This is a genomic window from Rubinisphaera margarita (assembly GCF_022267515.1).
Lineage (GTDB): Bacteria > Planctomycetota > Planctomycetia > Planctomycetales > Planctomycetaceae > Rubinisphaera > Rubinisphaera margarita.
Map to the genome: position 1 here is coordinate 288,358 of NZ_JAKFGB010000022.1, position 41,643 is coordinate 330,000.

The 41,643-nt window shown below is 58.5% G+C and carries 34 protein-coding genes; 20 read left to right on the plus strand and 14 right to left on the minus strand.

The features are described from left to right. Positions 1-7: 7 nt before the first annotated feature. Entirely contained in the window at positions 8-277 is a 270-nt protein-coding gene (locus tag L1A08_RS22400; RefSeq protein ID WP_238758823.1) for a GlsB/YeaQ/YmgE family stress response membrane protein, read from the minus strand. Between the two features lie 317 nt (positions 278-594). Here L1A08_RS22400 and L1A08_RS22405 point away from each other — a divergent pair, with 317 nt between their 5' ends. The 7 genes from L1A08_RS22405 to L1A08_RS22430 all read left to right on the plus strand — a co-directional run bounded on the left by L1A08_RS22405 (position 595) and on the right by L1A08_RS22430 (position 13,178). After that, the gene (locus tag L1A08_RS22405) at positions 595-1,326 is read left to right on the plus strand and encodes an RNA polymerase sigma factor (RefSeq protein WP_238758824.1); all 732 of its coding nucleotides are present in this window, start codon (positions 595-597) and stop codon (positions 1,324-1,326) included. Positions 1,327-1,446: 120 nt separating this feature from the next. Beyond that, the gene (locus L1A08_RS22410; RefSeq protein WP_238758825.1) at positions 1,447-4,401 is read left to right on the plus strand and encodes a serine/threonine-protein kinase; all 2,955 of its coding nucleotides are present in this window, start codon (positions 1,447-1,449) and stop codon (positions 4,399-4,401) included. 100 nt (positions 4,402-4,501) lie between these two features. Continuing rightward, a complete protein-coding gene (locus L1A08_RS22415) occupies positions 4,502-4,780 on the plus strand; it encodes a hypothetical protein (protein WP_238758826.1) in 279 nt (92 codons plus the stop codon). Between the two features lie 199 nt (positions 4,781-4,979). Next, complete coding sequence (locus L1A08_RS22810; RefSeq protein WP_261363017.1) at positions 4,980-5,111, plus strand: hypothetical protein; 132 nt, start codon at positions 4,980-4,982, stop codon at positions 5,109-5,111. A 185-nt stretch (positions 5,112-5,296) separates the two neighbouring features. Further along, positions 5,297-8,809, plus strand: coding sequence for a DNA polymerase III subunit alpha (dnaE, locus tag L1A08_RS22420; protein ID WP_238758827.1), 3,513 nt, complete (start codon positions 5,297-5,299; stop codon positions 8,807-8,809). 2,565 nt (positions 8,810-11,374) lie between these two features. Next, a complete protein-coding gene (locus L1A08_RS22425; protein WP_238758828.1) occupies positions 11,375-12,103 on the plus strand; it encodes a hypothetical protein in 729 nt (242 codons plus the stop codon). Between the two features lie 571 nt (positions 12,104-12,674). After that, positions 12,675-13,178, plus strand: coding sequence for a phosphatase domain-containing protein (locus tag L1A08_RS22430; RefSeq protein WP_238758829.1), 504 nt, complete (start codon positions 12,675-12,677; stop codon positions 13,176-13,178). A gap of 63 nt (positions 13,179-13,241) precedes the next feature. Here L1A08_RS22430 and L1A08_RS22435 read toward each other — a convergent pair whose 3' ends face one another. Next, on the minus strand, positions 13,242-14,294 hold the full coding sequence (locus L1A08_RS22435; RefSeq protein WP_238758830.1) for a non-reducing end alpha-L-arabinofuranosidase family hydrolase: 1,053 nt from the start codon (positions 14,292-14,294) through the stop codon (positions 13,242-13,244). A 388-nt stretch (positions 14,295-14,682) separates the two neighbouring features. Next, complete coding sequence (locus L1A08_RS22440; protein ID WP_238758831.1) at positions 14,683-15,522, minus strand: alpha/beta hydrolase; 840 nt, start codon at positions 15,520-15,522, stop codon at positions 14,683-14,685. A 170-nt stretch (positions 15,523-15,692) separates the two neighbouring features. Between L1A08_RS22440 and L1A08_RS22445 the strand changes: the two genes are divergently transcribed. Then, a complete protein-coding gene (locus L1A08_RS22445; RefSeq protein ID WP_238758832.1) occupies positions 15,693-16,946 on the plus strand; it encodes a M14-type cytosolic carboxypeptidase in 1,254 nt (417 codons plus the stop codon). Between the two features lie 68 nt (positions 16,947-17,014). Here the strand turns inward: L1A08_RS22445 and L1A08_RS22450 are convergent, their stop codons facing one another. Then, entirely contained in the window at positions 17,015-17,425 is a 411-nt protein-coding gene (locus L1A08_RS22450; protein ID WP_238758834.1) for a hypothetical protein, read from the minus strand. Positions 17,426-17,636: 211 nt separating this feature from the next. Here L1A08_RS22450 and L1A08_RS22455 point away from each other — a divergent pair, with 211 nt between their 5' ends. Beyond that, a complete protein-coding gene (locus L1A08_RS22455) occupies positions 17,637-18,299 on the plus strand; it encodes a hypothetical protein (protein ID WP_238758836.1) in 663 nt (220 codons plus the stop codon). A 2-nt stretch (positions 18,300-18,301) separates the two neighbouring features. Here L1A08_RS22455 and L1A08_RS22460 read toward each other — a convergent pair whose 3' ends face one another. Further along, positions 18,302-19,030 (minus strand): suppressor of fused domain protein, encoded by a 729-nt coding sequence (locus L1A08_RS22460; RefSeq protein WP_238758837.1) that lies wholly within the window; start codon positions 19,028-19,030, stop codon positions 18,302-18,304. 175 nt (positions 19,031-19,205) lie between these two features. Here L1A08_RS22460 and L1A08_RS22465 point away from each other — a divergent pair, with 175 nt between their 5' ends. After that, entirely contained in the window at positions 19,206-20,732 is a 1,527-nt protein-coding gene (locus L1A08_RS22465) for a sulfatase family protein (protein WP_238758838.1), read from the plus strand. 140 nt (positions 20,733-20,872) lie between these two features. On the opposite strand, the gene L1A08_RS22470 is transcribed toward L1A08_RS22465, so the two are convergent. The 5 genes from L1A08_RS22470 to L1A08_RS22490 form a co-directional block, all read right to left on the minus strand. Then, positions 20,873-21,907, minus strand: coding sequence for a hypothetical protein (locus tag L1A08_RS22470; RefSeq protein ID WP_238758839.1), 1,035 nt, complete (start codon positions 21,905-21,907; stop codon positions 20,873-20,875). 98 nt (positions 21,908-22,005) lie between these two features. Continuing rightward, on the minus strand, positions 22,006-23,166 hold the full coding sequence (locus L1A08_RS22475; protein ID WP_238758840.1) for a THUMP domain-containing class I SAM-dependent RNA methyltransferase: 1,161 nt from the start codon (positions 23,164-23,166) through the stop codon (positions 22,006-22,008). After that, positions 23,159-24,859 (minus strand): NCS2 family permease, encoded by a 1,701-nt coding sequence (locus L1A08_RS22480; protein ID WP_238758841.1) that lies wholly within the window; start codon positions 24,857-24,859, stop codon positions 23,159-23,161. The genes L1A08_RS22475 and L1A08_RS22480 overlap by 8 nt, the downstream gene beginning before the upstream one ends. Positions 24,860-25,103: 244 nt before the next feature. Continuing rightward, positions 25,104-26,198 (minus strand): hypothetical protein, encoded by a 1,095-nt coding sequence (locus L1A08_RS22485; RefSeq protein WP_238758842.1) that lies wholly within the window; start codon positions 26,196-26,198, stop codon positions 25,104-25,106. Further along, complete coding sequence (locus L1A08_RS22490; RefSeq protein ID WP_238758843.1) at positions 26,182-27,159, minus strand: hypothetical protein; 978 nt, start codon at positions 27,157-27,159, stop codon at positions 26,182-26,184. The genes L1A08_RS22485 and L1A08_RS22490 overlap by 17 nt, the downstream gene beginning before the upstream one ends. Before the next feature lie 403 nt (positions 27,160-27,562). Here L1A08_RS22490 and L1A08_RS22495 point away from each other — a divergent pair, with 403 nt between their 5' ends. From L1A08_RS22495 to L1A08_RS22510, 4 genes are all read left to right on the plus strand, one after another. Then, positions 27,563-28,786 (plus strand): hypothetical protein, encoded by a 1,224-nt coding sequence (locus L1A08_RS22495; protein ID WP_238758844.1) that lies wholly within the window; start codon positions 27,563-27,565, stop codon positions 28,784-28,786. Positions 28,787-28,979: 193 nt separating this feature from the next. Next, positions 28,980-29,771 (plus strand): hypothetical protein, encoded by a 792-nt coding sequence (locus tag L1A08_RS22500; RefSeq protein ID WP_238758846.1) that lies wholly within the window; start codon positions 28,980-28,982, stop codon positions 29,769-29,771. Positions 29,772-29,959: 188 nt separating this feature from the next. Then, complete coding sequence (locus L1A08_RS22505) at positions 29,960-31,633, plus strand: DUF11 domain-containing protein (RefSeq protein ID WP_238758847.1); 1,674 nt, start codon at positions 29,960-29,962, stop codon at positions 31,631-31,633. Positions 31,634-31,798: 165 nt separating this feature from the next. Continuing rightward, on the plus strand, positions 31,799-32,752 hold the full coding sequence (locus L1A08_RS22510; RefSeq protein ID WP_238758848.1) for a glycosyltransferase family 2 protein: 954 nt from the start codon (positions 31,799-31,801) through the stop codon (positions 32,750-32,752). A gap of 212 nt (positions 32,753-32,964) precedes the next feature. Here L1A08_RS22510 and L1A08_RS22515 read toward each other — a convergent pair whose 3' ends face one another. Both L1A08_RS22515 and L1A08_RS22520 read right to left on the minus strand, forming a co-directional pair. Beyond that, positions 32,965-33,375: a carboxypeptidase-like regulatory domain-containing protein gene (locus L1A08_RS22515; RefSeq protein ID WP_238758849.1), complete on the minus strand. Its 411-nt coding sequence runs from the start codon at positions 33,373-33,375 to the stop codon at positions 32,965-32,967. 82 nt (positions 33,376-33,457) lie between these two features. Further along, on the minus strand, positions 33,458-34,459 hold the full coding sequence (locus L1A08_RS22520; RefSeq protein ID WP_238758851.1) for a DUF1559 domain-containing protein: 1,002 nt from the start codon (positions 34,457-34,459) through the stop codon (positions 33,458-33,460). 326 nt (positions 34,460-34,785) lie between these two features. Between L1A08_RS22520 and L1A08_RS22525 the strand changes: the two genes are divergently transcribed. After that, positions 34,786-35,199 carry an FHA domain-containing protein gene (locus L1A08_RS22525; protein WP_238758852.1) on the plus strand — a complete coding sequence of 138 codons (414 nt, stop codon included), beginning with the start codon at positions 34,786-34,788 and terminating at the stop codon, positions 35,197-35,199. A gap of 16 nt (positions 35,200-35,215) precedes the next feature. Then, on the plus strand, positions 35,216-35,449 hold the full coding sequence (locus L1A08_RS22530) for a hypothetical protein (RefSeq protein WP_238758853.1): 234 nt from the start codon (positions 35,216-35,218) through the stop codon (positions 35,447-35,449). Positions 35,450-35,555: 106 nt separating this feature from the next. Here the strand turns inward: L1A08_RS22530 and L1A08_RS22535 are convergent, their stop codons facing one another. Then, positions 35,556-37,160 (minus strand): ArnT family glycosyltransferase, encoded by a 1,605-nt coding sequence (locus tag L1A08_RS22535; RefSeq protein WP_238758854.1) that lies wholly within the window; start codon positions 37,158-37,160, stop codon positions 35,556-35,558. Between the two features lie 49 nt (positions 37,161-37,209). Continuing rightward, positions 37,210-38,220 carry an NAD(P)/FAD-dependent oxidoreductase gene (locus L1A08_RS22540; protein WP_238758855.1) on the minus strand — a complete coding sequence of 337 codons (1,011 nt, stop codon included), beginning with the start codon at positions 38,218-38,220 and terminating at the stop codon, positions 37,210-37,212. 316 nt (positions 38,221-38,536) lie between these two features. Between L1A08_RS22540 and L1A08_RS22815 the strand changes: the two genes are divergently transcribed. The 4 genes from L1A08_RS22815 to L1A08_RS22560 all read left to right on the plus strand — a co-directional run bounded on the left by L1A08_RS22815 (position 38,537) and on the right by L1A08_RS22560 (position 41,562). Continuing rightward, positions 38,537-39,352 (plus strand): OmpH family outer membrane protein, encoded by an 816-nt coding sequence (locus L1A08_RS22815; RefSeq protein WP_261363018.1) that lies wholly within the window; start codon positions 38,537-38,539, stop codon positions 39,350-39,352. 233 nt (positions 39,353-39,585) lie between these two features. Further along, entirely contained in the window at positions 39,586-40,077 is a 492-nt protein-coding gene (locus L1A08_RS22820; protein WP_261363031.1) for a DUF2752 domain-containing protein, read from the plus strand. Beyond that, positions 40,047-40,718, plus strand: coding sequence for a hypothetical protein (locus L1A08_RS22555; protein ID WP_238758857.1), 672 nt, complete (start codon positions 40,047-40,049; stop codon positions 40,716-40,718). The genes L1A08_RS22820 and L1A08_RS22555 overlap by 31 nt, the downstream gene beginning before the upstream one ends. 166 nt (positions 40,719-40,884) lie before the next feature. Beyond that, positions 40,885-41,562, plus strand: coding sequence for a hypothetical protein (locus L1A08_RS22560; RefSeq protein ID WP_238758858.1), 678 nt, complete (start codon positions 40,885-40,887; stop codon positions 41,560-41,562). The last annotated feature ends 81 nt before the right edge of the window (positions 41,563-41,643 follow it).

Sequence of the window (41,643 nt, forward strand, 5' to 3'; positions counted from 1 at the left end):
CTTCAGCTTAGCGCCATGCGCTCCGGCGGCCACGGGACGACAGCAGCACCAGAATCACGGCCCCGATCAACGAGGCGATGAAGCTGGACGGCTGGAGAAGATCTCCTCGTCCCATGAAGAGATAGTAGCCGAATCCCCCCAGGAATGAGCCGGCGACGCCGAGCAGGATCGTTGCCAGCAAGCCCATCGGCTGACGTCCCGGCACCAGCAATCGTGCGATCGCTCCGACCACCAGACCAAACATACTCCACACCACAATCGCGACCAGCAAGTCCATCGTTGTATCCCCTCGGTTGAATGTTTCTCGTCTCAATCGAAGCCTTCTGAAATGAGCGACGACTTCGTTTCATCGAATATGCAGAAACCGTGCCGCAATCGGCCCCTCACTCCACATAAACCCGCAACCCGTTTCCACATAACGACTTGAACCGAACCCGCAGACCAGTAAAACTGGACGGTGACCGCTTTATTGATCGGTCAGCGACCATCTGTTTGCGGAATTGCTGACGGCCGATCTTGCGAACGCCCCGCCCGACGACCAGACTGACGCTTCACGTCTGGCGATCAGCAATTCCCTGATGCATTGGCTGTCCGATGTCTGGATCGACCCCGCCCCAGAGGCATTTTCAGACCACATGCTGGAGCATCATCCGTCGATCCGTTTCGCCAACGGTCGAAGGTCGAGCGGCTCTGGAAGAGCTCTGCAATCTTTACTGGGTTCCGCTCTACAGTTATCTGCGAAAGACAGGTCAGAGCCGCGCAGACGCGGAAGATGTGGTTCAGGGATTCTTTCTGCTGTTATTCGAACGCGACGACTTGCAGAAGCTCTCTCCTGAACGGGGGCGGTTTCGATCCTTTCTTCTTGCTTCGCTCAAAAACTTCCTCTGCAATCACCGCGAACGAGACCGAGCATTGAAGCGCGGTGGTGGCAAGCGGCCCATTCCAATCGACACCGCGTTCGCTGAGAACAGACTTCAACAGTCGTTTGCCCAACCGATCACTGCTGAAGACGCTTTCGATCGAGAATGGGCCCTGACTGTACTTGAAGCCGTTCAAGCACGACTTCGACAGGAGTACGAGAGTCGCGGCCGGCAGGCACTCCACCAACTCCTGGCATCGCACGCGACCGGGCACTCGGAAATGCCGTACCGCGACATTGCTCAGCAGGTGGACATGACTGAAGGGGCGATCAAAATGGCGATGAAGCGCTACCGGAAGCGATTTCACGAACTCCTGCGTGAAGAAATCTCGCAAACCGTCCTTAGCGAGGAAGATGTCGATGACGAGATCCGACTGCTCATTGCCGCTCTTCAGAAGTCCAGGTGAAAGGGGGCGGGGGCCGCAACCGCTGAATAACTGAGAAAAAAATCCGCGAGTCCGCGTGACTTCCGCCCGGCGTTTCTTCTCTCATAGGTAGAATACCTGCTCGAACCTGTGAGGACAGCAATGAACACCAACGCACACCTCTGTCCGGAATGTCAGAATCCGTTACCGGCCGAGGCTCCGAATGCCCCCTGTCCCATCTGCCTCATGAAGCTCGGTCTGGCGAGTTGGACCGCTCGCAGTCAGGACGCTGACGATCGGGCGAATGCGGCCACACGGGTTACGCCGGGAGCTTTCCAGGCGCCGGGCATCGCGGAACTCCAACCATGGTTTCCCCAGTACGAGTTGCTGGAACTGCTCGGCAAGGGAGGAATGGGAGCGGTCTACAAAGCGCGGCAGAAAACGCTCGATCGGCTCGTCGCAATCAAAATTATCAATCCGACCGCCGCAGAGGATGCGGCTTTCGCGGAACGCTTTCTTCGTGAAGCCCGATCGCTGGCGATGATGAGTCATCCGAACATCGTCACGGTGCACGACTTTGGTCGCACTGAGTCGAAGGCTGACTCTCCGCTTTTCTATATTGTCATCGAGTATGTCGACGGCTTGAATCTCCGAGAGTTGATGCGGGCCGGTGAAGTCTCCACCGCACAGGCCCTGAAGATCGTCCTGGCCATTTGTGATGCGCTGCAATACGCCCACGATCACGGCGTCGTACATCGGGACATCAAGCCCGAGAACATCCTCGTCGATCGTCACGGACGGGTGAAGATCGCCGACTTTGGTCTCGCCAAGCTGACCGGCATCACGAAGCAGAACATCACGCTCACCGGCGCCTACGAAGCGATGGGCACCCTGCATTACATGGCTCCGGAACAATTCGAGCGACCTCTGGAAGTCGACCATCGAGCCGACATTTATGCTCTCGGCGTCACGCTATACGAATTGCTGACGGGCGAACTGCCAGTCGGTCGATTCGCCACACCTTCTCAACGCGTGCATGTCGACATTCGATTTGATGAAGTGGTCCTCAAAGCCCTGGAACGGGAACCTGACCGACGGTATCAGAACGCCAGTGACGTGAAGACGGCCGTGGAGTCGATCTCGAAATCGCAAAGCTTATTGGTATCGTCGCCATCCGAGGAGACCGAGAACGCCAGGGAGGTCGAATCCGGGCGCGACGTGGCGATCTTTCTGATTGCGTCGGTGAGCCTCTATTTTTATGCCCGTGCGACGGAGAATCTGCAGCTCTGGTATCCGCTGTTTCCCCTGGCCAGTGCCCTGTTGATCGGCACACTTCAGTGGACTCGACAATTTCGCAAGAGATTCCGTGCGAGATCGCTCAGCACAGGACTGCTGGGAATGATGATTGGCGTATTCGCCGCCGAGGACATCGCCCGTTTTCTCGCGGCCAACCTCATGAGCGCCGATCGAGCCACAGGCAGCGATGTTGTGTTTGTCCGCGCCTCGTTCCTGATTCTCGCCGGGTGGATTCTGACTGAGCTGGTCAGCGTTTCGAGATTCTCGATGGCCGCGTTGGTGAAACCGAAGGACGGCCTGGAAAACTCTTTTCCAGTTCCATTCACTCGAAGTCGATTCACCTCGCTGTGGATGCAGCAGCCGAAATCCATTCGCGTCCTCTGGCACCTCTTGCTCGCCGTCGGGTACATCGTCTGTCTGGCGACGTTCTTCAGTTTTCACGGCAGCCGTACGTCATCGCTCCATGAGTTCCAGATCGGCAATCCCGCTCCCTGGTTGACTCACGAAGTCACGCCGGATCGCTTTCACTGGTCCCTGCACCTGGGGTCCTCCGCGCTGGTGGGACTGCTGGGCTGGCTGTTTCTCTCTCTGGAGCACTGGCTCACGGGTGTGGAAGGAGAGAAACAGTATTCGATGCACTGGAATACGGTCGCCTGTGGCTTTTTGCTGACAGGATCAAGCGGCCTGGGCCTGCTCTCATTGAAGTTGCACTGGTCGGTGCTCAGTCCGGAACAGACGGGTCAACTTCCGTCCGGTTTCGTCTCACTGCTTTCGCTCGTCATTGCCGGGGTCGCCCTGATGGTCTGGGGATTGAGAGCGATTCAGGCGGAAGGAAAAGCCTCCGACCCGGCCGAGGGAACTCCGACGTCGAGCGAGCCCGTCGACGGTCCGTTTCCTCCGGGCATGGGACCGCGGTATCTGGCCATTGCTCTCGGGGGACTGATTTCGGCGGCCGTTTGCCTCGCAGGAATCGGATTGCTACTCGCCGGGTTCCTCACTGATCCTGCGTCCGATGCTCGCTGGGCCTGGTTCGGTGCGGGAGGAGGAACACTCATCGGCGGACTCGGCGGAGCGATCGGCGTATGGCGAACACATCGACTTGTCGGGGGCGGCCGTGATCCCATGAATGACAGCGAATGGAACGCGCTCGATTCGATCTTTCTCCTCGTCTTGCAGCTCAGTGGGGCAGCCGTGCTTGGTGGAGGACTTTTCTGGCGCGAACTTGGTTATGGGGCGGCTCTCACGACAGTTCTCCTGGGAACTATACTCGGGTTGAACACCGGCGGCTTCAGTGTGTGGCGCTGGTCGGTGCGATCGTCAAAACAGAAGGGGCAGAGCGGAGATCGACTCGATCCCCAACTGGTGATGATCGCAGCCGGCATGCTGCTCGGAGCCGTGCTCGCTGCCGGCGGTCTGACTCTGCTCGTCATCGGCAGTCTCTGGCAGCCCGGCGGCGAAAAGATGATCGGCGCCTGGATGGGGAGTGGCTTCGGGTGCTTCTTCGGTGGCATGGGGGCCTTCATCGGCTGCTGGAATTCGTACCGCCACCGCGAAGGGGCAATCGATCTCTGGGAGGCACCTCATCGCACATGGTTCGACATGCTCATGGCCATCGATGCGGCCCTCGGTCTGGGAACCTTGATCGCGGCTCTCGCACTGCCGACAACCTGGAGTCTGGAATTTCGCTGGTCCCTCGGACTGATCGGCGTGATCCTCCTCTTCCAGAGCAGCCTCTTTGGCCTGATGCGGGGGCTCGGCTATCGCAGCGCCATGCAAACGCTGGACGAACTTCACCCCGACCGGCCGATCGAATCGCAATGACGGTTTCAGATCATCGCGACTGCGAGAAGGAAGGCTGGATCGATCACAGTTGCAAATTTTTGCTGGTGCCATCAATCACCGCGGTATTAGAATCGAGGGCATGATTCAGCTCACCCAGGAACAACGCGATGCCCTCAGCCGGAGCCACGACCGAATCGAATTCGAAGATCCGATCACGAAGAAGGTCTACGTGCTGGCCGAACGCGACCTCTGGTTAAGATCCCCGGCTCCCTTAGCTGAGAACGCCGACCTGGTGACGATTCAGAGAGAGATTCGCGAATTGGAAGCCGGCGAAGGGATGGGCTTCGACGAGTTACGAAAAGAGCTCTATACAGAGATGCGAGAAGAGTTCGGACTCCCCCTCCCGGAGATCGAATGAGTTTTCGTTTGATCATTCTCCCCAGGGCCCGAGCGGAAATGTTCGCTACGTCTCGATGGTGGGCAGAGAATCGCGATCGCGCTCAGGCTGCTGCCTGGATCGATGGATTTTTCAGGAAACTCCAGCCCCTCGGCACGAGGATCCTCTTTCCTACCCGCTCGCGGACGAAAGTGACCCGTTCCGCGATGAAATCCGCCAGTTGAATTACGGGCTTCCGGGCAAGCCGACCCATCGCACCCTGTTCACGGTTGTTTCCCCCGACAAGGTTGTCGTGCTCACTATTCGCCATCTGGCTCAAGGCCCGATCGATCCCCGTGACGTCAATCCCTGACATGCGACTCCGGCATGCAACTTCTGTTCTGGCAACACGTTCAGTCTCCCGCCCCTTAACTCTACGGCCCCCATTGGAACTCGCTCCGCTCCGCGGGTAGAATGGCGTCGTGGAACGAATTCACACGTGCCGCGACCAGCTGTCGCCGCGTTTTTGATGGACCTTTCTGCCCGTCGAGGATGACCATGATCACGGAGGCGACCTCCCCGCAGCGTCCGTTTGCTCACCTGCACTGCCACAGCCATTACAGCCTGCTTGATGGAGCCAACCGCATTCCCGCCATGATCGAAAAGGTCAAGGCGAACAACATGAATGCGCTGGCCATCACCGATCACGGCAACCTGTTCGGCGCTCTGGAGTTTTACCAGAAATGCAAAGCGGCTGACGTCAATCCGATCATCGGTTACGAGGCCTACATCGCGCCCGGAAAGCGGACCGACCGCAGCGCGAGCCGCATGAAGGAAGCCAGCTTCCACCTGACCCTGCTGGCCCAGAACAAAACCGGCTTTCAAAACCTGATCAAGATGGCCTCTTCGGCCTATCTGGAAGGGTTCTACTACAAGCCGCGAATCGACAAGGACCTGCTCGAAGCCCACAGCGAGGGGATCATCTGTCTGTCCGGCTGCGCGTCGAGCGAACTGTCGCACTACCTGCTCAGTGAAAATCACAAAGAAGCCGAGCAATTGCTCCGCTGGTACGAAAAGACCTTCGGCGACAGGCTCTATCTCGAGATTCAGGATTCCGGCGTGCAGATCCAGAAGGACTGCATGGAGCGGACGATTGAACTGGCCGACCGGTTCGGATTTCCTCTCGTCGCCACCAACGACGCCCACTATCTCAATCAGGAAGACGCCGGCTCCCACGAAGTTCTGCTCTGCGTGAATACCCGCACGACCATGCAGAACGAAAAGCGGATGAAGCTCGACAGTTGCGAGTTTCATCTCCGCACGCCAGAGGAAATGTACAACGCCTTTCCGCACTGCCCCGATGCCGTCGGCCGCAGCCAGGAAATCGCCGATCGCTGCGACATCGATCTCGATCTCACCGCGCGCCACTATCCAGTATTCCAGCCGCCCGAAGGCAAGACCGACGTCACCTTTCTTCGCGAGCTCTGCGAGAAGGGCCTCCAGTGGCGTTACGGGGATCAGCCGGCTCAGGTTTATTATGACCGGCTCGAGATCGAACTTGGCGTCATCGAGAAGATGGGCTACAGCAGCTACTTCCTCATCGTCTGGGACTTCGCCCGCTTCGCCCGCGAGAAGGGCATCCCCTGCACCGCCCGTGGTTCGGCCTGCGGAGCTCTGGTCGCCTATCTACTCGGACTCGGCGATGTCTGTCCGATTCAGTACGACCTGCTCTTCGAACGATTCCTCGACCCGAGTCGCTCCGAAGCGCCCGATATCGATATCGACTTCTGCCGCGATCGCCGGCAGTGGGTCATCGATTACGTGAAGGAGAAGTACGGCGAGGAGAGTGTCGCCCAGATCGGCACTTTCGGAACGCTCAAGGCCAAAGCCGCTCTCCGCGATGTCGGCCGCGCCCTGGATGTCCCGCTGCATCGGGTCAACGAAATCGCCAAGATGGTGCCCGAACAGCTCGGCATCAAACTCAAAGACGCCATCGAATCGACCGCGGAACTCAGAGAGCAGTACGACTCCGATCCACAGATCAAGGAGATGCTCGACTTCGCCATGGCGCTGGAAGGGCTCGCCCGGAACGTCGGGACGCACGCCGCCGGCGTGGTGATTGGCGACCGCCCGCTCGATGAATACATCCCTCTGCAGCGGATCACCGGCAAGACCGACATCATCACGCAGTGGACCGACGTCGAAACCGCCGGCCTGCTCAAGATGGACTTCCTCGGCCTGCGAAACCTGTCGATTCTCGACAAAGCCGTGCAGAACGTCCGCGAGAACTATCCAGATTTCAACATGCGGCCCATCGACTTCCCGCTCGATGACCAGAAGACCTTCGCCCTGCTCCAGCGCGGCGAAACCAAGGGGATCTTCCAGCTCGAATCGGGCGGCATGCGGGACCTGCTGACCAAGATGAAGCCGGACAAATTCGCCGACATCATCGCCACCTCTGCCCTTTATCGCCCCGGTCCCCTGGAAGGGGGGATGGTGATGACCTATGTCGAGGTGAAACACGGGCGGCAACCGGTGCCGAAGGTTCACCCGCTGGTCGACGAAGTGCTCGCCGAGACCTACGGCGTCATGGTCTACCAGGAACAGGTCATGCGGATTCTCAACCGCGTCGGGGGCATCGAGCTTTCTGCCGCGTACCGCTGTATTAAGGCGATCAGTAAGAAGAAGCTCGAAATCATCGCGGTGAACAAGGAGAAGTTCATCGAGGGTGCCCAGGAAAAGGAGATGTCCAAGGACAAGGCCGAGGAACTCTGGGGGCTCATTGAGAAATTCGCCGGGTACGGCTTCAATAAGTCGCACAGCACCGCGTACGGGGCCATCGCCTATCAGACCGCTTACCTGAAAGCCCACTTCCCCAAGGAGTTCATGGCGGCTCTGCTTTCCTGCGGCATGGAGAGTTCCGAGCGGATGGCGGAACATACCGACGACTGCCGCCGCATGAAGATCGACATCGTCCCGCCCGATCTCAACATGTCCGACGTCGAATTCAAAGTCGTCGGCGACAAGGTCGCCTTCGGGCTCGGAGCCATCAAAGGGGTCGGCGAAGGGGCGGTCTCCGAAATCGTCGCGGAGCGCGAAGCCAACGGCAAGTTCACCAACATCTTTGACCTCTGTGAACGCGTCGACCCCAAGGCGCTCACCAAGAGCGTGCTCGAAATCCTGATCAAAGCCGGCGCTCTCGACAGCTTCGGCCCCAACCGGGAACAGCACATGCTCGCCATGGAAACCGCCGTTCAGATGGCGGCTCGCAAGCACCGCGATAAAGCCCGCGGTCAGAAGAGTCTTTTCGGAGGAGCAGCCAGTGCCGAAGTCGCTGAGTCCGTCGCCGGCGTCGTGCCCGATGCTCCCGACTGGACGCACGCGCAGAAGCTCGCCTACGAAAAAGAGATCTTCGGCTTCTATCTCACGTCGCATCCGTTGACCGAATTCGCCGACGAGATTACGCCGCTCGTGTCACACACGACGAAGGAGCTCGGCGAGATTGAGGACTCGATGGAAGTCCTGGTCGGCGGGATGATTTCGTCGATCAAGAAAGCGACGACCCGCAATCCGTCCCGCAACGGCAACAGCAAGTACGTGAACTTCGACCTGGAAGATGCGAACGGCGTCGTCCGCTGCATCATGTGGCCCGACGATTACTCCCGCTATCAGGAAATGGTCGTCGCCGACGAAATCTGCATCATCGCCGGCCGCGTCGACCGCCGCGGCCGCGAGCCGAACCTGATCGTCAACAAACTCATGACGATCGAATCGGCCCAGAAGCAGATGACGCAGCACCTGGCGCTGAAGTTCCAGCACGGCTTCCACACCGAAAACGACATGAAACAGGTCCGCCGCATCCTCGACCACCACCCCGGCAACACCAACGTCGTCATCGTCGTCGAAGCCCCCGACGAATCCAACCCCGACTTCCTCACCCGCACCACACTGGGCTCGCCAACACTCTCGGTGACGGTCTCAACCAGGTTGCGCGAAGAACTGAACCAGGTGCTGGGCGAATCGTTTTATCGAGTGCATGTGTCGGCCCCGAAGAAGAAACGGGACGGGTAATAAGGTAACCACCAAACGGGAGTTCGAAGGCGGTAGGCCAGGCACCGCTTGAACTAATCGTCCCTCTCGGCAACAGAACGCAAGATGGTTCACCCCACAGATCCCACTGAAGTACTCCACGCGTTCTTCGCGGCGATGTATGATTGGGAGAGTCAAACGTCCCGCCTCTGTGACATCCGTATCGATTTTCTCCGAAACAATTCTCCTGCCCCCGGAACATCTCCTCATGCCGACTGGAAGGCATGGATGCTACGATACCGCGAGATTTTCGATGACTATTGCATTCCACCCGCGAAAGCGAGAGATCCGTTCCTTAATACGCCTTCATCCTATGCGCCAACCTCAGCGGCCCTATCTCGAGTTGAGGAGGTTAGTCCGACAAAGAGAGTGTTCTTCTTCGACAGTCTCCACGGCATCTTTTTCAACATGGCATTCGAACTGATTTTGACAAGCGGAGGCGAATGGAAGATTTCGAATAGATTTCGAGTCAATCGCCGGGGAGAATTAACGCCTGAAAGCATCTGACTAAGGCGCCGGGTGCCAATGGGCACGTGCCTGGCATTAGTCCGCAGGTCAGGCCCCGCCGGGTGCCACTGGCTCCGCCAGTGAAATTTCAAATGGAGGGCTGCCCCAACAAGCGCACTGGCAAAGCCAGTGGCACCCAGCGAAAGGAAGCTCAAAGCCCGTAGGTCAGGCACCGCCTGACGCGGTTGCTTCGAGCAACGTCCACTTCTCGTCAGGCAGGGCCTGACCTACTTAACTGGCGCAACGCATGCATTTCCTCAAAAGAGCGCAAAGCTAAAAGGGGTTTAATATCGGGTCAGAGGAACGATGGCTGACTGAGATCGCCTCGTTGTCACTTCGTTAGGAAGTCGCGTATGATTGAGTTTCCATTTGAACACAACAAGAGTTATGTCGACGAGATCTTTCGGTTCCTTGCCAGCCCGGGAGGATTTCAGGAGGGGGCATTTTCGGAAAAGCTTCCGACAGTGGGAGTTACTGTCATCAGTGGCTCGCGATGGCTTGCCAATTGTTCTGGATTTGAGATCTACCAAGATCCGGACGCGAAATGCGCAAGAATTGAGGAACTCTCTTGGTCTGACATCATGAAAGAAGACGATCATTTACAATTGGCGTTCGCGAGAGAGAATCGTGACTTAAGTTTGAGCATCAGTAGTTGGTTGTCTGGCGTCCTTCCCGTTTTGTATAATGATATTGATCGCAAATTTGGGGACAACCTTCCCCGGTTCATTATAGATGACATCTCGGGATTTATGTATTCCTGTGTCATTTTCCGGTCGGCGGTTGGGAACTCGCCATGCATAAACAACCTTATGTTTCAGTGTTATCTTGCGAATGGTTATCCATGTGGATGGTCAGGCGCATATCCTGATGGGCAAATGGTTGTGTACTCTGCGACTCCCTAGGCCAGGCACCGCCTGACGCGTTTGCTTCGAGAAACGTCCACTTCTCGTCAGGCAATGCCTGACCTACTCCACTGCGACGATTTCTTCGGATGGTCCCACCTATTAAATGAATAAGCATGAATAGCAGAAATGTACACCTAGACGCCTGGTCGGTTCCGCCCGTAATGTTAACTTCTTCGTATGTCACCTCTATACACAAGGCGAGGGAGGGGATGGCGAGGCAGGATACTGTTCGATGCAGAGGGCTGAAGGTTTGCAGTGTCGATGCTGGTTCCGATTTTCTCGTATTGCACTTGGGGGATAACAACGTATTACGGATCTTTTGCGATAGTGCGTGGGTGGGATGGGAGATTGTTGAAGCGGTAGATCACGTTGGCTTTCAGGATGCGGCTGTATGGGATTTAGAGTACGAACTCCTAGGGGAAGTTAGGAGACGTCCATTTCAAAGGAAAATGCTGGTAGATCGGTTGCAGGGCCGAACTCTTAGGATGTTAACTGTGCTGGGGAAGTGCCTGTTCGTGGCTTTTGACCAGTTTCAATATATGTTTGAATCTCGTTTATGTTTGTCGGACAACAGGCATGTCCTGTTGTACAACGAAGAAAATGAATGAGTATCCCAGCGTTCGTGTGCCATGCTGTGTGTCACAACATTCCGACGTGTTTTGTCCGAGTTCTCCGGCCCGTGAAGCGAACCGCGATTTGATTTGCTGGCAAGGAAGATCGGCGCCTCGATTCATTAGCCACTTCCCGCATCTTCCCGGATTCATGCAAGCAGGGCAGGCATGGCCGGGCGGTGCCTGACCTACTTTTCCGAGACAGACGTTGCTGGCGTAAGCAGACCGATTCGCCATCGCAGCTCACCGTAGTTCCTGCCCGCCTTTTCTTTCTCCAGCAGTCCCTGAAAGACGAATCGCCGGGTGCCACTGGCTCCGCTAGTGAAATTTCAAATGGAGGCCTGCCCCAACGAGGGCACTGGCAAAGCCAGTGGCACCCAGCGAAAGGAAGCTCAAAGCCCGTAGGTCAGGCACCGCCTGACCTACGGTTGCTTCGAAGAATCTCCACTTCTCGTCAGGCAGTGCCGGCAGTGCCTGACCTACTTAACTTAGTTCTTATCATTGCCAATTAAACCGAGAGTCCGATGCCCGAAGATTTTTTGACCGCTCCGGAATTCCTCAAGCCTTTTCCAGATCCTGAGAATGTATTCCTGCGAGACGTGGAGCAGCATCATCGATATCTCTTACCTCTGGCAACACTGGATCTCTCAGCAGTCTCACCATACCTCGAAGGTACGATTCATTTCATTCAGCCAGTTGAACCTTATAACGGCGTTGTTGGAGAGAGTGGAGAAGAATACTTCAATCATTTCTGTCGGCCGAACTGGGTCGGATTTCAGTACGTCGAGGGGAAATGCGAGCTGCTCTGTGATTTCAAGTTTTTTGAAATGGCACAACTCGAATCCACGACTTCGCGCTCGCCGCGGGAGCAGAAAGCATTCGAGCAATTGCAGGACCACTACAACGGGATCCATTCCGAATACCGTAATTCAAAGGATCGCTTCCGATCCTATGGGGCTCTGTATCATCCCAGCCTGAATCCACCATTTGAACGTTCGGAACGTTTGGAGCTGTTGACACTTCTGGGTGGGGAGAGTGAATCCTTTAGCTGCAATTGGGCGGCTCTTGAGGACATGCCTCTGGTTCGCCATTCCCCCGAACACTCGGTTCCGATTCTACCCGATGGTCGCGAGTTCATCTTCATAGGAGAGTTGAGCACAATGCACTATATTTGGGACGCCCCAGACTGCCAACTGCTGCTTTTCTACGACTCGCTCACTCGCATTGCATTGACGACCTTTGACTGGAGTTGACTCGATCACTCATTGCTGGGGAACGGCTTTCCCCGGCTAAATCGGGCAGGCTCCCGCCTGCCTTCCCCGAACTCCAGAGTCTAGGATGGTGAAAAGGCTAAACACCGTATCTCGCTCCGCCGGGTGCCACTGGCATTCCCCCCGCTTTTCGTCCAAGTTTGTGCGCCCCTGATAGTTCGACGTCCACTGGCAGAGCCAGTGGCACACGAAGGATGGCATTTGTGGATGTTTCGGGGTGGCACTGGCTTTGCCAGTGCTCGTTGATCAATTGAAGGCTGTGATCCGAGATCCGCAGGGGGCGCGGCGAGAGCCTGTCAACATCCGCGCACCAGAGTTAGAATCGCGTGAGATCCCCTAATGAGGAGAACTCACCCTGCATCGCGATCTCCTCTACGGAACCCTGTTCTCGCTGCTCGCGATCGGAACCGCTTTCCTGGCTTCGCGGGGTGGGTGGTACGTCGTCCTTGTATGGCCTGCGATTTCTTTCAGCACCGTGGCCGTCGCCTATCTGAGCGGCAACGCAGCTGTGTTCGGGAAACGAAGCGACGGATCGCGGCACTGGGCGTCGACCATGCTTCTCTTGCCCTATCTTCTGTTCGCACACGCGGTCTGGGCCGCCCAGGTGGCGCTTTCCAGCGAAGCTGCAGCGAACAACGTCGATCCGGCTCTGATCATCTCTCGCCGTCTGCGGGGAAACGAATACCCCGACGATGTTGGCCTCATCTGCGATCTGACGTGCGAACTGTCCGACCCTCGCTTGGTCCGCTCACGATCGACCTATCGCTGCCATCCGATCCTCGACGCAGGAACGGTTTCCGCGGCCGAGCTGATCGCCTTCGCAAAAACAGTTCCCCCCACGGACCAGGGTGCCGTACTTATTCATTGCGCCAACGGGCACGGTCGAACGGGAATGTTCGCCGCCATCTGGCTGATCGTCCACGGCTACGCCCCATCGGCTGAGGAGGCCATCGCTTTGCTCAAGACGGCCCGCCCCGGCGTCCGCCTGCGGCCGAGGCAATTTAAAGTCGTGGCGGAAGCAGGTGAGATTCTCTGCGAAAATGAAAACCAGCCGTAGGTCAGGCACCGCCTGTCGCCAAGTGGTCGTCGCTCGAAGCAACCGTGCCAGGCAGTGCCTGACCTACTTTTCCGAGACAGACGTTGCTGGCGTAAGCAGACCGATTCGCCATCGCAGCTCACCGTAGTTCCTGCCCGCCTTGTCTTTCTCCAGCAGTCCCTGAAAGACGAATCGCAGATTCTCGGGGTCGACGAGCAGTTGCTGATTGTTGCTGGCGCGGATCAGTTCGCCGTGGCTGATGTTGTCGGTCCAGGGCGGGACGTCGGGAGCCGGGGTGATGTTGCGGTTGCTGGCGAAGGGGTGGTCCCGCGTGACGGCGAGTGGCTGCCATGTGCCGTCGAGCCGGTCGGCGATGTAGGCTTTGAAGTACCGCTGCCCCTTCTCTTCGATCACTGTCAGATACTTGTCGAGCCCCTTGAGGCGATAGGTGTGGCTCGCTTCGAAGAATTCGCCTCGCAGCGCCAGTTCACAATGGCTGAAGCCGTGCGGGAAGTCTTCGAGCCGTGTCCATAACCGCCACAGGCGACCGTCGAGGCTCGTGATAAACAGATACGCCCGCTCGTCGTCGCAGATAATCCAGTAGTCGAGGCCGCCAACTTTGCGCGGATCGTCCGCGCCACCATCGAGCATCGGCTGAGCCGGAGTCCACGACTGGGGATTGCTGATTTCTTTCGTCGTCGAATACGCGACCCACATCTTATTCGCGTTCGGCATCCCGGCCTGATAGACCAGATACCAGCACTCGTGCGGCTCAAAGTAGAAGACCTGCGGAGCCCCGAAGTACTTGCTTTCACTGACCGGCAGCAGCGTCCGCTTCGACGCGTTCGCCTCCTCCCAGTTCGCGAACGAGCAATACTCAATCGCCGTCCGCCCGGGCAGTTTGACCGTCATAAAGACATGCCAGCGGCCGTCGTGAAACACGATCGTGGGATCCTTCTGCGCCCGACTCGGCTCCACGTCGCGAACTTCGGGGGCGATCAGCGGGGCACTGTATTCCCATTGAGCCGGCAGAGTGAACTCCGCGGCAGCCTCGTCGCGCGTCTGCCCCGCAACGGTCCCGGCGAGTTGTGTCAACATGATGACCAGACAGGCACTCCACCACCGTAGACTTCGCATCTTTCTGACTCCCCTGTTCAACATGGTCACTCCTGTGGTGTGCTGGCTTGGAACCTGGGATGTATGACTCCAAGGGTTTCAACCAGATGATGCAATAGACTGGCCATTTCTCGTAACGAGGCGGATCATGTCCCTTCGCCCCCTTCAGGGGGAGAAGGTGCCCGAAGGGCGGATGAGGGGGCGATCAACCAGCGATGTTCAATACAAATGAGAAGCAGCGGCCCGTGAAGCAGGTCACCCGCATTTCCCCCTCACCTTAACCCTCTCCCCCAGGATGGCGAGGGAACTCCGAATTCCTGACATTCTCCGATCATTGAACCAGCAGGTCCGTCGTCACCTTTGAGATCGCACTGCCGGGCAGGCCAGCAGTGGCCCCCGACGCTCTGTCTTACTCGGATGCGTCCTCTGCTAACGGCGTCTTTCCGGCGGAGACGTCGAGGAGGAACTGGGCGAAGTCCTTCTGTTTCTGCTCGTCTTTTCCGAAGGAGCCGTGGGTGCCCGGGTATTCCCGGTAGATGATCTCGCTGGCCGGCTGTCTGGCGTATTTGATCATCATCGAGACAAACAGTTCGTTCTCTTCCTGGCGGGAGGGATAGTCGTTGTCGCCGCACTGAATGAAGATCGGGAACGGCGTCTTTCGCACGTGGTAGAGCGGAGCGAACTCGTCGCAGAGGCCACAGCTCGCGGCAAGGCCCCGTTCCTTTCGCACGGTGAAGTGCGTGATCATGTGGCCGCTGATCGGCAGCAGTCCGGCAATGCGATCGACATCGACGCCGCGGGCATCGAGCCAGCTTTTGTCCATTGTGATCATCGCGGCCAGATAACTCCCGGCTGACATCCCGCCGACGAAAATCCGGTTCGGGTCGCCGCCGTATTGTTCGATGTTCTTGAACGTCCACGCCAGAGCATCGGCTGCGTCATTCAGATAGTCGGGGCACTGTGCCTTCGGATTCAGTCGATAGGAGGGAGCCACCAGACAGACGCCCTGCTCCGTCAGATCCGGCCCGCCCCGCCGCCCACCCGTCAGTCCACCGCCGTGGAAGTAGACGAGCACCGGAAACTTCTCGGCTGTCTCGTCCGGCAGATGAATATCAAGCCGGCACTGCTCCTGCTGATACTCCGTGCCATTTTCAGGACCATAGTAGATCCCCTCATGCACTTCGCCCGCCGAACACGTCGTAGCAAACGCAACGGTCAGAAGCAGACAGAACAAAGCAGAACGTGTCATCAGGAACTCGCTTTCGTCGGAACACAGTCAGTCGGAATCATCAGCGTGAAACTCGTCTTCTCGATAACATTATCGTGTCCGGACACGCCGAAGGATGCAATTCTCTGGCAGATGTTGTTCAATGTTCGGGAGTCTGACCACACTCACATCTAGCCGCCGGGAAGAGTCGCATGAAATTCGTCACACCGTCGATCCTTTCACTCTTGCTCGGGTTCATCATTTCCTGCTCGTCCCTCTCAGCCGAGCCACTCTCCGTGCATGCCGACTTCGAAGGAGGCTCGGTTCATCTCCTCGAGATTGATCAGAACTCCCGCAGTCTCACCTTCACGCCCGGCGGTGATCCTGCTCGCGGATGGCCCTGCTGGTGGTATTTTCGAATTGATGGTCTCACGCCCGGGGAACCGGTCACGCTGAAGCTTCGCGGGTCCACGGCGGCAGTCGAATCTCGTAAGCCGTTGTCGTCGGTCTGGGCGATGCCGAAGCAGGCGACGTTTTCGGTCGATGGCACCGAATGGCGGCACACGGAGCCGGGGCAGCGCGTCGAGGAGGCGATGGTCTATACGCTCGCCGTCGATGCGACTTCGGTGTACGTCGCCTGGGGTCCGCCATATACGCCGAGCATGGCGGCTGAATTCGTGCGTTCAATCAGCGAGACATCGCCGCATGCCACGGCGACTGAGCTGTGCCGGTCGCGGGAAGGACGTGTTGTTCCGATGCTGCACGTGAAGGAGGGGGATCGCCCCGACGAGGAACGGTTCGGCGTCTGGGTGCAGGCTCGGCAGCATGCCTGGGAAAGCGGTTCGAGCTGGGTCGCTCAGGGGTTCGGCGAGTGGCTGTTGAGTGAGGAACCGGACGCCGCGTGGCTGCGGCAGCATGCGGAGATCTTTCTGGTGCCGATTATGGACATCGACAACACGGCGACCGGCAACGGCGGGAAGGATGCGTTGCCGCGGGATCACAACCGGGACTGGTCGGCCGAGCCGCACTGGAAGGAGATCATCGCGGCTCAACGGAAAGTCAGCGATCTGATTTCGGAAGACCGGATGGACGTCTTCCTCGACCTGCACAACCCCGCCCCGGGCGATCCGACGTTCTTCTACATTCTGCCGGAGGAGATGCTGAAAGAATCGACGGTCAAGCTGCGAGATCGATTCCTCGCACTCGCCTATCAGCGAATCAGCAAAGCCGAACCCCGCATTCCGATGAGCAGCAAACCGAAGATCACAGGCACGAGCTATCACCCCCTCTGGCGACAGATCAGCACCAACTGGGTCAGCATGCACGGCAATCCCGACACCCTCAGCGTCTGCCTGGAAACCGGCTGGAACTTCACGAACAGCACAACCGAAGGCTACCGAGCCGTGGGAGCGGGCCTGGCAGCAACCGTGCGGGAATTTCTGGCGGAGCGGGCGCGGGAGGAGTAGTCTCGTGCGCCCACAGGTCCAGTGCTCCCTTAGGCCCGGCAGGTGGATCGCCAGCGTATCTGCTCACGTCATCCACACTGCCGCTGCACCCAGTCGACCACATAGTCGGAATATGCATCCCAGATTTCAGGAAATCGGGTGACGTTGGGAATGTGGTTCACCTCGAGTAAATGCGGTTCGCCATCAGCCGTGATGATGTAATCATTCGCGGCGATTTCGAGTCCGAGCCCTTTCGCGATGTTTCGCGTATCTTCAACGAGGCGGGGATCAGCCTGCATGAAGGATGCGGTTGGATGATGAATCGACTTCAGCCATCCGTCGCCTTCGAGTTTGATCTGCCAATGTCGGTCACCAATCATGACGAGCCGGACCGCATCGCCCTCCAGATAATGCTCGATGATCGACGGCTCGCTGGTCTGATAGCGGCCCGTAAACCGCGTTTTATTCTCGCCGCAGTGCCAGTCCCCCCACTTCGCCACGCGTTCAACATCTGTCTTGTATTCCGTGGACGCGGTGGCGAATCCCCGAGACGGCCCCCCATACGCGGTCAACTGCAGTCACTGAGACGCTTCCGATTCAGGAGCGACAGTGACTCCTGGCGTTCAACCTGAGTCGTCCGCCGGTTCTGCCTTATCCTTCGCAGTTCATTCGAGTATGATTCGCCGGAGTCCCAAACCGGAGGACGAACGAATGACGCTCGAACGATTCCATCTCTACCGCACGCTTGCGATGGTTCTGGCGGGAGGTGTAGGAGCGCTGGTCGGCGCCGTTCTGATGCAGCCTTTTCAACTTTCGCCGTCGCTGAGAAACACCGTCCTGTATTCCTGTGTGCTGGTCGGGCCGGCTCTGGTCTTCTTTCTGTTCCGTCGCGTCACGGTCACTTGCACCGAGTGCCACACCCCTCTGAGGATCACACGTCGGTTCGGTCTGGCGATCGGATACTGGTGCGATTCCTGCGAACGGGATCCTTCCGCCGAATCAGAAGAGCAGACGGAGCTGTTTTCGACGAGCATCTATGACTCGCCGCCCAATCCGAATCATCTACCGCAGACGGTTGCGAAGTTTGCCGCACTGCTGGGAATGGTGGTCTGCTACTGGTACTTCAATTCCTACGAGGTCCCGGTCGACGAAGGCGCCCTGGTGTGGATATGGCTGGTCATCATCGCGGCAGTCTGGGGAATCGCCTGGGGCATCACGCGCGAGCTGACCGCCCGGAAATGTCCGAAGTGTGGAGGAAAGCTGTTCTATCAGAAGCGAGGCTATCAGCAGAAGCTCGGCTTCCGCTGTCGTTCCTGCAAGCACTTCATTGATCTTCGAAGCGACTACGACCGGAATCCTTCCACGGCCCCGTAAGCTCACCCCAATCCGAACCAGCGGCGTTTCTTCGCCACGTTCTTTCGTTTCGGATTCAGCACCGTGGCGGCCTGATTCTTCTCCAGCAGATCTTCGAGCGGCTCGGCTCCTTTCTGGAGCTTCAGGTCCATCTCTTCCCGATAGAGCGGCACGAGGTTAAAGAAGGAAATCGAGGTCTCATCGTCGGCTGTCATCTGGAAGAAGTCGGTGTCTTTCCAGTACGGCGGCGAGAGCATGACGCCGATGAAGTTCGTGTCGGCGATCGGTTCGGCCGGGTCGCCGTTGGGAATCGTATGCCCCCAGCCGATCCAGGTGTTGTACTGGTGCGGCATGCGGCCGATCATCTTCAGCCAGCGAAGAGGCCAGTAGTGATTTTCGTTGTCCCAGTCGGACTGTTTCATCGGCCACTTCGCCGGCAGGTTAATCATCAGCTCGACATGGCTCATCGATTCGAGACCAGCCGGAACGTTCATCGGCTTGTCGCTCACGCCGCTCGTCACCAGCGTATGAAAGGGGCGATCGTCCGTCGGCGGAAATTGCAGGACATCCAGATGAACGAGATCGGAGACGATCTCGTGGTAGACCATTTCGCACGCTCCGAGATGTTTCTCCAAATGAGCGGTGATGGCTTCCAGATGAACGCCCACGTTGTCGGGCGGATGGATGCCCGGTTCTGCAGCCTGGTGACGGTAGATTGGACTGCCGGATTCCGAACGTTCCTCATCGATCATGGGGCTTCTCCCTCTGGACAGTGTCTGAACAAATGGAGTGTAACCCGCCTCGATACAGGAGGAAACATATGTCAGATCGCTTTCGCGATCAGAGCGCGTTATCGTGATTCGTCGATGCTGTTCAACAACCGATAACTTCTCGCCCCCATCGTGAGGCATTCCGGAGATCGACTCGATGCGACTGATGTTCGCGATCCTTTGCATGCACATGATCGTCCCCCTTCTGGAGGCGGCTGCCCCTCGTGACGCCGCGGCTCCTCCGAACGTCGTCATCTTCATCACCGACGATGAAAGCTGGCTGGAGCGGAGCGCGTATGGCTGGTCGACGCTGCCGACGCCGGCGTTTGATCGCGTGGCCCGCGAAGGTGTGCTGTTCACGCACGGTTACACGTCGGCTCCGAGTTGTGCTCCGTCGCGGGCGTCGCTGCTGACGGGCCGGAACTTCTGGGAGCTCGAACAGGGGGCGTTCATCCAGGCGTGGCTCCCGAAGAAGTTCCCCGTCCTCCCGGATCTGTTGAAGGAGGCGGGGTATCACGTCGGGCACACCGGCAAGGGCTGGGGCCCGGGCGTTTTCCCGACCGAGGGACACGGCAAAGATTCCGCAGGGACGCACTACAATCGGATCCGGTTCGCTCATCCGGAAGCGGGAACGAGTGGAATCGACTACGCCGCGAACTTCGTGAAGTTCCTCAATCAACGTCCGGTCGACGCCCCGTTCTTCTTCTGGGTCGGCGTTGTTGAACCGCACGGTCCATGGGCCGAGAACAACTGGCAGAAACTGTTGAAGACCGGCTTCCCAACCGAAGAGGTCCCCGTTCCCGGATTCCTGCCGAATACCCCAGGCATCCGTCGCGAGCGGGCGAACATTCTTTATGAAATCCATTATGCCGATCTGCGGCTGGCTGAGATTCTCCAGGTTCTCGAAGAACAGGGCGAACTCGACAACACGCTGCTCATCGTCACCTCCGACAACGGCACGGCGATTCCGCGTTCGAAGGCGTCGCCGTACGACTGGGGCGTGCACGAGCCGCTGGCGATCATGTGGCCGAAAAGTGTCCCCTCCGGCCGCGTGGTCGAGGACTTCGTCAACTTCCCCGATCTGGCTCCCACGATTCTCGAAAGCGCGGGAGTGGACATCCCCGAAGGCATGTCAGGCCGCAGCATTCTGGACCTGCTCAAGTCTGACAAAGAGGGCTGGGTCGAAGAGGATCGCGACTTCGTCGTGACGGGCCTCGAATGGCATGGCGAGTTCGACCCGATCAACCTGAGTCATCGGACGATTCGCGACAAACGCTACGCCTACATCCGCAACTTCCACGAAAACCCGGGCCAGGATCAGGATGCGACTCTGTTTCTGCCGGACGCCCAGTTCGATGAAACCGCGAAGACGGCTCCGTTGAGTCAACTCTTGTTGAAACATCCGAACGCCCCCCAACTCGCCACCTACAAGGCGGCTCTTCTCGGCCCGCGTCAGCTGGAAGAACTTTACGACCTCGAAGCCGATCCGTGGCAACTGACCAACCAGATCGACAATCCGGAGTTCGCCGAGATCCGCGATCGCCTCAAAGCGAAGATGCACGAGTATCAGCTGCAGACGGACGATCCGCGAGCGACGGGCGAAATGGAACTCTTCGAAGAAACCCGGGAGTTCGTGCAGGACCGCAAACGCAAAGGCTACAGCCGCACGAAATCGGTGAAGTAAGAGAGCAACGGACAGAACGGTGGGTAGCCCCGGTTGCTCCGCTACCGGGGCCGACGAAGTCGGCAGGAGGTTGCACGTTCCCGCGAGGTCGCACAACAGCCGGAGCCTGTCATCCAACCGTCGGGAGCCTGCCCCCGGCCTCAGATATCGAACTCGGACAAGAGCGCAAGGAACTCGGCATCCGTCATGGGAGCGACGATCCTCAAGGTGATGGCATCGTCTGCGTAGTCAACAGGAGCGCCCATCCCTCCCATGAACCCTGCCCCTCCGTACTCTCGGCGTTCGTAAAGAATCATCCGGGAGTCAAAGGGATTCATGTGAGAGTTTTCCGACTCATAGCGAGCCGCGAGATCATCCCGCCCACTGGTTTTGACAAGGGCTGTCGCCAGGATCCGCTTGTTAAAGAGACTGGAATTCCAACAGCCAAACATGTGACGAAACGGAAGTTCATTCTGTGTCAGCGACGACTCGCGTTGGCGCGTCGCCGTTTGCACGACTTCCCTCACAATCTCATGGGCCTGTTCGTTTTCCAGGTGAGATAACACGAGCAGACACGAAAAGATCTTCAATCGAAGACCATCGACAGATGGATTCCGAAGGGGATCGCCCCGGTCGCCGAATCGCTCTCCAAACAAACCCGGAGCAGAGATCGAGTCCGGAGGCTCGACCGTGCGATCGGCGAAAGAAGCGTACGCCTCGTGATAGGCCGGCAAGTCGTCAACGATCGCATCGCGCAGGAGCTTTGCAGTTCGCTGTGGATGAGTGCGTGCCTCGTGCAGGACTTTCAGGAATCGACGGTTACTCAGAATTTGAACAACCGCTCGCGTATGGTGGCGAGGATCGATCCCTTCGAAGTCGGTATGTGAGATCCCATTTTCGAGGGCGAATTTCCCCTTCGACAGCATGTAGTCGCTTCTGAGATAAGGATCGAGGGACACGAGCAGGGCGATCGACTCTTCGTGGCTCTCACCTCGCAACTGGTCGATCAATTCGATCCGCTGCTGGCGACGGTCATCACGGTATTTTTTGAGCCGGGCCTGCTGTTCCTGTTCTTCAGTCTGCGCCGACTGCTGGGGAGTTTCGACTGGCTCTTTGGCTTGAGGCTGGTCGTTCGTGCGGAACAGATACAGGAGGGAGAACAGGATCGCCAGAGCAAACGAAATGCGAGCCACCATAACCGAGCGTTCTCCGGGATCGGGTCTGTTATTAAGACAGAGCGAGTTCTACCCGACACGCCGGACTGGGTCTATGCGGTCTTCGGACGGAAGCAGCCCTACTCGGTTTCTTCCCGTTGCGGCTTGCGCATCGAGGGTGGTTTGTCGCCGAGGTATTGGTAGTAGGTGCACTCCAGGGGGCCGTTGAAGAGCTTGCGGCGGCGAGTGGCTCGCTGGCCGTAGAAGCGTTCAAAGTCGCGGGCGCCAACGAAGATGAAGAACGACCAGGTGCTCCAGGAATCGGTCACATCGGACAGGGTTTGCCAGACGGTGCGGGCTTCTTCGACGTCGTCGAGTCGCTGGCCGTACGGGGGGTTGGTGATCAGGACGCCATACTTGCGACTCGTCGTCAGGTCCTTGAGTTCCTGTTCCTGAAAGTGAATATCGTCAGCAACTCCGGCCATCCGGGCATTGTCGCGAGCGGTCTTCAGAATGCGGAAGTCTCGGTCGTGGGCGAGGATCGGGGCCATTTCGGAACGATCAATCAGGTCATGAGCCTCTTCGCGAGCCTTCGTCCAGATCTGACCCGGGAGATTGTTCCACTTCTCGCCGGCGAAGTTTCGGTTGAGGCCGGGGGCAATCTTCCGGCCGATCATGGCGGCTTCAATCGGAATGGTGCCACTGCCGCACATCGGATCGAGCAGAGCCCGGTCGCGTCTCCAGACACTGAGCTGAATCAGCGCGGCTGCCAGCGTTTCCCGCAGCGGAGCTTCCCCGGCCAGCTGGCGGTAACCACGACGATGGAGTCCTCCTCCACTGGTGTTGAGCCAGATCGTGCACTCATTGCTGCGGATCTCGAAATGGACGGGGACTTCGAATCCGGTTTCCGGTAAATCGCTGCCGTAGACTTCCTGCAACCGACTGGCGATCGCTTTCTTAGTCATGCCCTGGAGCGTCGGAACGCCGTGCAGTTTCGATTTCTGCGAGGCTCCTGTCACCGGAAACTGGGCATCGCGGGGGACATACTCCTCCCACGGAAGATCGCGAATGTTGTCGAAGAACTCGTCGAAATCGTTGGCCGGGAACCGGCCGATTTCGAGCAGCACACGGTTGGCTGTCCGCAGGAACAGATTGCAGCGGGCAATCGCTTCGGCGGGAGCTTCGAAGCTGACACGCCCGTCAACCTTCTGTTGCTCCCGGTAGCCAAGATCGGACAATTCCCGCCCGACCACCGCTTCGAGACCATAAACGCAAGTGATCGTCAGCCGCACGTTATTCATGAATATTATCAGTCGGAGGCGCGTCTTCGGACGCTGTGGAATGGGAAGAATCGACGCCGTCGTCGCGGCGATGCCAGACGGCGGCCAGCAAACAAACCAGCGCGATCGCAGCATAACCAATCGCAATCCCGGTCGCCGGGAAGGATCGCGCCGATTCGGGCGGAACCTGGGAAATCAGCCAGTAATCGAGGACATTTCCCTGCAATTGATACGCATGCATCAATCCGAGGAGCGTCAGAACAGCCGCCACCGCTGCCCAGAGACTGCTGGCGAAATATCGCCGATCGATCAGATTGGCCGCGACGGCCGAAAGAATCATACACGTAAAAATGTAACCGCGCTCGAGTGTGAGCAGACCTTCAATGAGGAACCCGTTGACCTCGGCAGCGGCGTTTCCGTCGAGGACCGCCTGAATGGTCGTCCCACCCGAAACCAGAAACGCACCGGACATCACCGTGGCTCCCCAGGCGGCGATGGCGGGAAACAATCCCATGGCGACAGCGGGGGCATGCTCGTTCGGCGTCGCCTGAAAGGCCTGAGCGGTAATGATAATTCCGATCCAGAGAACAATCGCCACGCCGGCTTCAATCGGCACAACAGCCGAAGCCAGTCCGATCAGTCCGCTGAAGCAGAGAACTGTGATCACGATTCCGTTCAGCGTCGAATAGCCGGCCCGGGCTCCGAGCTCCTTCCAGCCGGGATGTCCGATATAAATCGTCGTCGGGAAGCAACTGCCGAACAGAGCCGCGACAATGGTGCCGATGCCGTTGATCGCCATGGAAGAACCGGTGTGGAACGAATCCCCACCCGCTTCCGCCGATTCGATGTTCTGCATGCTGCCGATGATGTTGAAGAGTCCCATCGGAATGATCACCGACAGGTAACCGAGCCAGTTCGACCAGTCTTTCAGCGTCTCGACGATCTCGCCTCCCACGAATACCGGAAGGTAGAGCCCCACCCGTTCGAACTGTTCCGAGACCGCGGCCGTCGACATGACATTGCTCGCCAGCCATTGCGGAGCCTGCGGAAAGTATCCGGCTCCAAGGGTCAGCAGCCAGGCGGTTGCGGTTCCGATCAGCACGGCGACCAGCCCGCCGGGAAGTCCAAGTGGAAACCGGGCCCGGGCAAACAGCGCGAGGAGTAGAACACCGAGAGGCGGCATCGCGATCAGGGGCTTAAAGAAAATCTGCAGCGTAAATGTCATCGCAATGAAGCCAATTGCGATCCCGGCCAGCGTCGAGAGCAGAGCCGCCCTGGGTGTGTAGCGGCGAATGGCTCCGGCGAAGATCGCCCCGATCAGTTCAATCACGCCGCTGCCGAGACAGGCGATCAGTCCCATTCTCCAGGCCGCGACCGGATCCTGCGTTTCCAGATAAACCGGCAACATCACAAAGAAGACATACACCAGCAGCGAAGGGGTGTTAATGCCGTACGGCAGAGCGGTGATATCGTCGCGGCCGGTGCGGCGGGCCAGTCGATGCGCCTGCCACGCGTAAAAAATGTTGCCAATGAGGATGCTGGCCGCTGCCCCCGGGAAGATGTACTGGAACAGCAGATTCGAGTGCTCTCCGCTCATCCCGCACAGGCCGGCGCAGAGCCCGAGAATCAGCAGCAGCTGAACAATGTTGTCGATGAACAGGCCGAAGAAGCCATCAATATCGCGTTTGACAAACAACGGGTAGCGTGAAGACATAAGCCGCAGTCCCGGCAGCAATGGTGAGAAGAAGAGCGCAGTGGAGTCGTGAACCTGTCGGGCAGGCTCCCACCTGCCATCATCCGCGCAGGGGGGCGATCAGCCCCGGAGCTGGTCGTTCACTTCACCAGCGTGCGAAGTTTATTTCGCAGCGGCAGGCAGGAGCCTGCTCTCCTGTCGACGGTCACACCGACATTCGGCAACAGACCCTGAGACGACTTGCCCAGAGTAACCCCGGCCGGGATCAGTTTCCATGGACTTTGCGGTTGAAGATGGCCGGATCGAAGGGATCAACCGCCTGCTCGTTGCGAGCTTCCTGCAGCCGATCGCTCTCAATTTTATCGAGAATCTCATAGCCGGCCGGCATGACACCTGAACCGCCGGCTTCCTTCTCGGAACTGGCCTTCGGCTCGGTGGCTCGAACCACACGCTGTTGCTTTTCGAGTTCCTTCGCGACCCGATATGTCCAGAGTTCAAGCGTCTGCTTCTGGGCAGCGACCCTGGTGCCCGTCAACGCTTTCTTCCCGCGCCCGCCATGTTCCTCGTCCAGAATGGTCAACAGCGGACTCTTTCCTGGATCGAGCGGATCGATCTGCTGGAGGACCGAATTCAGATTCTCGTGGCTGTACCGCCGGGTATTGCCCCGAATGTTCCACAGTTGCGTCAGTCGGAAATCATTCGCAGCCGATGATCCATGACACGACGTATTGCTGCAGCCGTTGAGCAGAATCGGTTCGATCGTGAGCACATACTGACGGGCCAGCTCGGCATCGATCCCGCCAATCGGCTGGGCCGGATTGAATTCTTTCTCGATGAGCAGCTTGTCGAACGTCGACTTGGCTTCCTTACCGTCGTAGTCCGGCTTCGCGCTGGCCTTTTGAGCATCGAACTGACGGAGCAGTTTCCGGGCTCCGACATGATAGGACTGCAGGGCGAGCGCCGACTGCAGTTCCATTTCGGCTTCCGCAAACAGTTTGTTGACCAGACACCAGCGAGCAAGTTCGGTGTGCAGATCGGCGGTCGGACGGGTCATCCCGTCCCGCTGTTTGCGGTATGCCTCCTTGAGTGTGCGGGCATGGCAGGTGACGTGCGTGAACGGAATCGTGCTGCGTCCACTCGAGGTGACGAGCAGATACCCGCGATCAAGAATGCTGATCTGCCCGGTAAGCACCCGGCCATCGGTGAGGACAAGATGTCCCTCGGCCAGGAACGTCTCTTCCTCAAGATTCATATTCAGCGGCGGCTGAGCCGTGGTGACACAGATCGATACGCCCAGCAACAGCATCGTCGCAACGGACAGAGCAGCGATCGGCAGGGACTTCTTATTTGACGGTCTCATCGTCTTCACCTTTCCTGGCGGCGACTTCGAGGCGGGTCAGGTACTCGTGAGTGATGTCGTTGGGAACTTCATCTTCGGGCGGCCGGTAACTGAAGATGCCGGGATCGACGTGCGTGAGTCGCTTCACTTCGGTCAATTCCATCGCCAGCTGTGCGTAGTAGCCACTCTTGTCGGGATGCTTCTTCAGGCAGAAGTATCGCAGCGGGAACAGGTCGCCTTCGCGGATGAACAATCGCACCTTGTCCGGCCGGGTCGTGAAGTAGACGTCGGCTGCGAAATCGCTTTCGAATTCTTCACCGAGATCCGACTTCCACTCCCCTTCCAGCACGATGCACGCCTCCTGATTGAGAGCGACCCGTTTGGTGAGACGGAAGTCCATCAGCGATTCGAGTGTCGAGAGCAGACCGGGCAGGCCGCCCTGCATCTCGCGGGCCACATTCGGTTCCTGGGGCGTGATCTCAGCATCGCGGGCGAAGTCGGCCAGCCGCTGCAGGTCGACACGTTCAATCTGCAGCTTCCGGTCTTCCCGCGCACGGGGGGAAACGATGTCCCGCACCATCCAGATCACCTGACCATTAGAGACCTGCAGCATTCGGCCTTTGGTCTCTCCGATTTCCATTTCGAGATGCAGACGACAGCGGGCCTCCACGGCCTGCCAGTACTTTCCGGTACCTCGAAACGTCTCGTCGGGAGTTTGAATTATTTGCAAAACACTGGCCGAGATCGGACTCGTGTTATGGGTGAGGAGCAGCCGTGCCTGGCGGAGCAGCGAGTTGCCTTCGCGAATCTCCAGAGCAAGTTCGTCTGGATCGACTGCTTTCTCGGCCGGGTTTCCCTGCCAGGCCTGAGCGAACTGCTGCATGAGCCTCTGCGGTTCGGTGATGGCCGGGGACTGCTCGATCCGCTGATGAAGCCAGAAAAATGCGGCTCCCACGCAGATTGCGGCGGCTCCAACAGCCAATGTTAATCTGCGCAATATTTTCATGTTCGCCTGAAAATAACGGATTTTCCAAAGAATCGGGGCCGAAACGACCGACAAACAAGTTACGTGTTGCTGATTTTCCGTTCTGCGAAGACGAACAGTTCAAAGGTTCGTGATCACAGGCCCGAAGGGGCGGGGAGAAAGCGACGCGGAGTTTAAGACAGATACGAAATTCAAGTCGATGGCAATCTTCACGGGTGCATCAGGTCGCATTCGGTCTGTATCCGCTGCCGTGGCAAGAATTACTGAAAAGCCAACACAACCAGGTGTATTGTCAGGTCTGGCCACCGATCGGTTGGCAACAGGGATGTTGATTACCGACCGGAACGGAAATCTGGCGTCAGTCGTTCCCCTCCGGCCAACAACGAAAAAAGGACGAAAGATGAAGTACTATTTCCTGGCCTTAGGCACACTGGTCGTCGTGTGTGTCGGCTGCGCCGTGGATGGCCAGCAGGTGATCGACAAAGGCGAATATCACGCCCCCCCGGCGTCGATGATGACACGACCGGGCCCCATGGTGGACCTGCCGTACCCGGCAATCATGCCACCGCTGGCACCAAGTCCTGCGGAGATGATTCCGCGGACTTCGCAGGTTCGATTCGTCGGACCGCAGGGCATGATGGTCGGCTGGCAGATTCCGACCGGATTCGCCGAGAACCAGATGATGGCTCCGGGGCGGTACAACTTCCGCCAGGGTGCCACTTATCGCCTGAAGGCGACGAACGTCCCCGGTCGTGAAGGTCTGGTCCTGTACCCGACTCTGCAGGTTTATCCTGCTCACCCGACCACGGACGCTTACCTGACTCACAATAGCATTCCACTGCAGATTACCGACGAAGACCTCGACCAGATCGAGACCAACAACTTCGTCACCAAGGTCATCTACCTGCCGGAACCGAAGTTCCAGGAACTGGCCATCGCCGGTGTTGAGACCCTGGTTTCAACCCGCCTCGATCCGGGTGTCGATCCGGTCAGCGAAGCCGATCGCCGCGGAACCATTATGGCTGTGATGCGGATTGGTAACATGGACCTGGAAATGCCGGGTCAGGTCGACGAGATGATTCACGCTGTCGGCTACGTCAAGCCGGTCAACGGTGAAGCAGGTCAGTATGTCGAACCGATGCCGATCGGTCCTGCCGGTGTCGACTCCGCTGTGCCGAACGGCATGGTTATGGGTGGTCCTTCTTATCCAGGCATGCCGCCTTACAATCCAGTCGCCGGCGTCGGTGGAGTCCCCGCCTGGGGCAGCCCGCAGTCGGGTACTCCGATTGGCCTGGTCGGCCCGCCGCACCTGCCTTACGGTGGTCCTGCCGGTCTGAAGTCTCACACGATCTACAACAACACCAAGGTGGATGTCGGTCAGCCTGTTGACCACATGCGAGTCAGCGTCCGCCACGAGCCGGGTATCCGGATGCCGCATCCTGTGAAGGATATCGAGTACGTCGAAAAGCATCCGGTTCACGGACCGAACGACCTCTCGATCCCCGCCTGGTACGGCGGCGGAGCTCCCGGCGGACCGGGTGGACCAGGCGGAATGCCGGGTGGTGCCTACTGCCCACCGGGTTATCCACAAGGCCCTCCGCAGGGTTACCCCGCGGGTCAGTAATGTAAAAATGTCCGTTTCGCCGCCCGGTTTTACCGGGTGGCGAATCGCTATTTTCAGACCTTGACAGATCTTCTAAGTTACGCCTCCAAGACCGGCCACCCCATCCCTTCCTTCGCCGGTCCATCCTGTCACGGTTCCAACGAATTCTCCCGCATCATCCGATGCTTCGTCCCTTCCTGTGTGAATCCCTGCCATGAAATCGATCGTTCTCCCATTCCTGTCGGGATGTGGTTGTCTGCTCGCCGTTTGTGGAACAAGCGTCGCACAGCCGCAACTGCCGGAATCTCAGTATTACCAGCCGCTGAATCAGATGACGCCTCCGGGTGTCGCCGGTTTATGGGCCGGAGCTCTCGGCCGGGCCGACATGCACTACTTTCAGCCGGTCCAGGTGCGTCTGCCGAAAGGCGGCCAGGTGACGTTCTATCACCCCGAAACCCGCCAGCCGCTCACGGTGCCGTCTCCCGCTCAAGCCGGCTTCTTCGTCGGCCCCGTTTATCGATTCAAAATTTCGAACCTGCCCGACTTCCCGGGTGTGGAACTCTTCCCGACGATTGAACTCGTCGATCGGCTGCATCCGCCGCCCCATTTGCGGCAAAAGTATCCGATCCCGCTCGACCTGACTCAGGAAGACATCGAACTGGCCGTCCGCGATCAGCTCGTGACCAAGATCCTCTACATCGAACAACCCGATCTCGCTCTGCCTGAACCAGAAGGCGCACTGATTCGCGAAGAGAATATTCCGCAGAATCGCAATCTGATGAGTGAAGCCGACATGCGGGGCCGCCCGGTGATGATTCTCCGCATCGGCGGACGGATCCCGAGTCCACAGGAACTGGCCGATCCCCGGATCACGCCGCCAGCTCCAGTCGAGCAGCCCTTCGCCGTCACCGAACAACCCAAATGGGAACCAGCCAACCAGGGCTTCGCACCACCCGTCGAACAACCCGACGCCTTCTCCACCCCGGTGATTGAAGAAGACAACTAGTCGTTCTGGATGCGGAGGCGGTCAACCAGCGACATCGTCTTCAAATCAAGAACTCCTCGCACGGTGAAACGGGCCCTCCCGTCGGCTGCCCCACCCGGGCGGAAGAATCACTGATCGAGCCAGCGCCACACATCCTACCTCCGCAATCATCTCAGGATCGCATATCCCCTCCAGCACAGGGTATTCCCATGGTGAAGTTGAACCTTTCTCCTCAAACCCGGACCAGTCTCTTCCGCGTGGGTGTCGGACTCCTGCTGTGCGCTAACTACTCCTGCAGCAGCGGGGGCAAGAAAATGGTCAGCCAGGATCCGTTCCAGCACGAGATCCCCAAGTCGAAGCTGGCCGATCTTGAGAAGACGCAGGGCAACCACGAATTCCTGGCCTCGGCGGGAATTCCCTTCGACAAGGTTCCCGGCCAAACGCCTCCGCCGGCTCACCAGACAGCCTACAATCCTGTGATGCCCCAGCCGACGTCTGCCCAGGCCGCCGCGCAGTATCCCGGACAACTCGACACCGACGGCAAGATTCGCGTGAAGAGTGAATGGCCGGCACTGCCGGAGAAAACGATTGGCTACGCGGAGCCGGAATCTCCGACGAAGATGGCGGAAATGCCTGCTCTTCCCCCGGGTGGATACGAAAAGCCCCTCGGCGAAGGCGAAGCCTGGTATCACTCCATCGCGAAGAATGAAACCACCTCGAAACCAGCTTCGATGCCCGGATCAGAATCCGGTATCGTGCAGACGTCGTATCAGCAGAAGAAGCCAGAGACGGCTCCGGCGAAACCGGCAGCCGCTGATCCCGAATTCACTCCGGCCGAACCGCGTGTTCCTCTGAACGGAAAAGCGGCCGACATGCCGGCCTTTCGCGGCGGTCCCGCAGGCAATGCCTGCCCGCCCGGTGCTCCCTGCGCGCCTCCCTTTCCGGGAAGTGCGATGATCGATGGCAGCCCCGAAGCTTATCCCGATGAATACATCTGCGACGGAGGCGATCGCCGCCTTCCGGTGCACTATGCTCCGGGCGAGCGACATGGCCTCGACACCCAGGACACCATCGCGGAGTACCAGGACGATACCGGGGAACAACATCTGAAACCGACCAACGAAGTCTGCGTTTACGCTCCCCGATTCGGAGCCGTAAAAACTGTCGCTGGCGTTTCGATGGAACAAAGCGTCGACCGAGCTCTGGGTGCCTACGACTCCGTCAACGGGCTGGCGGTTAACACGCGGATGAAACCCGGCACCGAACAGCAGACCGAACAGGTTAACGCCGCTCGCGTGCGGTCCCGCGCCAGTGGTCTTGAAACCGAAGACACCACGCTTGGCGTGAATCAGGCCACCAAGACGGCTGATCACACCAAACTTGAAAACACAAATACTGACTACGCCTTCGCCGGGCAGATCGCCATGGAGAAGGTCGAATCTCCGGTCGCCTTCGATGGACGCGCCGCCGCCGTCGCCTGGACGCGCGAGCAGAGCCCGGTCATCGTCGCCGCCGACGTAGGTGGCTCTGAACTCTACAGCTGGTTTCGCTCCGAAGAACTCGTCGGTGTTGAAGACCGCAAGAAAGTCGGCGATCTGTACATCGACAAGCTGGCTGACAAAGCCGATGCCGAACCGGGTGATGTGATTACCTTCACCATCCGCTACCGAAATATCGGCGATCGTTCGCTGTTCAACGTGCAGATCATCGACAATCTCACGCCGCGACTCGAGTTCATCGAAGGTTCGGCAACGTCCGACCGCGATGGACGTCTGGTTGTCGAAGACAATGCCGAAGGCAGCCTGATCCTGAAATGGGAGATTTCCGAAGAAATCCAGGGCAAAACCGGCGGCATGGTCACGTTCAAAGCCCGTGTCCGCTAAACTCATCAGCTTGAATGGGCGTAAGCGAAGTGTCACAGGAGCACCGTAGGGCCGGTTTCGAACCGGCCGTTTCACGACATTTCCGCTGAAACCCCCGCCGGCTGAAAACCGGCCCTGCCCCGCCACTCAGCCGCAGATGCGTCCTATCTCCCCCGGAGCTGATTTGTGCTGTCGATTATCGTTCCCGTCTTCAATGAAGAAGAATCTCTGGCCGAACTTCGCCGCCAGATCGAGACCTCGTGCAGCAAGAATCAGATCGACTACGAAATCATTTTCGTCGACGACGGCTCCAGCGATCAGTCCTGGGCGATCATCGCCGGGCTCGCTCGAGATGATGAACGCATTTCCGGGATTCGCTTTCGTCGCAACTTCGGCAAAGCGGCCGCTCTGACGGCTGGCATGGATGCGGCTCGCGGCGAGTGGATCATGATGATGGACGCCGACCTGCAGGACGATCCGGAAGAGATCCCGCAGTTCCTCGCTAAGTCCGCAGAGGGCTACCAGGTCGTGAACGGCTGGAAACAGCGACGGCTCGACCCCTGGCACAAAGTCTACCCGAGTCGAGTCTTCAACTGGATGATCGGCCGTCTGACCGGACTCAAGCTCCACGACCACAACTGTGGACTGAAGCTGTTCCATTCCGATGTCGCCCGCGAGATTCACATCTACGGCGAACTGCATCGGTTTATTCCGGTCCTCGCCGCCGCCCGGGGATTCCGCGTGACGGAGATTCCGGTTAACCATCGCCCCCGCGAGTTCGGATACTCCAAGTACGGCATCATCCGTTTTCTTCGCGGCTTCCTCGATCTGCTGACCGTCGTCTTTCTGATCGCCTACGGTCAACGGCCGCAGCACATGCTGGGCGCGATCGGACTGTTCTTCTTTGCCGTGGGCATCGCCGGCTTCTCGTATCTGAGCCTGCTCTGGATCGGCATGAATGTCTTCCATCTGCTGCCGGAACAGCCGATCGGAACTCGCCCGCTGTTAGCGTACTCCACGGCTGCGACGATCCTCGGCGCACAGGCGATGTCACTCGGACTGCTCGCCGAACTGATCGTCGCAAACACGGTGCAGAACAGGGCCACGTTCAGCATCCGTGAAACCGTGAAGCACGAGTAAGCTCGCACCGGTGACCAGCAGGCGTGGCCCCGAAAGAAAGCTAGGGCCACCGCCCCGAATAGGGCACGCGGTAGATGCGTTCTCCTGCGGCTGCGCCGCCCTGATAGCACAGCTATCAGGGCCACCCCTTAGGGTTGTCGACTGCATAGACAACTGAGAGTGGCAACGACTGTTTCCTGACAAGGAACCAACTGGCGTCGCCCGTTTGTTGCTTACTTCGAGGTCAGCTCAAAGTTGATCGGGTTCTCGCCCGGTTCGACCTTCTTCGAGAGGGCCATCTGGCCGTGGTATCGTTCCGGGATAATCTCCGGGCTCTCAGAAATGATATTCCCGTCGGCATCGGCGACCTCCCCGCCCGTTCGAATTCGAACCGTGTGCGGACCAACGGAAGCTCCTTTATGCCCCTGCTGATAGGTCAGTTCGTACTGGCCGCTCTCATCGGTCCGACCGAACGAACGCAGGCCGGGATCCATGGGAGTGAAAATAATCGAAGCATTCGGCACCGGCTTGCCGTCCAGTGTCACCGTGCCTTTGACCAGTCCAAGTTCAGGCAGCGGCGGTGCATCGGAACCGCAACCGGCCAGGCTTACAAACAGGGCAATCAATCCGAAGGAGCGCTTCATGGGATGCCAGTCCTTTCCATAATGAGAAGCAAAGAAAGAAGGGATGCCCCGCTGCTGCGGAACATCCCACTTCACTCTGGATCTAGAACTCACCGATCGTGTTGTTGTCCTGCATCTGAAGCAGATTCAGGTACGTGTTCTGATCGAGATTCTCGCTGAGAAACCGAACCGAGCCATCGGCCAGCACAAACTGGGCTCCGCCGTCGTGCGAAGAGGAGAACCCGCGAGCCGAGAGACTGTGAACGAAGCCCACATCGACACTCGGCGGGCCATTGATGGACGTCGCGCCCGAACCGAATACGTCACGAATTCCGAAACTGCTGTTCTCCCGCGTGCCCCGCGTACAGAAGAGACAGGCGGCATCGGAATTGAGTGTGCCGTTAATCTGCTGACCGGCCGAGGCATCGAAGCCGCGAACACCGTTGCGGAGCCGGTCGGCTCGTTCTCCAATGGCGAGCGTTGAACTCGTTCCGTCGGTGATATCGCGGAACCGGGTTCGGCTGTTCATGCCGAACAGCCCCGTATTCGCCCGCCGCGTATTCTGATGATGATTCACGGCGACATAGTTGGAGAGCGCGGGATTCGGCGACATGTTATTGCCGGCGTCATCCCGGAACGAAGCGCGGCAGAGACCGCCGTTGGGATCCGAAGGACACAGATAGGTGTTAACCGGCTGAGTCATCAAATCGTATCGCGCAGGGTCTCCCATCGATTCGGCACATGTGCTCGGCCCGATATTCAGGGCATCGTAAAGCCCCGGCTGTTCCATGTACGGGAGAATGAATGCGCCCCAGGCCCAGTTTCCCTGCCGGGCAGCATCGTCGCCCGTGCCGTCGTTGCCCGACGTGCTGCCGTACTCATGAACAAAACCCGGGGGAAATGCACTGTGAGTATCGTGGTAATTGTGGATCGCGAGGCCAATCTGCTTGAGGTTGTTCTTGCAGCTCGATCGTCGGGCCGCCTCCCGCGCCTGCTGCACGGCTGGCAGCAGCAGAGCAACAAGAATGGCGATGATCGCGATCACCACCAGCAATTCAATAAGAGTAAACGCCGAACGTTTCGAAGGGTTGCTGTACCGGGACATGAAAGACTCCTTTGAGTAAGAGAAGAAAATCACTCTGACAACATTCCAGAAACTGCGTGACGTGCAGCCCGAAAGATCGCCCACAAAAGCAGCGACACATAGACAGCGAGCGATATGTTATCCGGCTGATCTGTCACTCACATTCCGCTATCGCGGCAATGTCTTACGATCTTTTGTCCAGATCCGAACACGCGTCGCCGCTGAACACACTTTTCGAAGACCGACGACGCTCGCCGGTTGCCATCGTGGTCCCATTTCGCGGAATCGCTCTCCCGAGCCGAGAAAGTCACCGCAGTCCCCTTGACACCGACCGATAATTACTGAGAATGAGTCTCAGTCTCAATTCGCCAGCCGTCGCCAGCGAACGAATCGCCTGTTACGCGGCCGAGCCGCTGGAAACGAGTTTACGAATGAAGACAGCAACCAGGCCCCCCGCTCGAATCACTTCGGTTTCCCTGACCATCCTGACGGGAACGCTCCGCGGCCAGACAATCACGGCAACGGGCCCGCGTTTTCTCATCGGATCGGGTTTGCAATGTCAGCTCCAGATCACGAGCCCCGGCATCGCTACCGTCCATGCGGCTCTGCTGCTCGACGGTTACACCGTTCGAGTCCGGGATATGGGCTGCCTGGGAGGAACAAAAGTGAATGGCGAGATGATCGCCAATGATCGCTGGCTGGAGCCGGACGATCACGTTGAGCTCGGCCACACGCTGATCAAAATCGGCTACGCCAAATAACGCAGGAGACTGAACGATGACGATCTGGCAGATTCTGATTCTGCATCTCGAAATTTTTGTGGCCGCCACCCTTCTTCTGGGCGGAATGATCGTCACCCGCAATGCCATCGTGAAATTCGCGATCCCGACGGCTCAACAAACGCTGAAGCACCGAGCGATGCCCCGGTCTCGAACGTCTTTACGATCTCCTTTAACGGAACATTCCCGGCGGCTCGCCCGCTTTGGAGACCTTTCCGAGAATGCCGCCTGACTGCTCATTCGATGCCCGAGCAGGAAACGCCACGACACTCCCAGGTCGTGGCGTTCGGCGTTTAGAGCGCTTTGCTCGACTGAGCCCGAAGAAGCAGGAAAATACTCTATCGGGCCGGCTTCAGCTGATAGAGCGCGTATTCATCAAGGGATTCACCCACTTCAGGCTCGACGTTATTTAATTGGACGAGGCGACTGGGACGAACCTTCGCAGCGTGGACCGGTTCGAACCAGGAGCCGAGAGCTTCCCACTGCTCCGTGAACAGTTGGGACTCCTCCGCGTGCGGACCGACAACCAGATACGTGGGGGCATTGCTCAGTCGAGTTTCCGGCTTCGCGAAGTCGAGATGCCCGATCGGCCCGGCCAGTCGGTCAAACAACGAAATGTGGTAGAAGATCGCCGGCTCGCCGTAGACATAGAAGATGACTTCATTCTCCGGCAATCCGGCGTCCCGGGCTCGCGAAGCGGTGATCGCCACGAAATCTTCCGCGACAATCTGCAATTCTTTTCGCCGCTCCCAGGCGGGCGATTTCAGAACCGGCCCCGCAAACGCCACGACACCCAGAACGAGCAGAGCGATTGACGCGGCGCGAGCCGGGAGTGCCTTCCCGTAATGCTCCACGCGAATCTGCAGCCAGGCAGACACCGCACCAAGCACCAGCAACACCCCCACCCACCACGGAACCACGAGCCGGGGGTAGGGATGATAGAGTGGAATCGCGACCGAAAGCCCGATCACCCAGCTGGCCGCCATCCAGGCGCCACTTCGGGACCAGCGAAACTGCAGGGAATCGAGATGCAGCATCAGCCGACTGCCGATGAGAACACCCACTCCGACGACGCCAACCAGCGTCGTCCAGCCGCTCAGCTGCCACTGATTGGAAATCTGCCGGGCCAAAGCAGGTCCCCATTCCGCCAGACCGCCGAAATATTGCCGATGGTTCGCGGCCACCGCTGCATAACCACCAAACTCGTCGAGCGAGAACACATAGGGCAGCCACACCGCCGCGGCGACGCCTCCAATCAAGGCATAATGAGCGATCAGCCATGTCCATTGCGCGAGGGAAAACCGGCCGAAAACCGCCCACGCAAGACTGCCCGAGTAGATGATCGCCAGCGACAGCCAACCGTTGTACTTCGTCAGCCAGGCCAGCCCGGCCATCAGGCCACTGAGCATCGCCAGACTGATCGAACGTTTCGAGAAAACGGGCGGGCTTTTCAGTTCCAGAAAGGTGCAATGCGCCAACGAAACTGACAGCAACATGCAGAAACAGAGCATCGCCTCGGTAAGAGCCGTGCGAGAATACAGGATATGAACGTCGTTCGCGGCCAGCAGCATGGCAGCGGCAAGTCCGCCTGTCGGCCCGGCCAACTTTCGTCCCATCCACCAGATCAACGGGATCGTGCAGACACCCGCCCCCAGCGATGGCAGGGCAGGAACCCAGCTCGCCGTACCGAAGATCAGGAGCGACCATTCGATCAGCGTCGGCAAGAGCGGCGGCGCATAAAGATGTCGGTCCGGATAGCGGTAACCTTCCTCAGCCGTGAACCAGAGGTTCGAGGCGTACACTCCTTCATCGAAATGTTCGACCGCAATCGCCGACAGATCCCATAACCGCAGAACGGCTCCGAGCAGCGTGATCCCCACGACGAACAGCAGTTCGCGTCGCGAGATGGGATGAACAGCGAGAACAGGACAGGCCGCAGACAAGGAAACTTCCTGACTTCAATCGACAGTTGCGTATGTGCGGTAGGCCAAACTACGAGAGAATCGCTCGAGCAGCGGCCCGGCCACTCAGGAAGGCTCCTTCCACTCGGGCATCATGGCACCAGTCGCCGCAGATCGTCAACTTCAACTGCTCGTCGTTCAAAGCCCCGCGAGAGAACGGATTCTCCGGAATCGCGTACAGCCAGCGATGAGCCGCCTCATAGATCGTGCCGGGGACATCTTTCCCCACCGCTTCCGCAAAGGCATGCAGCATCGTCGGAATGATCTGGTCGGGTGTTTCGTCGATGTGTTCCCGCGACCATTCCGGTGTGGCATGCAGAATCCAGCGTTCTGTTCCACTGTTTCGTCCGGGCCGGGAACTGTCGCGGGCCATCCAGCGGATCAGGCTGTCCTGAACAAACACGCCGTTCAGATCGAGATCGACCTGGGACTGAAACGCCACCATCACTCCGATACAGGGTGCCATCGTGGCTTCACGAACAATATCCTGTAGAGAAGTCTGCTTCGGCAGCAAATCGGCTGCCTGAGCCGGCGGAATCGCGATCACGACATGATCGAACCCCTCTGCCCTGGTTTCCGCCCCGCCCGTTCCGACGGCCAGATCTTCAACCTGAACCGACCACTTTCCGTTCTGCCGGTCGAGTTGAGTCACTCTGCTGCTGCATTTTACGACGAGTCCGTCCGCAAGCGCCCGGCAGATCGCGTTCATCCCCGGGGTGCCGACGTATCGGGGATCTTTCGTTGGGGCCGGTCCTATTTCTCCCCGAGTCAACGTCCCGAACGGCCCTTCCCAAATGGCAACGACACCTCGCGCGATCCAGTCGTCGACCTGCTGGCGGAATTCAGCATCGCGAGCCGTAAAGTATTGAGCCCCATGATCAAACTGCAATTCCGGCTCGATTACACGTCGCGTCGACATTCGGCCCGAGACACCCCGTCCCTTATCGAAAATCTGAACCTCATGCCCGGCCTGCCGCAGATCCCGGGCACACACAAGACCCGAAAGGCCCGCTCCGACAACCGCCACTCTCAGTGAACTCATTCCGCCACCTTTCTCCTGCCGCCGCACGGATCGCACTAATGATTTCTGAGACATATTCTAGAGCGAAGCCCCCTTCCACAGGGCCTCGCGGGAACGAATTTCCCCGCGAAACGCCCCGTTTTCCGCGAATGGTGTGGTGAAGCCTTTCAATAAAAGGGCCCCCGGCCGCCGGGAGCAATCCGCCCCTCCGCTGCTTTCTTTGGTGTAAATCAGGTGAATCGGGCACTACACTCCAACAAATCGAGTCGAATCGGCGTAAAGTCGGTCGTGTACACAACCTCTGCTCATCGCAATACTGCCTCTTGAAAGGCTTACCATGCTGCGGCTCTTAGTCGTCCTTTCTCTGCTTGCCCCGCTGTCTCTTCTGGTCGGCTGTGGCGGCTCCTCCAACAACAGCACCGTCGCGATCGTCAATCTGGATACCGTCCTCAAGCTCACGGGAGCCGACCTGGAAATCGCAACCGCGATTCAGGAACGAGAGAAACAGATCATGGCCGGCCTGACGAAGTTCCAGCAGGACCTGGAGAAGCAGTACGAAGAAAAACAGCAGGAAATCGGCGAGTCGCCCACCGACGAACAGAAACGCGAACTGCAGGCTCTGCTTAATCGCCTGAATTCGCAGAATCAGCAGGCCCGGCAACAGGCCAGCCAGAACATCAGCACGTTCCAGCAGGATCTTTACGAACGATTCCAGGAACAGGCCGGACCGGTTTCTCTCGAAGTCGCCAAAGAACAGGGCTACTCCATCGTGATCGGCCAGAACCCCAGCATCCTTGCTTTCGACACGTCGGTCGACATCACCGATCTGGTCGTTGAACGCATGAAGGCAATGAAGACCGAAGGCGGATCTGCTGCTCCGGGCGGGGAAGCTCCCGCAACGCCGGGTCTGCCACCGAACGGCGGCGACGCGACTCCGATTGCTCCACCAGGCGCCCCGGTGACGCCTCCAGCGACGCCCATTACCCCACCGGCCTCATTGACACCATCGACTCCCGCAGCGACTTCCACGCCAGCGACAACTTCGGCTCCGGCACCGGAAACAACATCGGCCCCGCCGAAAACCTCCACTGAGACCGCGCTGCCAGCCGGAACGAGTGATTCAACCCCTGATCCTGTCGGCACGAACGAGTAAACGACAATCGGGCGGAATTGAAAAAAGGCGGATCTTCAGGGAGATCCGCCTTTTTCGTGCGCCGGCTGAATTCTGCGAACAGACCTTTCACTACCGCGAAACCACTCGATAATGAGCGCTGGTCGCCTCAGACCTCCCCTGTTCGACTGAAAGTGCCGTTTTCTCCAGCCGAATTTGTAAGATCGACACGGATTCCCCCAGGAATTCACCGACCGGAACCCATTTTGACTCCGATGCCTGCTCCCGATATAACCCCGGTCCCCAAAGATTCTTCGCAGACGTCTCCCCGACGTTCTCACGAATCCACTCCCCTGTCTCCCTTCCTCCGAATCCTCCTGGCCCTCCTTGGTTGCGGCCTGATTGCCGGTTTCATTCTGGCAGCCTGGCTTGAACCTTCCCCTGCGGGCTACGGGACCCACCAACAGTTGGGATTACCTCCGTGTTCGATCCAATTCCTGTTCGGAATCCCCTGCCCGAGTTGCGGGATGACGACCAGCTTCAGCTGGTTTGTCCGGGGACATCTCATCGAATCGATTCAAACCAACGTAGCGGCCACCTTTCTGGCGATGACCTGCGTGGTGCTGATTCCGGGATTCTTCCTGAGCAGTGCCGGGGTGATTCGACCGAACCGTCGCGCGTTGGAAAAGCAGACGATCGTGTTTCTGTCGATCTTCATCCTGCTCGCCGTGGTCCAGTGGAGCGTCCGCTTCGCCGGTATATCCTGATACTGCTCCTGGCCGTCGGTTTCGCCGGCACACTTTCCGGTTGCTCGCTGGCGGTCATGGCCGGCAAAGCACTGATCGGCGACCCGAAAGTCCCCTCGATGTTTCGTCAGCGGACCGGCGTCAATCTGGTCAAAGACGAAAAAGAGGTACTCGTCGTCTGCACCACGCCGGAGTTTATCCGTAGTGAATTCTCAGCCGTGGACCGCGATATCATCGATGGCGTCTACCGCAAGTTTCGTCTGCACGAGATCGATTGCGTCTCTCCCAACGAGGTCGATGGCTGGCTGAGCCGCGTCGGTGGCGTCTGGGATGATCCGAGCGAAATCGCCGAAGAATTCGACACCGATTACATCATCCATTTCGAGATCGACAACATCTCCTATCGCGAAGAGAACAGCCCCAACCTGTACCGCGGCAACGCCCACGGACACGTCAGCGTTTACGAGTGCCGCAAGACCGGCAACGGACGCGGGGCCTTCCTGATCTTCCAGCACGAATACACCTCAACCTACCCCCACCACTACCCCGTTTCGTCTGACAACATGTCGGAACGGACCTTCGGCGAGAAATTCAACAGCCGCATGGCCGACGAACTCGCCCGCCTGTTCTACGACTACCGTCCCACCGAAGACGTCAACTAACCGAACCTTCACTGGCCTGACGGCCAGCCGAAGGGTGCCACTGGCTCTGCCAGTGGGAAGCGGAATTTAGTGACGAATCGAAGCAGCACTGGCCGAGCCAGTGCCCCCCAAACATATCCCCGCATTCTCCCGCCCGTTGTTATCCCATCCTTCAGGATTTTCTTCCATGCGTGACTCCAGTCGTTCGACCTTGATCCGCAAAGCCGTCATGTCTGTCTTCCTGATCGGAGCCATTTCACTGACGGGCTGCAACTACGCCATTCTGCTGGGATATCTGATCGGGGGACCGCCGAGCATTGAGCCCGATTTCGACGTGCAGACCAACAAATCGATGACCGACAAGGACGTCTCCGTCTGCGTGGTCGCCTTCGCTCCGACCGATCTGAAGTGGGACTTCCCCAAAATCGACCACGAACTGGCCCGGTACGTCGCCTTTCGCCTCGTCGAGCACAACATCAAGGTGGTGAACCCCGATCAGGTCAAAGCCTGGCTGGACGCGAATCCCGACTGGGACAAGGCCGAAGAAATCGGCAAAGCCTTCGAATGCACCTACGTCGTCTACATCGACATGAACGACTTCCATCTCTACGAAGAGAACAGCACGACGCTGTACCGTGGACGCTCGGAAAGCTACATCAGCGTCTACGAGATGGACGAGGACGGCTACGGCGAAAAGATCTACAGCAAGGAAGTCACCTCGAAGTATCCCCTCCGAGCCCCACGCTCCACTTCCGAGCTCTCCCTCGACACATTCAAGCGGGAATACCTGTCTCGTCTGAGCAAGGAAATCGGCTGGCTCTTCTTCGAAAGCTACAACGGGGACAACATCCCTGACGCCGTTTAACACAGCGTTTCCCGAGGCCATCCTCAACCAGTTCTCTCAAGAACGCCGGTGAAATAATCACCGGCGTTCTTTCTTTTTTCA

Coding starts and splice junctions, on each gene's coding strand:
- L1A08_RS22400 (WP_238758823.1), bottom strand. CDS start 277: ATGGACTTGCTGGTCGCGATTGTGGTGTGGAGTATGTTTGGTCTGGTG.
- L1A08_RS22405 (WP_238758824.1), top strand. CDS start 595: ATGTCTGGATCGACCCCGCCCCAGAGGCATTTTCAGACCACATGCTGG.
- L1A08_RS22410 (WP_238758825.1), top strand. CDS start 1,447: ATGAACACCAACGCACACCTCTGTCCGGAATGTCAGAATCCGTTACCG.
- L1A08_RS22415 (WP_238758826.1), top strand. CDS start 4,502: ATGATTCAGCTCACCCAGGAACAACGCGATGCCCTCAGCCGGAGCCAC.
- dnaE (WP_238758827.1), top strand. CDS start 5,297: ATGATCACGGAGGCGACCTCCCCGCAGCGTCCGTTTGCTCACCTGCAC.
- L1A08_RS22425 (WP_238758828.1), top strand. CDS start 11,375: ATGCCCGAAGATTTTTTGACCGCTCCGGAATTCCTCAAGCCTTTTCCA.
- L1A08_RS22430 (WP_238758829.1), top strand. CDS start 12,675: ATGCTTCTCTTGCCCTATCTTCTGTTCGCACACGCGGTCTGGGCCGCC.
- L1A08_RS22435 (WP_238758830.1), bottom strand. CDS start 14,294: ATGCGAAGTCTACGGTGGTGGAGTGCCTGTCTGGTCATCATGTTGACA.
- L1A08_RS22440 (WP_238758831.1), bottom strand. CDS start 15,522: ATGACACGTTCTGCTTTGTTCTGTCTGCTTCTGACCGTTGCGTTTGCT.
- L1A08_RS22445 (WP_238758832.1), top strand. CDS start 15,693: ATGAAATTCGTCACACCGTCGATCCTTTCACTCTTGCTCGGGTTCATC.
- L1A08_RS22455 (WP_238758836.1), top strand. CDS start 17,637: ATGACGCTCGAACGATTCCATCTCTACCGCACGCTTGCGATGGTTCTG.
- L1A08_RS22460 (WP_238758837.1), bottom strand. CDS start 19,030: ATGATCGATGAGGAACGTTCGGAATCCGGCAGTCCAATCTACCGTCAC.
- L1A08_RS22465 (WP_238758838.1), top strand. CDS start 19,206: ATGCGACTGATGTTCGCGATCCTTTGCATGCACATGATCGTCCCCCTT.
- L1A08_RS22470 (WP_238758839.1), bottom strand. CDS start 21,907: ATGGTGGCTCGCATTTCGTTTGCTCTGGCGATCCTGTTCTCCCTCCTG.
- L1A08_RS22475 (WP_238758840.1), bottom strand. CDS start 23,166: ATGAATAACGTGCGGCTGACGATCACTTGCGTTTATGGTCTCGAAGCG.
- L1A08_RS22480 (WP_238758841.1), bottom strand. CDS start 24,859: ATGTCTTCACGCTACCCGTTGTTTGTCAAACGCGATATTGATGGCTTC.
- L1A08_RS22485 (WP_238758842.1), bottom strand. CDS start 26,198: ATGAGACCGTCAAATAAGAAGTCCCTGCCGATCGCTGCTCTGTCCGTT.
- L1A08_RS22495 (WP_238758844.1), top strand. CDS start 27,563: ATGAAGTACTATTTCCTGGCCTTAGGCACACTGGTCGTCGTGTGTGTC.
- L1A08_RS22500 (WP_238758846.1), top strand. CDS start 28,980: ATGAAATCGATCGTTCTCCCATTCCTGTCGGGATGTGGTTGTCTGCTC.
- L1A08_RS22505 (WP_238758847.1), top strand. CDS start 29,960: ATGGTGAAGTTGAACCTTTCTCCTCAAACCCGGACCAGTCTCTTCCGC.
- L1A08_RS22515 (WP_238758849.1), bottom strand. CDS start 33,375: ATGAAGCGCTCCTTCGGATTGATTGCCCTGTTTGTAAGCCTGGCCGGT.
- L1A08_RS22520 (WP_238758851.1), bottom strand. CDS start 34,459: ATGTCCCGGTACAGCAACCCTTCGAAACGTTCGGCGTTTACTCTTATT.
- L1A08_RS22525 (WP_238758852.1), top strand. CDS start 34,786: ATGAGTCTCAGTCTCAATTCGCCAGCCGTCGCCAGCGAACGAATCGCC.
- L1A08_RS22530 (WP_238758853.1), top strand. CDS start 35,216: ATGACGATCTGGCAGATTCTGATTCTGCATCTCGAAATTTTTGTGGCC.
- L1A08_RS22540 (WP_238758855.1), bottom strand. CDS start 38,220: ATGAGTTCACTGAGAGTGGCGGTTGTCGGAGCGGGCCTTTCGGGTCTT.
- L1A08_RS22815 (WP_261363018.1), top strand. CDS start 38,537: ATGCTGCGGCTCTTAGTCGTCCTTTCTCTGCTTGCCCCGCTGTCTCTT.
- L1A08_RS22820 (WP_261363031.1), top strand. CDS start 39,586: ATGCCTGCTCCCGATATAACCCCGGTCCCCAAAGATTCTTCGCAGACG.
- L1A08_RS22560 (WP_238758858.1), top strand. CDS start 40,885: ATGCGTGACTCCAGTCGTTCGACCTTGATCCGCAAAGCCGTCATGTCT.